This window comes from Marinobacter sp., from assembly GCF_033722735.1.
Taxonomy (GTDB): Bacteria; Pseudomonadota; Gammaproteobacteria; order Pseudomonadales; family Oleiphilaceae; genus Marinobacter.
The window spans coordinates 1-57671 of the sequence record NZ_JAWVYN010000008.1; the positions used below are offsets into that span (position 1 = coordinate 1).

A 57671-nucleotide genomic window follows, 5' to 3' on the forward strand; every position below is an offset into this window, starting at 1 on the left:
CCGTTCTTGGCCATCAGCCCCAGCAGCATGATGATGCCGATCTGGCTGTAGATGTTGAGGCTGATCCCCGACCACAGCAGCGCCACCAACGCGCCGGTCACCGCCAGGGGCACCGACAGCATGATGATCAGCGGGTGGATCCAGCTCTCGAACTGGGCCGCCAGCACCAGGAACACGATCACAAAGGCCAGGCCGAAGGTGATGTATACCGCCGCCGAGGATTCCTCGAACTCCCGGCTCAGGCCCTGGTAGCTGACCCGCGCCTCCGGCGGCAGGTGATCCACCGCCAGGCCATTGAGGTAGTCCAGGGCGCTGCCCAGGTCGTAGCCGTCGGCCAGCGAGCCACTGATGATCACCGCCGGCAGCCGGTCGATGCGGCGCAGGTCCGGGTTGGCGCCGATTTCGTCCACCGTCACCAGCGCCTGCAGCGGGATCAGCTCGCCGCCACTGCGGGCCCGCAGGAACACCCGGCCCAGGTCCTCCGGGGTGGCCCGGTCGGCGTCGTCCGCCTGCACGATGACGTCATACTCCCGGCCCCGGTCCAGGTAGGTGGTCACCGCCCGTGAGGCCAGCAGGGTCTGCAGGGTCCGGCCCACGTCTTCGATGGTGATGTCCAGGTCCGCCGCCCGTTCCCGGTCGATGGTCACCTTCAGTTCCGGCCGGGTGAGCTCGAAGTCGGTGTCCAGGTTAAGCAGATTGGGATTCTCTTTTGCCTGCGCGAGAATCTCCTCGCTCCAGGCCTGCACCGTCCGGTAATCGGGACCGCCGATGACCACCTCGATGGGCTGGCTGAAACCGCGCTGACCCAGCCCCGGCGGATTGATGGCCGCCGCCCGCACCCCGGGTACCGTCGCCAGCTTGGGCCACAGTTCGGTGGTGATCGCCTGCTGCTGAGTGTCCCGCTCGTCCCAGGGGTTCAGCCCCAGGATCAGGAAGGCGTTGTCCTGTTCGTTGCGGAAGCCGACGATCGCCAGCAGCCGGTTGGCGGTGCCGTCCTCCAGGTAGGGCAGCAGCTGCTGCTCGATCTTCTTCACGTGGTGGTCGGTGTATTCCACGGTGGCCCCCCGCGGCGCGCTGGCCGGCAGGATGATCACCCCGCGGTCCTCGGTGGGCGCCAGTTCCTGGGGCAGCTTGGGGAACACCAGCGCCGCCAGCACCAGCCCCGCCAGGCCCAGGCCCAGCAGGACGCCCGGCTGGCGCAGGGAGAACCGCAGCAGCCGTTCGTAGCCCCGATTGAGGCCGCCCAGAACCCGTTCGCTGGCCATCCACAGGCGGTGGCCCTCGGCGGTTTCCGGGCTGTGTTTGAGCCACTTGGAACACAGCATTGGCGTCAGGGTCAGCGCCACCAGGCTGGACACCACCACCGCGGCGGCCAGGGTAAAGCCGAACTCGGCGAACAGCCGGCCCACGTTACCCCCCATGAACGAGATCGGCACGAACACCGCCACCAGCACCAGGGTGGTGGCAATGACCGCAAACGCCACCTGGCGGGCGCCGCGATAGGCCGCCAGCAGCGGCGGCTCGCCGTCGTCGATGCGACGCTGGATGTTCTCCAGCATCACGATGGCGTCATCCACCACCAGGCCAATGGCCAGGATCACCGCCAGCAGGGTCAGCACGTTGATCGAGAAGCCCAGGGCCCCCAAGCCGATGAAGGCACCGATCACCGCCACCGGAATGGTCACCGCCGGAATCAGCGTGGCCCGCCAGGAGCGCAGAAACACGAAGATCACCAGGATCACCAACGACACCGCGATGGCCAGGGTGATCATCACCTCCCGGATGGAGGCGCGGATGAAGATGGATTCGTCGTAGCTCTCGGCAATGGTCACTTCCGGCGGCAGGGTCTCGCGGATCCTGTCCAGCTCCGCCTGCACCCGGTCCGACACCGCCACCGTGTTGGCCTTGGACTGGCGGATGATGCCCATGCCGATGGCGGTCTGGCCGTTGGCCCGCAGCCGGCTGACGTCGGATTCCACCCCCATTTGCACGTCGGCCACCTCCCCCAGGCGCAGCAGGTCGTTGCCGTCCCGGCGGATCACCAGGTTGCGGAACTCCGCCACTGACGACAGCCGGCCCTGGGCGCGCACAGTGAAGTCGCGGGTGGCGGATTCCACCGAGCCGGCGGGAAACTCCACGTTGTTGGCCCGCAGCGCCTGTTCCACCTCGGCCACGGTGATGTCGCGGGCCGCCAGCCGCTCCCGGTCGAGCCAGACCCGGATGGCGTAGCGACGTTCGCCGCCGATGCGTACGTCCGCCACCCCGTCGAGCACCGACAACCGGTCTGCCAATACCCGCTCGGCGTAATCGCTGAGCTCGGCGCTGTCCCAGACGTCGCTGCGCAGGGTGATCCACATCATCGGCCGGGCGTCGGAGTTGGCCTTGCGCACCACCGGGGCGTCGGCCTCCTCCGGCAGCTGGTTGGCCACCCGCGACACCGCATCGCGGACGTCGTTGGCGGCGATGTCCACATCCCGGCTGGTGTTGAATTCGATGGAGGTGCGGGATTCGCCCTGTTCGGTACTGGATTCGATGGCGCGGATGCCTTCGATGCCGCTGATGGCCCCCTCGATGACCTGGGTGATCTGGGTGTCCACCACCTCCGCCGCCGCGCCGGTGTAATCGGTGGAGATCGACACCACCGGTGGGTCGATGTCCGGGTATTCCCGCACCGGCAGTCCCAGCAGGGCGGCAAGGCCGAACACGATGATCAACAGGCTGATGACCGTGGCGAACACCGGGCGCTTGATGGCGAGGTCGGACAGAATCATGGCTGCCCCCCCGCCTCTGCCGCGGGCCGCCGGGCCAGGTGATTGTCCGGCACCGCGCTGTCATCGGCCACCACCTGCACCGGATCGCCGCTGCTGAGCCGGTCCTGGCCGGTGACGATCACCGCATCGTCCGGGGTCACACCGGAGCGGATTTCCACCCGACCCGGCTGGCGGCTGCCCAGCTGGACCGGCACCCGGCGGGCCACCCCGTCCTCGGCGACAAAGACAAAACTGTTGGCGCCGCGGATCAGGATGGCCTGCTCGGGAATTACCAGCGCCTGACGCTCCTGCAGGGTCAGCCGCACCGACATGAACTGGCCCGGCCGCAACCGGCGATCCGGGTTATCCACAAGGGCGCGCACCGGCAGGGTGCGGCTCAGTTCACTGACCCGGGAGCCCAGCTCCACCAGGGTGCCGCGGAAGGATTCGCCGGGGTAAGCCGGGGTCTGGCCGGTGACTTCCTGGCCCAGGTGGAGTTGGCCGATGAACCGCTCCGGCACCGAGAAGTTGAGCTCCATGCGGTCGGTGGCGTCGAGGGTGGTGATGGTGTCCCCTTCGCTCAGGTAGCTGCCGACGGTGACATCGGTCAGGCCGACGGTCCCGGCAAACGGCGCCTCGATGCGGTGGTTGTCGAGCCGGGTCTGGGCGGCAAGGCGCTGGGCCAGGGCCACATCCCGGGCGGTGCTCAGTTCGTCGAGCCGGGACTGGGCAATGGAACGGTTGCTGACCAGGCGACGGGCCCGGTCGTATTGGCGCTGGGCATCGGCCAACCGGGCCTCAGCCACCTGCAGGTCCGCCCGGGCCTGGCGGTCATCCAGCCGCACCAGCAACTGGCCCTGGCGCACGGTGCCGCCGGGTTCCAGGTTGAGCGCCACCACCCGGCCGCTAACCTCGGCGGTCAGGGCCACGGCCTCCCGGGATTGCAGGGTGCCGACCGCCGCCAGGGCATCCCGCACCGTCTGTTGAGCCGGCGCCACGGTATTGACCACACTAGGCGTCCGCGTCCGTTCGGGGCCCTCGGCGGTTCGCGCCCCCAACCACTGATAGCCGGCGGCGGCCACCACGGCCACGGCCAGAATCGCCACGCCAATCAACCAGTGTCTTACCATGAATCGGTCTCTGTCCTTGTCACGTTTTCCCCCAGGGTTGGTACGACGGGACCGTCGCCACACGGTTAGGCGCCACCAGGTTGGCCCGATATGACAGGCACCCGCAGACAGCCTCAGGCTCCGGGCACCAACACGCAGACCCGTGCCGGATCGGAAAGTTCAATGCCCACCCGGCCATCCTGCCAACTTTCTCCGCCGGTATCCCCTGTATTTGCATAACTTTTACAGTATCACCGGCACCGAGCCGGGGCATCCTGGACCTTCAACGAGAGGTCTGGACAGGGCACGAATCCGCCGGGCCCCCCAGCGTCATTTCAGCCAATTGGACTTTTTGACATACCCGCCAGCGGTTTTTGTCAATGGAACGCCCGTTTGAATGCCGTAAAACATCGGCCAATGGATGGCGGCAACGCCATTTCTCCCCTGATTAGCACGACGGAGTGATTACTATGCCGGTCTACAAGGCGCCCCTGCGCGACATGAAGTTCCTGCTCAACGAAGTGTTCAACTACCCGAAGCACTACGAATCGCTGGCCAGTGGCGAGAATGCCACCCCGGACATCGTCGACGCCATCCTCTCCGAGTGCGGCAAGTTCTGTGAAGAGGTACTGAGCCCGCTGAACCAGAGCGGCGACGAGGAAGGCTGCAAGCTGGAAAACGGCGAGGTCACCACCCCGAAAGGCTTCAAGGAAGCCTACGACCAGTACGTGATGGGCGGCTGGCAGGGGCTGTCGGCGCCGGAAGAGTTCGGCGGCCAGGGCCTGCCGGCTTCCCTCGGCCTGTTCAAGCAGGAAATGATGGGCACCGCCAACTGGTCCTTCGGCATGTACCCGGGCCTGTCCATGGGCGCCATGAACACCATCTTCCTGCACGGCGACGACGAGCAGAAGCAGACCTACCTGGTGCCGCTGACCGAGGGCCGCTGGGGCGGCACCATGTGTCTGACCGAGCCCCAGTGCGGCACCGACCTGGGCCAGGTGAAGACCAAGGCCGAGCCCCAGGCGGACGGCACCTACAAGATCACCGGCACCAAGATCTTCATCTCCTCCGGTGACCACGACCTGACCGAGAACATCGTCCACATCGTACTGGCGCGCCTGCCGGATGCCCCCAAGGGCACCCGCGGGATCTCCCTGTTCATCGTGCCCAAGTTCCTGCCGGACGGTAACGGCGGCGTCGGTGAGCGCAACGGCGTCACCTGTGGCAGCCTCGAGAAGAAGATGGGCATCAAGGCCTCCGCCACCTGCGTGATGAACTTCGACGACGCCACCGGCGTGATGATCGGCCCGGAGAACCAGGGCCTGGAGTGCATGTTCACCTTCATGAACACCGCCCGTATCGGCACCTCCATCCAGGGCGTCGGCGCCGCCGAACTGTCCTACCAGTGGGCCCTGGACTACGCCAGGGAGCGCCGTTCCATGCGCGCCCTGTCCGGCAAGAAGGAACCGGAGCAGGTCGCCGACGCGCTGATCCACCACGCCGACGTGCGCCGGATGCTGCTGACCCAGAAGGCCATCGCCGAGGGCGGCCGTGCCATGCTGTATTACGCCGCGCGGCTGGCGGACCACATGGTGGAAGGTCACGAGAAGGGGGACGAGAAAAAAGCCGAAGCCTACGACGACAAGCTGGGCTTCTTGACCCCAATCCTCAAGGGCTTCCTCACCGAGCTGGGCTTCGAGGCCGCCAACCACGGGGTTCAGGTGTTCGGGGGCCACGGCTACATTCGCGAACACGGCATGGAACAAATCATCCGCGACACCAAGATTGCCACCCTGTACGAAGGCACCACCGGCATCCAGGCCCTCGACTTGCTGGGCCGCAAGGTGCTGCTGATGACCCAGGGCGGCGCGGTGCGTGATTTCACCTTGAAAATCGCCAACTTCGCCCGCAAGCACCTGGCGGACAAGCGCACCCGGCCGTTCGCCGTGGAACTGCTCAAGCTGACCGCCCAGTGGAACGTGCTGACCGTGCGCGTGATGCTGGCCGCCCGCAAGGACCGGGATGTGGTGAGCGCCGCCGCCCACGACTTCCTGATGTACAGTGGTTACGTCACCATGGCCTACATGTGGGCCCGCCAGGCGGTTGTCGCAGTGAACAAGCTGGACAATGGTGGTGAGGACGCCACCGAGTTCTACCAGACCAAGCTGGCCACCGCCGAGTTCTACTACGAGCGTCTGCTGCCGCGCGCCCAGACCCACGCCACCAGCATGCTCAGCCCCACCCGGAGCCTGATGCAAATCGACCCCGAGCACATGGCCTTTACTGACTGACCCGGCCGCTCAACGCCGAAAAAGCCCGCAACCGAATGGTTTCGGGCTTTTTTTTTGTCCCGACCTCCCCCACCTTCCGGCCCCTTTGATTGGTTCGCACGTTGACATAAATCAAATAATAACGATAATTGTTCTCATTAGTTTTAGCATTATTTAACAAGTGGTGCCCGGGCTGCGCCCCCGCTTCAGGGATTGAACAACAGGTCTTGCTCCCGTTCCCGCAACACCCGGTGCCAGCCAAGCAACGATAGCTGACGAACCATCATCGTGCCGCTCACTCCGATCGGGAGCCGAGCGATCATTAATCCAGAGGAAGTGACCATGAGCGACGAAGCAGCCAACCTGACTGCCGCGTGTTCCTTTGCCCCCGCCACGGCAACGTCTCACCCGGATCTTTCCCGGGCCCTGTTCAATGACCGTAACCTGACCCAGTACCGGGAGAGCCTCAGCCAGGCCATCGACCGTGTGGAACAGCGCCTGGCCTCGGTCGAAGGGCCGTTCACCGGCGTCAGCCCCGGCGAGCTCAGCGACCGGTTTGCCGGTCTCGATCTGGAGCAACCGTGCCAGGACCTGGACCAGGCGTTGACCGAGCTGGAAGCCCTCTACCTGCAGGACGCGGTCTATTTCCATCACCCCCGCTACGTGGCCCACCTCAACTGCCCGGTGGCCATTCCCGCCATCGCCGCCGAGGTGATTCAAGCCTCGATCAACACCTCGGTGGACACCTGGGACCAGAGCGCCGGCGCCACCCTGATCGAACAGAGCCTGATCGACTGGACCGCCGGGCGCATCGGCCTGGGCCCGGACGCCGACGGCGTGTTCACCAGCGGCGGCACCCAGTCCAACCTGATGGCCATGCTGCTGGCCCGGGACAACGTCTGCCAGCGGCTGTGGCAACACTGCACCCGGGAACGGGGGCTGCATCCCGAGGCCCACAAGCTGCGCATCTTCTGCTCCGAGGTCAGCCACTTCAGCGTGCAGAAGGCCGCCGCCCTGCTCGGCCTGGGCTACGACGCGGTGGTACCGGTGCCCTGCGACCGCTACTTCCGCATGGATGTGAACGCCCTCGAACAGGCGCTGCAACACTGCCGCGACCAGGGCCGGATTGCCATGGCGGTGGTGGCCACCGCCGGCACCACCGACTTCGGCAGCATCGACCCGCTGCCGGCCATCGCCGACCTGTGTGAGGCCCAGGGGCTGTGGCTGCACGCCGACGCCGCTTACGGCTGCGGCCTGCTCACCTCCACCCGCCACCGCCACCTGCTGCGGGGCATCGAGCGGGCCGACTCGGTGACCGTGGACTACCACAAGTCGTTCCTCCAGCCGGTGGCCTGCAGCGCCCTGCTAGCCCGGGACAAGCGCTCGCTGGCCTGCGTCACCTGGCATGCCGAGTACCTCAATCCGTTGAGCGCCCGCGAGCAGGGCACCCCCAACCTGGTGGACAAGAGCCTGCAGACCACCCGCCGCTTCGACGCCCTGAAACTGTGGCTGACCCTGCGCACCCTGGGCGCCGAGGGGCTCGGCGAGGCCTTCGACACGGTGATCCACCTGGCCCGCAAGGCCTACCTGCTGTTGCTGTCGGACGACGCCATCGAGGTGATCCACCAGCCCCAGCTCAGCACCCTGGTGTTCCGCTTCCGTCCGGACACGGGGCTCAGCGACGCACAGCTGGACGCCGCCAACCGCCATATCCGCCAGACCATCATGGCCTCGGGCGAGGCGATGATCGCCGCCACCAAGGTCGATGACCGCCAGTACCTGAAGTTCACCCTGCTCAACCCGCAGACCCGGATCCAGGACCTGCAGGCCGTGCTGCGGCTGATCAAACGCCATGGTGCCGACTACCTGGCCGCCCGGGCCCCATCGACCCGTTCTGTCCAGACCCGTGCGGAGGAACTGAGCTGTGACTGATTGCTACGATTTCATCGCCATTGGCCTGGGCCCGTTCAACCTGGGCCTGGCCTGCCTGGCCGAACCGCTGGACGACCTCGACGGCCTGGTGCTGGACGAAAACCCCGGCTTTGACTGGCACCCGGGCATGATGCTCGAGGGCACCCACCTGCAGACGCCGTTCCTGTCGGACCTGGTGACCCTGGCGGACCCCACCAGCCGGTACAGTTTCCTGAACTACATCAAGGAGCAGGGCCGGATCTACTCGTTCTACATCCGCGAGAACTTCTTCCTGCAGCGGCGGGAATACAACCAGTACTGCCAGTGGGCCGCCAACCGCCTCGGCAATGTGCGGTTCAAAACCCGGGTGGAGCGGATCGAATACCTTGAGGCGCGCGGTTGCTACCAGCTCACCGCCCGCTGCACGGACACCGACGAGCCCCGCACCTTCCACACCCGCAAGCTGGTGCTGGGTACCGGTCCCCGACCGTACCTGCCGGCCTGCTGCGAGGGTCTGGACGGTTCGGTGCTGCATTCCTCCGAGTACCTGAGACGCAAGGCCGAGCTGCAGGCGCAGCCGTCCATCACCGTGCTGGGCAGCGGCCAGAGCGCGGCGGAGATCTTCCACGACCTGCTGCAGGACATCGACCGGTTCGGCTACAGCCTGAACTGGATCACCCGTTCGCCCCGCTTCTTCCCGCTGGAGTATTCCAAGCTGACCCTGGAGATGACCTCGCCGGAGTATGTGGACTACTTCCACGAGCTGCCGGCGGCAACCCGGGACCGGCTGGTGAGCCAGCAGAAGCACCTGTACAAGGGCATCAATACCGATCTGATCAACGACATTCACGACCTGCTCTACGTCAAGCGCCTGCAGGCCGACTTCGACGCTCGCCTGATGACCAACTGCCGGCTCACCGATGCCCATCAGGATGCCGCTAACGGCGGCTTCCAACTGGCCTTCCACCACAGCGAACAGCACCGCTCGTTCAGCCACCGCTGCCATGGCCTGGTACTGGCCACCGGCTACCAGTACCAGCCGCCGGCGTTCCTGGACGGCATCCGCGAGCGGATCCGGTGGGACAACCAGGGCCGTTTCGACGTCAAACGCAACTACAGCATCGACGGCAACGGCGGCGAGATCTTCGTGCAGAACGCCGAGCTGCACACCCACGGTTTCGTCACCCCGGACCTGGGCATGGCCTGCTACCGCAACGCCTGGATCCTGCGGGAGCTGACCGGTCGCGAGCCCTATCCCATCGAGCGCACCATCGCCTTCCAGGACTTCGGCGTGCCCGAGGCCAGCGCCGAACCGCAAGCGGAGCCGTGCTGACATGACCCATCGAAGCCTGAAGTTCTGGCTGATCGGCATGACCATCTCTGCGGTGGTCGCCGATTCCATGCTGCTGCCGTTCTATCCCCACTTCTTTGCCACCGTGTTTGGCGTCACCGACGCCAACCACATTGGCCTCTACCTCAGCGCCTGCTGCTTTGCGGTGATCCTGGCGCTGCCGATGTGGGCCCGGCTGGTGCAACGCACCGGCGTGCTGCGACTGCTGGTCTATACCCAGATCGCCGCCGGCCTGCTCAGCATCCTGTGCTACTGGACCGACACCCTGGTGCTGTTCTGGCTGGTGTCGCTGACCATGCTGGTGTTCAAGGCCAGCTACCTGCTGATCTACCCGATGATCATGGCGGAGGAACGCCGGGACAGCCATGGCAACACCATCGGCCTGCTGTCGGTGGTGGTCCACCTCGGCGGCATCGTCGGCGCGGTGCTGGGCGGCGCGGTGCTGCAGTGGTTCGAGCCACGCCAGGTGTTCCTGGTGATGGCGGTGAGCGATTTCCTGCAGACCGCCACCTGCCTGTTCCTGTTGCGCCACCCGGTTAGCGAGGACTCCGAACCGGCCCCAGCGGCGACCCCGTCCTCGGCGGAGCCCACCTCGGGTGCGGCTGGCCGCTTCCTGCTGCCCTTGGGCCTGGTGATGTTCGCCTTCTATTTCAGCGCCTACCTGATCCGGCCCTTCTTCGTGCGGCACTGGGAGGCGGTGTCGGCGCTGCAGGACGAGGTGGTCTCCGGCCTGGTGTTCGCCATTCCCGCCGCCATCGCGGTGCTGGCGCTGTGGCTCAATGCCCGGCGCAACGCTACCGCGACCGCCGGCGCCGGCATCGTGTTGGCGATGGTGCTGGCCGCGGTCGGCCTGCTGATCCAGGGCACCGACCAGCCGCTCTACGTGCTGTTGGGTCGTTGCCTGTTCGGTTGGGGCCTGTTCCAGGCCACGGTGCGTCTCGACCAGCTGCTGTTCGCCCTCAGCACACCGGCCCGCTACGCCGCCGACTTCAGCAAGATCAACTTCAGCCAACAGTTCGGGGTGCTGGTGGCCTCCCTGGTCGCCGGCTCCCTGGTGGCCCGTTTCGACCTGGCCAGCCCGTTCCTGGCCGGCGCCGGCGGGCTGCTGCTGACCGCCGGCGCCTACCTGGCGCTGGTACGGCCGCTGTTGCAGCCCCATGCCAACACCCCCGACCCCGTGAGGAGCCCGTCATGACCACGACCTATCGACACCAGCACCCGACGCTGGGGGACTTTACCCTGCGCCCGCTGGCGCTGCCCGACGACCTGCCCCAGATCCACACCTGGCTGAGTGCCGACCACGCCCGCTTCTGGGGCATGCAGGACATGAGCCAGGACGACCTGAGCCGGTTCTACACCCGCCTGCGGGCCACCGGCGAGGGCGACGCCTTCATCGGCTACCACCAGGGCCGTCCGGCGTTTTTGATGGAGACCTACCACCCCGAGCACTCGCCGCTGGCCGAGCACTACCCGGTGCAGCCCGGCGACCTGGGCATGCACATCCTGGTGGCGCCGTCGGAACGGCGGATCGCCGGTTTCACCCGGGGGGTGTTTACGGTGATCATGGCCTTCCTGTTCGAGGGCCTGAACGCCCGCCGGGTGGTGGTGGAACCGGACACCCGCAACGACCGTATCCACACCCTCAACCGCTTCGCCGGCTTTGTCTACGACAAGGTCATCGAACTGCCGGACAAGACCGCCCACCTGGCGTTCTGTACCCGTGAGCAGTTCGAGCAAGCCCGACACCAACACCAAGCCGAGAGCCAAGTCATGAGTCACGCCCCCGAATTCCGGCCCGAGCAGGCCACCGACCACCTCCACCCGGCCCTGTGGCAGCACGTCAATGCCCTGCTGGTACGCAAGGCGCTGAGCGAGTTTGCCCATGAACTGCTGCTCAAACCCGAGTGCCTGACCACCGACGACGGCTGGGACCGCTACCGGGTGTTTGCCGACGAACGTAACATCGAGTACCACTTCCAGGCCCGCAAGCTGGCGCTGGACCACTGGCAGATCGACCCCGCTTCCATCAGCAAGCAGGTGGACGGCCAGCCGGCGCCGGTGGATGCGGTGGATTTCATCATTGAATTCCGCCAGACCCTGGGCATCGGCGACGCCATGCTGCCCACCTACCTGGAGGAGATCAGCAGCACCCTGTACGGCAGCGCCTACAAGCACCACCGCCCGGGCCAGACCGTTGCCGAACTGGTGGACGCCGGCTTCCAGCAGATCGAGGCGGCCATGTCCGAGGGGCACCCCTGCTTTGTTGCCAACAACGGCCGCATCGGCTTCGGCGCCGACGATTACCGCCGTTTCACCCCCGAGGCCGGTGCCCCGATCCGGCTGATCTGGCTGGCCGGCCACCGGGACCATACCCGCTTTGCGGTCAGCGATGGCCTCAGCCACCGCGACCTGATCGCCGAGCAGCTGGGGGCCGGCCAGCTGGCGGCGTTCGACGCCCGGCTCCGGGAGCTGGACCTGGACCCGGCGGACTACCTGTTCATCCCGGTCCACCCCTGGCAGTGGACCAACAAGCTGGCCCACATCTTCGCCCCGGACCTGGCCAACCGCCAGCTGGTCTGCCTGGGCTACGGCGACGATCGTTACCAGGCCCAGCAGTCGATCCGCACCTTCTTCAATCTGGACCAGCCCCACAAGCACTACGTCAAGACCGCCCTGTCGATCCTCAACATGGGCTTCATGCGCGGCCTGTCGCCCTACTACATGAGCACCACCCCGGCGATCAACGACTTCCTGCATAACCTGGTCAAACAGGACCCCTACCTGGCCAGCACCGGCTTCAGCATCCTGCGGGAAGTGGCGGGCATCGGCTACACCAACCGCTATTTCGAGCACTCGGTGGACAAGCACAGCCCCTACCGCAAGATGCTGTCGGCGCTGTGGCGGGAGAGCCCGCTGCCCACCCTGGGTGACAACCAGCAGCTGATGACCATGGCCGCCCTGCTGCATGTGGATAACGAAGGCAACGCCCTGCTGCCGGCGCTGGTAGCCAGGTCCGGTCTCAGTACCAAGTCCTGGCTCGTGCGCTACCTCAGGTGCTACCTGAGCCCGCTGCTGCACTGCTTCTACGCCCACGACCTGGTGTTCATGCCCCACGGCGAGAACCTGATCCTGGTGATGGAGAACGGCGCGCCGGTGCGGGCCATCATGAAGGACATCGCCGAGGAGGCGGCGATCATGAACACCGAGGTGGAGCTGTCAGAGAATGTGCGCCGGCTGCAGGTGGAGGTACCGGAGCATCTCAAGGTGCTGTCGATCTTCACCGACCTGTTCGACTGCATCTTCCGCTTCATGGCCGCCATCCTCGACGACCAGGGGGATTTTCCGGAGACGGAATTCTGGCGCCTGGTGGCGGAGTGTGTGCACGAGTACCAGGGCGCCCACCCGGAGCTGGCGGACAAGTTCCGGCGCCACGACCTGTTCGCCCCGGAATTCACCCGCTCGTGCCTGAACCGGCTGCAGCTGGCCAACAACCAGCAGATGATCGACCTGGCCGATCCCGCCGGCGCCCTGCAGTTTGTCGGCACCCTCTGCAACCCCATCGCCGCCTTCGCCGACAGCACCGCAGCCGCCCCGGTCAGCGCCGGCTGACCGGGGCCCCTGCGCGCGGGTCCGCTACCCCCTGTCGCAAACCAAAACGGGGAAGCCACCGGCTTCCCCGTTTTGGTGCCCCTGCGCTCAGCGATTACAGGCCCCACTTGGTCTCGATCGCCTCAAACATCCCGGAACGGTGCACCCGCTCCAGTGCCTGCTGCAACGTCGCCACCATCGCATCCGGCGTCTCCGGATTCAACGCCAGGTACAATTCGGTCTCGTTGAATGCATAAAGCTCCTGAAGGTCGTCGATGTCTTGCGCGGCCGCCAGGTAATAACCCGTGAGACGGTCCACCAGCCACAGATCGATCTGGCCCAGCGCGAGGCGTTTCGGGTTGAGGTCATTGCTGTCCAGCTCCGACACCTCGAACCCCCTCTCCTTGAGGAAAACGCTCATCACGTCGTTACGATAGCCCCCGAAGGTGTGGCCGCGAGCGTCTTCCAGGCTGCGGATCTGTAGATCGCTGTTGGCCGGACCAAACACCGTCCATGCGATGGTGGTCAGTGGCCCCACCCACTTGAACAGCTCCGCCCGTTCGTCATTGAGCGCGGTACAGAAAATCCCGTGGTTGGGTTTGTTGAGGGCCCGTTGGTAGCCGTATTCCCAGTTTCGCAGCTTGATCGAGAAGTCCAGATCGGTATTGGCCAGGATCGCCTCCACCAGCTCGGTGCAAAGGCCATCGATCTGTTCGGCCTTGTGCTCGAAAGCCCGGCCCGTAGCGCTCATGTTGTAGGGGGGGTAGTTCTCGGTGTACAGGTACAGCTTGTCGCTGGCGTGGCCGACGGCGCTCAGGCCGAGCGCCGACACGGTAAGCAGCATCACTGCAATCAAACGCATGGGGACCTCCGGGTATAGTCTGCTTATTCTTGTGTACTGTGTTGTTTGTATTCGGAATACCGGACACACCGGAGTGTACTGCAGACGCGTGCAACACTTTTGTGGACAGCTGTAACAATTTGTAGCGGCTGCGGTTGGCCGGCAATCGGCGGTCGATGAGCCCGATCCGACCGGGTAGGTTGAAATTCCGACCGCCAGCCCCACTATCCCATCGCCATTCCCATTCAGGAGAGTTGAATACAAACACTTGGTGAGCAAAAGCAGGAGGTTCGATGATGGACATTCGTTCTGACGACTTTTACCCCACCCGCCTTGAACGCCCGCAATCCAGCTTCGAGCGGCTGGACCCGGTGATCCACAGCCCACAGGGGATCCACACCCCGGGGCCTTTGAGCGAAACCGAGCTGGCCCGCTATGACCGGGACGGCTTCCTGGTGATTCCCAACTTTCTTGACGAAGCCACCGTCCGGCGCTTCCGCGACGACCTGCGCGGCTACGAGAGCGACGACAGCGTGCTGTCCGCCGAGGGCACCATCTGCGAGCCCGGCAAGCAGGAAATCCGCTCCATTTTTGGCATCCACGAGCTCTCAACCCGCTTTGACCGGCTCACCCGCGACCCGCGGCTGCTGGACATGGTGCACCAGCTATTGGGCAGCGACGCCTACATTCACCAGTCCCGCATCAACTACAAGCCCGGCTTCCACGGCAAGGGCTTCGACTGGCATTCGGATTTCGAGACCTGGCACGCCGAGGACGGCATGCCGCGGATGCGCGCGGTCAGTTTCTCCATCACCCTGACCGACAATACCCCCTTCAACGGGCCGCTGATGCTGGTGCCCGGTTCCCACCGCACCTTCATCCCCTGCGTGGGTCGGACTCCCGAGGACCATTACCATTCGTCGCTGAAGAAGCAGCAACTGGGGGTGCCCAGCGATCAGCAACTGCAACAGATGATCAACCGTCATGGCATCCAGGCCCCCACCGGCGGCCCCGGCTCGCTGATCATCTTCGAGTGCAACACGCTCCATGGCTCCAACGCCAACATGTCGCCCTGGGCACGCAGCAACCTGTTTTTTGTCTATAACAGTGTGGAGAACCCGTTGGTTCAGCCGTTCTGCGGCAACCGGCCGCGGCCGGAGTTCCTCGGTAACCGGAGCCAGTGTGAGGCACTGGTGCCCATTCACGACGACACCTTATCCAAGGTGAGCTAGGGCCATGACATGATGGACAGCTGGCGCCGGCATCGATGGCGCAACCGGCTACAGACGCTGGTGCTGATAAGCACCCTGATGGGGATCACCATGCTGGCGGGCTGGTTGTTGCTGGGGGTGAACGGTGCACTCGTGGCGGTGCTGACCTGCATCCTGGCGCTGCTGGTACAACCGACCGCCGCCTCGCGACTGACGCTGTCGCTGTACCGGGCCCGCCCCATCGGCTACGGCGACGATCCGGCACTGATTCAGCTGGTGCGCCAACTGGCCCGACGGGCCGGGCTCGAGGCCACGCCGGCGCTCTATTACGTACCCAGCACCGCGGTTAACGCCTTTGCCGTCGGCCATCGCGACAACGCCGCCATTGCGCTGACCGACGGCCTGCTGCGCTCGCTGTCCGGGCGGGAGGTGGCGGCGGTGCTGGGCCATGAATTGGCCCACATTGCCCATGACGATCTGCGGGTGATGGGCATGGCAGACGTGCTCAGCCGCCTCACCAGCATGGCCGCCCTGCTGGGCCAGATCCTGCTGGTGTTGCTGTTGCCCTGGTGGTTGGCCGGGCTGGTGGATCTGCCGGTGCTTGGCCTGGCGCTGCTGATCCTGTCGCCCCATCTGGCCCTGCTGGCGCAACTGGCGCTGTCACGGGTGCGGGAATTCGACGCCGACCTGGACGCGGTACGGCTGACCGGGGACCCCCGGGGCCTGGCCTCGGCGCTGGTGAAGATCGAGCACACCACCCGCTCCTGGCGGTCCTGGTTGCTGCCAGGCTGGGGCAATCCCCAGCCGTCCTGGCTGCGCACCCATCCCGCCACGGAGGATCGGGTCCGCAGGCTGCAGGCCCTCAGCCAGGAACAGGCCTACCGGTCCGATCTGTCCGGTCAGTGGCTTCGGCGTCCGGGACCGCCGCCGCCACGCTGGTTCCCCGGCGGCGGTCACTGGCGGTAACGCCGCCCCTCGTCCGCCATCGTCTGGCTGTCCTCGTAGGCATCGCGAGCCGGTTAACTGGCCGTAGGGCCAAGCTTACACTACTGCCCAGGCCCGTTCGCCTTGAGAGCCCATTGGACGGCCGCGCACGCCAGACGGCACAGGACAGGGTGCCGCCTCGCCATCCTTAACACACGGTCATCTCCTTCGTGGCTTGAAACTTCGCCAAGTGACCCTATCAGAAAATTCGGCGGTTTCTTAATCGCCTGATCGGTATGAACAAGTGATAGAACGATTTGCTGAAGAGCCACCACAAACAAGACAGCGGCGCTTTGGCTGCCTGCCGGCTGTCGTCAAGATCCGGATTGTTGTGGCTCGTGCTGCAAAAGCGGAGTATTCCAATGATCCAAGTGGAGAACCTGACTCGCCGGTACGGCGATTTCACTGCGGTGGACAAGGTCTCGTTTTCCGTGGCCCCGGGTGAGGTTGTGGGGCTGCTCGGGCACAACGGGGCCGGCAAGACCACCATCATGAAGATGCTCACCGGCTACCTCGAGCCCACCGAGGGACGGATAACCGTGGACGGCCTGGACATCGGCCAGGACCCGTCGGCAATCCAGTCAAGGATCGGCTACCTGCCCGAAAACTGTCCGGTCTGGCCGGAAATGACGGTCATCGACTTCCTCAACTACCAGGCCGCCTTGCACCACATCCCCACGGCTGATCGCCACCGCGCCATTGCCAGGGCGATCCGGCGCACCGACCTCACGGATAAGGCAACCAGCCCCATCCAGACCCTGTCCCGGGGTTACCGGCAACGGGTGGGGGTGGCCCAGGCCATCCTGCATGACCCGAACATCGTGATTCTGGATGAGCCCACCAACGGCCTGGACCCCAGCCAGATTCACCAGATGCGCTCGCTGATCCGGGAACTGGCGACAACCGCCACCGTCATTGTCTCCACCCATATCCTGCAGGAGGTTCAGGCCGTCTGCGAGCGGGTGATGATCATGCGCTCCGGGCAACTGGTGGTGGACAAACACCTGGACGAACTGCGGGAAACCGATCGCATCCGCCTGGTGACCGGCGCCGATGCCCGCCCCGTGCTCGAATCGATCATTCTGCCGGAGTCGGTGCAAGCCGCCCCCTCCACCGGCGACCAGCGGTTCGAATACCACTTCCACGCCGAAGAAACCCGGTTGCCCAGGATCACCGACGAGCTGGTTGCAGCCAATATCCCGGTCTATGCGCTGGCACCGGAACGTCGCGACCTGGAACGGGTGTTCGCCGAAGTGAACGGGGAGGTGGTTCATGACTGATTGGTTGAACGTTGCCCGCAAGGAATTCCGGGCCTACTTCGCATCACCGGCCGCCTACCTGTTCCTGGGTCTGTTTGCGGCCGCCTGCCTGTTTGTCGTGTTCTGGGGCGAGGCCTTTTTCGCCCGCAATGTCGCCGACCTGCAGCCCCTGTTTGACTGGCTGCCGTTGTTGCTGATTTTCCTGATTGCCGCGCTCACCATGCGCAGCTGGTCGGAGGAGCGACGGGCCGGCACCCTGGAGAACCTGCTCACCGCCCCGGTGTCCCTGTGGCAACTGGTGTTCGGCAAATTCCTGGCGGCATTCGGGCTGCTCTGCGTGGCGCTGCTGCTGACCCTGCCGCTGCCGATCACCGTTGCACTGCTTGGGCCGCTCGATGCCGGGCCGGTGATCGGGGGCTATGTGGCCACCCTGGTCCTCGGCTCCGCCTACATTGCCATCGGCCTGTTCACCAGCAGCCGCACCGACAACCCCATTGTCGCCCTGATGGTCACGGCGGTGATCTGCGGCCTGCTCTACCTGATCGGCTCCCCCCTGCTCACCAGCCTGGCCGGTTACCAGCTGGGGCATTTCCTGCAGCTGCTCGGTACCGGCAGCCGGTTTGACGCCATCACCCGGGGTGTGCTGGATTTGCGGGATATTTACTATTACCTGTCGCTGACGGCGGTCTTCCTGGCCGTCAACGTGTATACCCTGGAAAAGCTTCGCTGGACCGGCAATCCGGCCTCCTCGGCCCACCGACGGTGGAAGGGCATCACCGTCCTGCTGGTGGTCAACCTGCTGGCCGCCAATCTGTGGCTGCATCCGCTGGATGCGGTGCGCCTGGACCTGACCGACAATCGCCTGTACACCTTGTCGGAGGTAACGGAACAGCAGTTGGCCCGACTGAACGAACCGCTGCGAATCACCGGCTACTTCTCCGAGAAGACCCACCCGCTGCTGGCGCCGCTGGTTCCTCGCCTGCAAAGTCTGCTGGAGGAGTATGCCGTCCGGGGCGGGGCCAATGTCCGCGTGGAGTTTGTCGACCCCACCAAAAACCGGGAAGCCGAGGAAAACGCCGCCCGTCGCTTTGGCGTGCAACCGGTCCCCTTCCAGACGGCAAGCCGGTATGAGTCGGCCATCGTCAACTCCTATTTCGATGTGGTCATCGCCTACGGCGATGACCACGAACGCCTGGGCTTTCGCGACCTGATCGAGGTCAAGGCCAGTCAGGAGAGCGACCTCGCCGTGGCCCTGAACAACCCGGAGTACGAGATTACCCGAGCCATCGACCGTCTCGCCCGCCACTACCGATCCGGCGGCGATACCTTCGCGATGGTGGAGGAGCCGGTTACCCTCAAGGCCTGGGTGTCACCGGCGAGCCAACTGCCGGGCGACCTGAAGGCCTTTCGGGGCCACCTGGAGTCGGTCATCGCGACGCTGGAAGCGCGAGGGGGCAAGCAGTTCTCGGCCACCATCGAGAACCCGGACGCGGCAAACGGCCAATTGGCCGATCGGTTGGTGGAGGAGTACGGCTTCAGTCCCCTGGTGGCCAGTCTGCTGGATCCACAGCCCTTCTGGTTCCACCTGGTACTGGCAAGTGGCGACAACCGGGTGCAGATTCCACTGCCGGCGACGCTGGACGAAAGCAGCCTGCAAGCGGCCATGGATGACGGCCTGAAACAGCTGGTGCCCGGCGCACTGAAAACCGTGGCCTTGGCAACCCCACCCGGCACCCGTTTCCGCGGGGGCGATTACCGGTCGTTGCGTTCCACGCTGGAGGAGAACCTGCGCGTGGTCGAGGCCAATCTGGCGGAGGGCCAGGTGCCCGCCGGGACCGATCTGCTGTTGGTGATGCGCCCCAGCGACCTTTCCGAGAAGGCCCTGTTTGCCATCGACCAGTTCCTGATGCGTGGCGGTCGGGTGGCGATTGCCGCCTCGCCCTACGCGGTCACCCTCGGACAGGGGCTCTCGGCCCGCACCCAGAAGACCGGGCTTGCCGACTGGCTGGCCCACCACGGGGTCGGCCTCAGCGAATCGCTGGTGCTGGATCCGCGCAATGCCGCCCTGCCCGTGCCCCGAACCCGCAACGTGGGCGGCCTGACCTTCCGTGAGATCCAGATGATGCCCTACCCGTTCTTCGCGGACTTGCGCGGGGAGCAACTGAACCGGGCACACCCGGTGACCGCGGGCCTGCCGGAGCTGATTGTCAGCTGGCCATCGCCGCTGACGGTGGACCGTGAAGAGACCCGCGAGCTGGAGGTGACCCGCCTGCTGACCACCTCCGACGGTAGCTGGACCCAGGACCATGGGGACATCCTGCCGGATTTCCAACGCTTCCCCGAAAGTGGGTTCGCCTCACCGAGCGAGCGGCAGGCGGAGCTGGTAGCCGTCGCCCTGTCCGGCCGGTTCGACTCCTGGTTTGCCGACCAGGACTCGCCCCTGCTGGACGCACCCCAGGCCGGCGAGGACGCAGACTCCGCTGATGGGGCTGCCCAAGGTGGCGAAGCGCCCGCGACTCGGACCGCCGCCGACACCACGGTGGCAACGTCGGTGATCCGCAGATCCCCCGAATCGGCCAAGCTGCTGGTGGTCGGCAGCGGTTCGTTCGCCTCCGATACCATGCTGGACCTGGTCTCCCAGAGCCTGGGCACGGTTTACAGCGCGCCGCTGACCTTTATCCAGAATGCCGTGGACTGGTCGCTGGAAGACCCCGCCCTGCTGGCCCTGCGCGGGCAGTCCCGCTATGCGCGCACCCTGGCACCGCTGACCCGACAGCAGCAGCTGGCCTGGGAGTACGCCAATTACGGCCTGACTCTGGCCGGTCTGGCGATGATCGCCCTCTGGCGAAAGCGGGTCAGGGCCAGTGACCGTCGTCGCTACCAGAAGATCCTTGCGGAGGTATCGTGATGAAAAAGCTGATGAAACAGCCCATCAAGCTGCTGTCTGCTGTCCTGATGGTTCAGTTGGCGCTAACCGGTATTGTCTGGAGCTCGGCCGCCGATACCGACGGGGGTACAACCGGCCCGCTGGTGGCGGAGCTGGAGGGGGTGACCGCCATCACCCTGGCGGATCCGGAGGAAGGGACACTGACCCTGACAGGGACCGGCGAAGACTGGCTGCTCTCTGGCGACGACGTTGAGGCAACCCGGGCCGACAACGCCAAGGTCACACAGCTCATCGATCGCATCTCGACACTCAGCCCGGACTTTCCGGTTGCCCGCTCCGACCAAGCGCAAGAGCGGTTCAAGGTGGCCGAAGACGCCTTTCGTCGCCGGCTGACCCTGGATAAGGCCAATGGCGATGTGGTCACGCTGCTGGTGGGTACCTCGCCGGCCATGGGCGAAAGTCACGTCCGGCTGGTGGGAGAAGCGGCCATCTACCGGGTGGCGTTGCCGGTGTATGACTTGCCGGTGGATGAGAATCACTGGAAAGCTCCGGCAAAGGACCTGGACGAGGAAAACGGCGCGGAGGCTGAGTCCGGGTCCGATTACGCTGACCCGTCAAGGGACGACACTCCGCCCACCGGCGAGTAGCAGAACCAGCAACTCCCATGGCCCGGACTGGACGGTCCGGGCCTGCCACCTTCCAGCCTTCGAACCTGCCGGCATGCCATACCCTGCTGGGATAGCAGGTCCTCCGGCGACGCCAGCGATCGTTTACCTTGTCCACGGCCAGCGCCTGCGCACCAGGGCGTTACCGTACGACGTCACTTGCCGATGCAGAAGCTCGAGAAGATCTTGCCCAGCAGGTCGTCCGGCGTCATGGTGCCGGTGATCTCGCCCAGCGCATCCTGGGCCGCGCGCAGGTCCTCGGCCAGCAGTTCGCCGGCGCCGTAACCCGACAGTTGGCTTTCGCCCTGCACCAGTGAAGCCCGGGCCCGCTCCAGCGCGTCCAGGTGACGGCGGCGGGCGAGGAAACCGCCTTCGGTGGTGCTGGCGAAGCCCATGCACTGTTTGAGGTGATCCCGCAGGAGCTCCAGCCCGTCGGCCGACTTGGCCGCCAGCCGGATCACCGGGGCGGCCGGGTTGTCCACCAGGCCCACGGTCTCGCCGGACAGGTCGACCTTGTTGCGGATCACCGTCACCGGGGCAGAGGCGGGCAGGTGATCGATGAAATCCGGCCAGATGGCGTGGGGTTGGGTTTCGCCGGTGGTGGTGGCATCCACCATCAACAGGATGCGGTCGGCCTGGCGTATCTCCTCCCAGGCGCGGGCGATGCCGATCTGCTCCACCTCGTCGGGGCTGTCCCGCAGCCCGGCGGTGTCGATGATGTGCAGCGGCATGCCGTCGATGTGGATGTGCTCCCGCAGGACGTCCCGGGTGGTGCCCTCAATGGCGGTGACGATGGCCGCCTCGCGCCCGGCCAGGGCATTGAGCAGGCTGGACTTGCCCGCATTGGGCCGGCCGGCGATCACCACCTTCATGCCGTCCCGCAGGATGGTGCCCTGCTGGGCCTCCGCCAGGATGGTGTCCAGGTCCGCCATGATCCCGTTGAGATCGTCCGCCACCTTGCCATCGGCGAGGAAATCGATCTCCTCCTCGGGAAAGTCGATGGCGGCCTCGACGTAGATCCGCAGCTGGGTCAGCGCTTCCACCAGCACATCGATACGGCGGGAGAACTCCCCCTGCAGGGAACGCACCGCGCAGCGGGCGGCCTGCTCGGAGCTGCTCTCGATCAGGTCGGCGATGGCCTCGGCCTGGGTCAAGTCGAGCTTGTCGTTGAGGAAGGCGCGCTCGGAAAACTCCCCCGGCCGGGCCAGCCGTGCGCCCCGACCACACACTTCCCGCAGCAGCAGGTCGAGGATCACGGTCCCGCCGTGGCCCTGCAATTCGAAGACGTCTTCGCCGGTGAAGGAATGGGGATTGGGGAAAAACAGCCCGATGCCTTCGTCGATCACCGTGCCGTCGGCCTGCAGGAAGGGGCCGTAATGGGCATAGCGTGGCCTGGGTTCGTAGCCCAGCAACTGGCGGGCAATGCGACGGGCATCCGGGCCGGACACCCGTACGATGCCCACCCCGGCCTGGCCGGGGGCGGTGGCAATGGCGGCAATGGTGTCGGTGTGGTGGTTCATGGGCATTCCTCAACCGGGCTCAACGCACAGAGGCTCCGCAATGGGAGCCTCTGTGGATAAGTCGACGGGGCCACGTCCGTCGTCAGGATTTCCTGGCAGCGGCCTGTGCCTCGATGTTGCGGGTAATGTACCACTGCTGGGCGATCGACAGAATGTTGTTGACCAGCCAGTACAGCACCAGACCCGCCGGGAACCACAGGAAGAACACGGTGAAGACCAGCGGCATCATCTTCATGATCTTGGCCTGCATGGGATCCGGCGGCGAGGGGTTCAGGCTCATCTGCACGAACATGCTGGCGCCCATCAGAATCGGCAGGATGAAGTACGGGTCCATCACCGACAGGTCGTGGATCCACAGCATGAACGGCGCGTGACGCAGCTGGACGCTCTCGAAAAGCACCCAGTACAGGGCGATAAATACCGGCATCTGCACCAGGATCGGCAGACAACCACCGAGGGGATTGATTTTCTCCCGCTTGTACAGCGCCATCATCTCCTGGGACATGCGCTGACGGTCATCGCCATAGAGTTCCTTGAGGCGGGTCAGCTGCGGCGCCACCGCCCGCATCCGGGCCATGGAACGGTAGCTGGTGGCGGAAAGGTGGAAGAACACCCCCTTGACCAGCACGGTGAGCAGGATGATGGCCACCCCCCAGTTGCCGACGATACCGTGGAACCACTCCAGGATCAGGAACAATGGCAGCGCAATGAAGAACAGGAAACCGAAGTCGACGGTGCGGTCCATGTTGGGCGCCACCTGTTCCAGGCGATCGATGATCTTGGGGCCCACGTAAGCGGTGGCGCCGACTTCGCCGGTTTCACCGGGGGCCACCACGGTCGCCGGGCTGACAAATCCCATCACCGCCAGATTATTGCGGGTTGTGGTCTGGAACTGGGCCGGCTTGTCGCCCTCCGGTACCCAGGCGGTCAGGAAATAGTGCTGCAGAAACGCCAACCAGCCATTGGTGACGGACTGGTTGATGGGGCTTTCCCGCAGATCCTCAAAGTCATACTTCTCGTAAGGGTCTTCCGGGGTGCTGACCACCATGCCGAGGAAGGCCTGAATGCCCAGGCTGTTCTGGGCGGTGGGATCCGGCGCCCGGTCGCGGACGATCTTCCCGGAGAAATTCCCTTCCCAGACGCTGTCGGACCGGTTGTCGATCAGGTAACGAACGTCAATCTGGTAGCTGTCCCGGAGCAGACGGTACTGCTTGGTGACCTTGACGCCGCTGTCGGCGGTGAACGTCAGGTTAACGACCAGTTCGTCCTCGCCTTCGGCCAGCTGGTAGGACTCGGCGCTGGCTCGGTAAACCGGGGTTGCGCCATTGCGACGGCTGTCGAAGCCATGCTTGCCGATCAGGCCACTTTCCAGGACATAGGTACGGTTGCCGGAACTGCGCAGAAGCTTGAGCGGTTGACCACTGTTCAGGGATTCGTCGTAGTCGAGCAAAGCCGCTTCCACCAGATTGCCACCGGCCAGGTCGATCTTTAGCGACATGACGTCGGTGGTCACCGTAACGAGCTGGTCACTGACGGTGCTGTCTGCGCCGTCGCTGGTGCCCAGATCGGTGGTCCGGCTCTCCGGGGTGGTGAACTCCTCGGTGGAGGCTGAGGACGGTGTCCCGGTCATGGCGGGCTGGCCCTGACCAGATTCGACACTCTGTTCGGTCGCCGGTTGGGTTGACGGCTGGTGATAGTCCTCGTTCCAGGCCAGTACCATCAGGTAGCTGACAATCGCCAGGCCGGCAAAGAGTACAAAGCGTTTGATATCCATAAACCTACTGTGTCGTCTGGTTTGCGTTTACAGGGTGGGGGTGTACCCGTTGAGATTGCTGGTCCGGGGACGAAGCACATGGGCACTGGGCTGCCGGCACCGGATCATAGCCGCCTTCAGCCCAGGGGTGACAACGCAGCAATCGTCGGATGGCCAGCAGCATACCAGACAATGCGCCATGTTGTTCGATGGCCTCGAGGGCGTATTGGGAACAGGTTGGGTAGTGACGGCAATGATTCGCCATCAGGGGACTGATCGCGTACTGGTAAAAGCGAATGGGCAGAAGCAGCAGTTTCCGCATTAACCCGTTCCTTTTTCGACACCAGTCGGGTGATCGGTGACAGTCGAGGACGTACGGCCGTCGGGTGCCTGGCTTTCGGGGATGACCTTTGGTGCTTTGCGCTTCAGGCGTTGCCAGAGGTCATTGAGGATACCGTGAAGCCTGGGGTTCTCGACCTGGGCAAGACCCTGCCGGCCTAGGACAACGATGTCCATGGCCGGCAGTCCGTGCTGTTGCCGGAAGGTTTCCCGCACCAGCCGCTTGACCCGATTACGTTGTACGGCCAGCTTGAGGTGCTTCTTGGCGAATATCAGTCCGACCCTGGCGTGCCCCAGGTCGTTGGGGGTTGCCAGCAGTAAAAAGTGCCGGTGCGATACTCGAACCCGAACGTTCTCGAAGACCTTGCTGTAATCCGCGGGACGCAATAATCGCGCTGTCTTGGGAAACGCCAAGGCCTTCATGGCAACAGCTTAACAGGGCTTATGCGGACAGACGCGCACGACCCTTGGCACGGCGACGAGCCAGAATCTTACGGCCGTTGGCAGTGGCCATGCGGGCACGGAAACCGTGGGTGCGCTTACGCTTCAGTACGCTCGGTTGAAACGTTCTTTTCATGGTGATGCTCTCACGTTACGAAAATTGGAAATCAGTTGCTGGCTGCAAAATGAACAGTCAAAACAGGAGCGGCATTCTATGCAAACTGGCGGGCTAATTCAATGGGGGAATGGAAAGTCTTGGTGGGGTTGTGCCAGTTTTTGGCCCGGGCCTGCTCGTTAATAACATCATTAGGTCTTTTGGAATTCTTTTAAAAGATTATTTATTACTGTTATTAGGCACCAGGGTTTCTGTGGATAAGCCATTTTTTGGTAATATAAACAAAAATTTAAGCCCGTGATAAGGTCGTTGACCAAGCCCGCTCAGGCCTGTGGGTAACTGCCGGGCGAAATGGGGACAAATCGCCTCGCCGGGAAAAGTCCGAGTTTTCCACTGATTCTTACCCCCTCCCGTCACAGGGTTGTGGGCAGTGTGTTCACACCCTTCTGTGTATAACTCCCTAAACATATTTTTCTGTACACAACCCTGTAGGTAAGTCTGCATGTTGTTGAAAAGTAAAAGGATATATTTCCACAGGGTGTTAATGGATAGGCGGTTGGGCTTTTATTGACAGGCCCTGGCGAGGTAGAATCCGGCATTACTTTTCATGGGTTCCTCGAGTCCGGCACATCGGATAGAAGGACGGTATCTGGCATCGGAGGCAGGCGTCGTGCCGCAGACTATTTGGCATCAATGTCTTGAAGTACTCCGGGACGAGTTTCCGGCGCAACAGTTCAACACCTGGCTAAGACCCTTGCAGTCTGACCACCGCGAAGGTCAGCTGATGCTGTTCGCACCCAACCGGTTTGTGATGGATTGGGTGAATGAAAAGTATCTGCGCCGTATCGAGGAGGTGATCAAGGACCTGCAGGGCGGCCAGGCCCCCCGTATCCATATGAAGGTGGGGTCGGCGCCAAAGGTCGATGACGAGCCGGTTGCCCGGTCACCGGTGGAGAATGTCCGAGGGCGTCGGGTGGCCGAAGCCAATGACGTGGACTCGGTGACCGAGGAGGAGAAAGGCGTCGCCGCGACCCTGGCGGAACCCAAGGTCACGCCGAAAAGCGAATCCGATCGCCGCTCCGTGCAGGTGGAAGGGGACATCAAGCACCAGAGCTTCCTCAATGAGGGCTTTACCTTCGAGACCTTCGTGGAGGGGAAGTCGAACCAGCTCGCGCGGGCGGCGTCGATGCAGGTGGCGGAAAATCCCGGCGGCGCCTATAACCCGCTGTTCCTCTATGGCGGTGTGGGTCTGGGCAAGACCCACCTGATGCACGCCATCGGCAACGAGATCGTCCGTCGCAACGCCGGTGCCAAGGTGGCCTACCTGAGGTCGGAGCGGTTTGTGGCGGACATGGTCAAGGCCCTGCAGCTCAACGCCATCAACGAATTCAAGCGCTACTACCGGTCGGTGGATGCACTGCTGATCGACGATATACAGTTCTTTGCCCGCAAGGAGCGGTCCCAGGAGGAGTTTTTCCACACCTTCAACGCGTTGCTCGAAGGCGGCCAGCAGGTGATCGTGACCTGTGATCGTTTTCCGAAGGAAATCGTGGACATGGAAGAGCGGCTCAAGTCCCGGTTCGGCTGGGGCCTGACGGTGATGGTGGAGCCGCCGGAACTGGAGACCCGGGTAGCGATCCTGATGAAGAAGGCGGAGCAGGCGAACGTTCGGCTTAGCAGCGAGGCCGCGTTTTTTATTGCCCAGAAAATCCGGTCCAACGTGCGAGAGCTCGAGGGGGCGCTTCGACTGGTGATAGCGAATGCTCACTTCACCGGCTCGGAGATCACCCCACCGTTCATTCGCGAGAGCCTCAAGGACCTGTTGGCGCTGCATGAGAAACAGGTCAGCATCGACAACATCCAGCGCACGGTGGCGGAGTATTACAAGATCAAGGTGGCGGATTTGCTGTCCAAGCGTCGGACCCGCACCGTCACCCGGCCACGGCAGGTGGCCATGGCCCTGTCGAAGGAACTCACCAACCACAGCCTGCCGGAGATCGGTGAGGCCTTCGGGGGGCGGGATCACACCACGGTGTTGCATGCCTGCAAGAAAATCGTGGAATTGCAGGAATCGGATCCCAACATTCGCGAAGACTATCAGAACTTCATGCGGCTGCTGACCACCTAGGCCGAAGCCGTCAACGAACCGTTATCCACAGATTGTCATTAACCGATAAGAAGCCGAGTGCGAGCCATGAGACTGACCATTAGCCGCGAGTCCCTGCTGACGCCACTGCAATCCATTGCCGGTGTTGTCGAAAGGAAACAGACCATGCCGGTGCTTTCCAACGTGCTGTTGGAGGCAGAGGACAATACCCTCACCCTGACCGGTACCAATATGGAAGTGGAGCTGGTTGGTCGCGTGACACCGGTCCATGTCGACCAGCCCGGCAAGATTACCGTACCCGCCCGCAAGCTGGCGGACATCGCCCGGGCGCTGGGTGACGAAGCACCGATCGAACTGGCCCTGGAGGGCGACCGCCTGCACCTGCGCTGTGGCGCCAGTCACTTCACCCTCTCCACCCTGCCGGCGGAGCACTTCCCCAATGTGGAGGACGAGGCGGAAAGTTTCCGGCTGGAACTGCCGCAGAAGGAGCTCGGGCGCATGCTCGACGCCACCGCCTTCGCCATGGCCCAGCAGGATGTCCGTTACTATCTAAACGGGCTGCTGCTGGAAGTGGACAGTGATCATGTGCGTACCGTCGCCACCGACGGTCATCGCCTGGCGATGGCCCACATGGAACTGGCCACCGGCTGCCCGGAATTGCGTCAGGTGATCGTTCCGCGCAAAGGGGTGCTGGAACTGGCGCGCCTGCTGGATGACGTCGAGACGCCCGTGACCCTGGTGATCGGCGACAACCACCTGAGGGCCACCGTCGGCGCGTACACCTTCACCTCCAAGCTGATCGAGGGCAAGTTCCCCGATTACAACCGGGTGATTCCCCGCGGCGGCGACAAGGTGGTGCTGGCGGACCGGGCCACCCTCAAGAACACGCTGCAGCGCGCCGGCATCCTGTCCCACGAAAACATCCGCGGGGTTCGGCTGAACCTGGCGCCCAACCAGCTCCAGGTATTTGCCAACAACCCGGACCAGGAACAGGCTGAAGACGCGCTGCCAGTGGAGTACCAGGGCGAATCACTGCAGATCGGCTTTAATGTAGGCTATCTGGTGGATGTGCTGAACGCGCTGGACGACGACCAGGTCAAGATTACCCTGGCCAATCCCAACAGCAGTGCGTTGCTGGAGGCACAGAACGATAATCGCTGCCTGTACGTGGTCATGCCCATGCGTCTGTAATGGGTGACCCAGTCACGGCAGCCGGAGCGAACCGGGGTATCGGAAGGTGGTGCCGGTCGGCCCACCGATTGAGAGTCGCAGAGGACACATGTTTAAAAGGAAGGCACTCATGGCAGCAGTGACAAATTCCATCAAGGGCGCGTTTCGCATTGGCCAGACCCTGTCCGTGCTGGGCCGGACCGGTCTCAACTGGGTTCGGGGCGACCGCCCGCCGACCCCAAGGCTGCTGCGACAGACGTTCGAATCCCTGGGCGCGACCTACATCAAGCTGGGCCAGTTCATTGCCAGCTCACCCACGTTCTTCCCCAAGGCCTACGTCGAGGAGTTCCAGTACTGTCTCGACAAAACCCCCAGCTTGCCGTTCAGCGTGATCCGCAAGATCATCGCCGAAGAACTGGACCGGCCGATTGACCAGGTGTTTGCGGAGATCGATCCGGTCGCCCTCGCGTCCGCCTCCATCGCCCAGGTCCACGCCGCCAGACTGGTGACCGGAGAGGATGTGGTGATCAAGGTGCAGAAGCCGGGGGTGGAGAACATCCTGCTCACCGACCTCAACTTCCTCTACCTGTCCGCCCGGATCCTCGAGACGCTGGCGCCGAAACTGTCCTGGACCTCCCTGTCCGGCATTGTCGAGGAAATCCAGCGCACCATGATGGAGGAATGCGACTTCATCAAGGAGGCCAACAACCTCAAGGTGTTCCGAGAGTTCCTGCACAACACCCACAACGAAGACGCCACCGTGCCGAGGGTCTACGAGCACTGCAGCACCCGCCATATCCTCACCATGGAACGCTTCTACGGCGTGCCATTGACGGACCTGGAGAGCATCCGCGGCTATGCTCGGGACCCGGAACGCACCCTGATCACTGCCATGAATACCTGGTTTGCCAGCCTGACCCAGTGCGAGTTCTTCCACGCCGATGTTCACGCCGGCAACCTGATGGTCCTCAAGGACGGTCGCATTGGCTTCATCGACTTCGGCATCGTCGGCCGGATCAAGCCCGATACCTGGCAGGCGGTGTCCGATTTCATTTCGGCAGTGATGGTCGGCAACTTCGACGGCGTGGCCGATGCCATGATCCGCATCGGCATCACCCGCGAGACCGTGGTGGTGGCGGACCTGGCCGACGATCTGCGTCGCCTGTACCAGCAGATGGACCGCATGGTCCCGGATCAGGTGCCCTACCAGGCGGACCAGGCCGAGGATGACGTCAACAACATCCTGATGGATATGGTCAAGATCGGTGAGAGTCACGGGCTCCATTTCCCCCGGGAGTTTGCCCTGCTGCTCAAACAGTTCCTCTACTTCGACCGCTACGTTCACATCCTCGCCCCGGAAATGGATGTGTTCATGGACGAACGGCTGAACATGCTCCACTGAGCCTGGATCGACTCCCGCGAACGCCCGGCGCTATGTCGGGCGTTTTGGTTTGTGGGCACCTGGATCAGGCCGAGGTTTGTTGTCGGCCTGGGGAACTCAGAATCGGGCCGGTTCCATCCAGCCGTTGTTTGGTCTAGGTAGAGCGGAGCTTTGAACCCGGCGGCCGGTCACCTCACCCGGGACGTCCACCTCCCCCTCTCTTCCGGCCTCACCGACTCCGGAGCGAGTGCCGGGTCATCGGACCGTACCGCACGGTTTCTCGTCCGCCGCCGTGTTGGTGCTTTGGCCAGCATCGGGGGAGTCTGCCTCGACCACCGTTGCCCGAGCTTGAAGACGCGTCCCGGGCCCCAATCTGTGACCCGTCCGGTCCCTATCGGTCGTGGGCCCAGGGCCGGCGACAGGCACGCCGCACTGGCGCCCCACCCGAGAGAACCCCGTATTTAGCCGTCGCCATTCAGCCACTGCTTTTGTACACTGGAGCGGCGCCCGCGCTGCCCGGCAGGTGCACCCGATACACTACTGTCTCCCCGTTTCATTCCCGGACCCCTATGGCGCTGGTCAAGCTGCAAACCGAACACTTCCGAAATCTCTCTGGCGAGGCTGTAGCCTTCTCTCCTTCCTTCAATCTGATCTACGGGGAGAATGGCAGCGGCAAGAGCAGCCTGTTGGAAGCCATTGGTTACCTGGGGCTTGGCCGGTCGTTCCGGATCAGTCGTCATCAGGCGGTGTGCCGCCACGGCGCGAGTCACTTCACGGTCTTTGGCGGATTGAAAGAGGGTAATCCGGGCGAATCGACACACGAGCAGGAGGGGCGGCTGGATCACCGGGTCGGGTTCTCCCGCCAAGTTGCGGATAAGGAGACGCTGCTCAAAGTCGACGGCGAGGCGGTGCGTAGCCTGTCTGCCCTGGCCCGGTTGCTGCCGGTGTCGGTCATCGACCCAGGGGTGTTCGATATCGTCGCCGGCGGACCGGGCAAAAGGCGCCAGTTTGTCGACTGGTCTGTGTTCCACGTGGAACCTTCCTTTGCGCAACTGTGGCAACAGTGCCAAAGAGTCACTTCACAGCGCAACCAGGCGCTGAGAAATGGTAGAATAGATCAATCCCTGCTCCGGGTGTGGGACACCCAGTACGTTGCGCTGGCAGGCCGGGTAACCGAGGCGCGTCGATCCGCGATGGGATTGTTTCAGCAAGCCTTCGAGGACCTGCTGGTTGAAGTGGACACGCCTTGGGTGGATGGCCTGAAGCTCGACTTCTACCCGGGCTGGGATATCAGGCGGCCCCTCGACGAGGTACTGGCAGCCCAAAGGGAGCAGGAACTGCGGATGGGGCACACGCTTTACGGCCCCAATCGGGCCGACCTGAAGCTCAGGTTTCAGGGCCGCCCCGTTGCCGAGACTTTTTCCCGCGGTCAGCAAAAGACCCTGGTGATTCTGATGAAGATCGCCCAGGGAATGGTGTTGTCTCGCCTCGGCAAGCAGGTCACGTTTCTGCTCGACGATATCAACGCAGAACTGGATGCGGACCATCGGGCCATGCTTGCCCAGAAGCTGTACGACTTGCGGTGTCAGGTCTTCATGACCTCCATCGAGCAGCCCCGTCCGCAACAACTTTGGCGGGAATCCATGCCGGAATTCCGAGTGTTCCACGTGGAACATGGCAGGTTGACGGAAGAATAAGATCAGCGCTTTAGGAGCGTCCGAATGAGCGAATCGAGTTACAACTCCTCCAGTATTAAAGTCCTCAAGGGCCTGGATGCGGTCCGTAAGCGGCCCGGGATGTACATTGGTGATACCGACGACGGCACCGGTCTACACCACATGGTCTTCGAGTTGGTGGATAACTCCATTGACGAAGCGCTGGCGGGTTACTGTTCTGAGATTGGGATCGTGATCCACCCGGACGAGTCCATCACCGTTCGCGACAATGGCCGGGGCATTCCGGTGGACATGCATGAGGAAGAAGGCGTGTCCGCGGCTGAAGTCATCATGACGGTGTTGCACGCCGGTGGTAAGTTCGACGACAACACCTACAAGGTGTCCGGGGGCCTCCACGGGGTGGGGGTATCGGTGGTCAACGCCCTCTCCTCCACCCTCAAATTGACGGTGCGTCGGGCCAACAAGGTTCACGAGCAGACTTACACCCACGGTGTGCCCAATGCGCCGCTGGCGGTGGTCGGGGATACCGATCGCAGCGGCACCGAAGTGCACTTCATTCCTTCCGCCGAGACCTTCTCTAACATCAAGTTCCACTACGACATCCTGGCCAAACGGCTGCGGGAACTGGCTTTTCTCAACAGCGGGGTGCGAATCCGCCTGCAGGACGAGCGTTCCGGCAAGGAGGAGATCTTTGAATACGAGGGCGGCCTGAGGGCGTTCGTGGAGCATCTGAACACCAACAAGACACCGATCAACCAGGTGTTCCATTTCAATCGCGAGCGGGAGGATGGCATTGCCGTCGAGGTGGCGATGCAGTGGAACGATGCGTTCCAGGAAAACATCTTCTGCTTTACCAATAACATTCCCCAGCGGGACGGTGGCACCCATCTGGCCGGCTTCCGTACGGCGCTCACCCGTTCCCTGAACAATTACATCGAGCAGGAGGGGTTGGGTAAGAAAGCCAAGGTTTCCACATCCGGTGACGACGCCCGGGAAGGCCTGACGGCCATCATCAGTGTCAAGGTGCCGGATCCGAAGTTCTCCTCCCAGACCAAGGACAAGCTGGTGTCCTCGGAGGTGAAGTCGGCGGTGGAACAGGAGATGTATCAGACCTTCAGCGACTTCCTGCAGGAGCGTCCGAACGAAGCCAAACAGATCGTGAACAAGATGATCGAAGCGGCCCGGGCGCGTGAGGCGGCCCGTAAGGCGCGGGACATGACCCGTCGCAAGGGCGCCTTGGACATTGCCGGTCTGCCCGGCAAACTGGCGGACTGTCAGGAGAAAGACCCGGCCCTCTCCGAACTGTTCATTGTGGAGGGTGATTCCGCGGGGGGCAGCGCCAAGCAGGGCCGGGAGCGTCGCACCCAGGCGATTCTTCCCCTCAAGGGTAAGATCCTCAACGTGGAGAAGGCCCGCTTCGATAAGATGCTGTCCTCCGCCGAGGTGGGCACCCTGATCACCGCCCTGGGTTGTGGCATCGGCCGCGAAGAGTTCGACCCGGACAAGCTGCGCTACCATTCCATCATCATCATGACCGATGCGGACGTGGATGGCTCCCACATCCGTACCCTGCTGCTGACCTTCCTGTTCCGCCAGATGCGGGAAATCATCGAGCGTGGCCATGTCTTCATCGCCATGCCGCCGCTGTACAAGGTGAAGCGGGGCAAGCAGGAGCAGTACCTGAAGGACGAGAAAGCCAAGGAGGCCTACCTCACCCAGACCGCCCTCGAGGGTGCTCAGCTGTACGTCAACCCGGAGGCCCCGGCAATCAAGGATTCCGCCCTGGAGTCCATGGTCAAGGAATACCAGGCGGTGATGGCAATGATCGACCGCCTGTCCCGGGCCTACCCGGCCAAGGTGCTGGCGCAGATGCTGCTGGCCCCTACCCTGCGCAGTGAGGACCTGAAGGACGAAGCTGCGGTCACCCGTTGGGTGGGTGGCCTGGGGGATAACCTGGACCTGGACACCAAAACCGGAACCAAGTATGTGTTCTCGGTGGAAAAGGACGAGGAGCGCAAGCTCTATCTGCCCAAGGTGGTGATCTACATCCACGGCATTCCCCACAGCCACGTGTTCAACCACGAGTTCTTCGAGTCGTCGTCCTACGCCGCCATTGCCCGCATGGGCGAGACCCTCAGCGGCCTGATCGAGGACGGCGCCTACGTCCAGCGGGGCGAACGCAAACAAGCGGTGCTGTCCTTCGAGGGCGCCCTGGCCTGGCTGATGAAGGAGGCCCAGCGGGGGCTCAACATCCAGCGCTATAAGGGACTGGGCGAGATGAACCCGGAGCAGCTGTGGGAAACCACCATGGACCCGGAAACCCGCCGGATGATGAAGGTGACCATCGAGGACGCCATCGCCGCCGACCAGATCTTCACCACCCTGATGGGGGACGACGTGGAGCCGCGCCGGGACTTCATCCAGACCAATGCGCTGGAGGTGACCAACCTCGACGTTTAACCGAGTTCCAGGGCCGGCTGCCACCGACAGCCAGGTAACCAGGCGGAATGACCCCGACGGGCATTCCGCTTTTTTTTTTGCCCGAACCGCAGGCTGCAAAACCGGGCATCCTCAGGCCCCGGCAGAGGGCGGTTTGGGGCCGGATAGGCCGATGGGGGGCGTTCGCAATAGGCCGGTCAGAGGGGGCGAGAGAGGGGGTGCCGGGGCCCTTGCCAGCGCCGTTGACAACGAACAAGTGGGTCTGTGGTTGGCCTTCGTGTCTAACCGGCCGGAACCAAAAAAGGCAACCCGGTGGGTTGCCTTCAGAGCTATTTGGTGGAGGACCGGTCGCTGGCCGGATCTTGGTGCTGATGCAGGTGCGGCGACATCACCTCTTCCAGGGTGTAGCCGGTGAGTCGCCGGATGCTGCGCCAGAGGTAGTAGAAGATGGCGATCATCATGATCATCGAGGGGATGGCAATCATCGGGTAGCTGACCAGGGTCATCCGCCCGAGCTCCTCGTTGAAGGCCTGGGTGCCGGAGGGGCTGGTGACGATCCATTTGGCCAGGATGTAGTTCATCGCGGAGGAAAAGAAGAAGGTTCCGCTGAACAGGTAACTGGCCTTGAGCAGCCGGGCCTCGAACTCCGCTTCGTTATTCTGGCGGACCAGCGATGCCTGGATCTTGTCCACATCGAGGACCGACGGATTGTACAGCAGCGTGCGCACCAGGGGATACTGGGTACGGGTGGAGACCAGCACCGCCAGGCCAATCACCAGCGGTACTGCCGCCTCCTTGATGGCCAGCCACTGGGCATCCAGCTCCATCAGGCCGATACCGCCGGTCAGTCCCACACTGATGATCCCCAGCACCGCAATGAAGTTGTACTTGCGGTACCGGACCAGTTCAAACAGGCCCCACCCCAGCGGAAACGCCAGCCCAATGATCAAGGCCCAGGTGCTGCCCAGGTAGGCGTCACCACTGAACTTCATCAGGATGATCGAGGGAATGACAATGCTGACCAGCAGGTCAATCCAGGGCCGGGGCTTGTGGGTCGGAACAGTCGACTGCGGGTTGCTCATAGTGGGGCCTGTTGGATTACGGTACATGACGAACAGAATGAAAGCATCGATACGAGTGCTGATCAGTATACGATGCCAACCGGGGCGACCGAAGCGGCAAATTGTGTCGGTAATGTAAGCACGCGGGGAATCGGATCAGCGCCCGCCGGGCTCTGCTCGATCGGCACTGCCGATGTACAGGAAGTTGGTGAAGTGACGACCGGGTCCTCCCAGTTGCACGGTGGTCTCGATGGACACCATGGCGTCGGAGTCGGTGGCATAGAACCGCGAGGCATATCCGTCGGTGTCGCCGCCGCGCTCACGCCAATCGCCCTGTGCCTGCCAATTATTCCCCAGGCAGGCCTTCACGGAGTTCAGGGCGGATTCATGCCGTTGTCTGGCGATCTGGAGATCGGGATTGGTCACCGAGCACAAGTAGGCGGAATCGCCGACGCCCCAGTTCCAGATCTGGCAGTGGCCGGTGATAAGCTCAGTCGTCGCCCGGTACACCGTGCCGGTGGCAAAGTTGTCCCCCTTGCCCCGGTGGTTCGCGAAGCCATTGGGGTAGTCGGCGATCAACCCCTGCAGGGTGGCACAAGGATCCTCGGTGCCCACTGTTACCTCCGACGTGGTGGTACAGCCAAGCAATCCCAGGGGAAGCACTGCGAGTAGGGAAAATCGGGTGGTAGCTGGCATAACGGGTGGTGTCCCTTTCCTAGTGGCTCCTGACGATCACGACATCACTGGCGTTTGTGCAAGTGTAACGCGGAATACCGGCCTTGTGACGGCACAAGGGTCACAATGTGATGTTGACTGGAAAAGGGAACTGACGGGAAGGGAAATGGTCGGCGTGAGAGGATTCGAACCTCCGACCCCTTCGTCCCGAACGAAGTGCGCTACCAAGCTGCGCCACACGCCGAATCACGGCCGGTATTATACGTATCTGAGTCGGTTTTGCCAGTCCCCTGAGCAGGAAATTACTCAGCCGCCGGATTGCAGCAGACTGTCGGTGAAGGCGGCCAGGTCGTCGTAGACCCGTACGCCGGGTAAGGGACGCTCCTTCAGGTGTTCCTCGGTCTCCCGGCCGTTGCCGGTGCACACCAGACAGGGCTGGCAACCGGCCGCCAGCGCCGCTTCCAGGTCCTTGCGACTGTCCCCCACCATGACGCTGCCGGCCAGGGACTCCAGTTCGAAATGAGCGCGGATCTGCTCCAACAGGCCGGTGTGGGGCTTGCGGCAAAGGCAGCCTTCGTCGGGGTGGTGGGGACAATAGGCGATCCAGTCGATACGCCCGCCAAAGGGCTTGAGCAGGGCACACAGCTTGTCGTGCATGGCCTCGAGGGTGGCGCTGGAGTAATAGCCCCGGGCGATGCCGGACTGGTTGGTGGCGATGGCGATACGGTAGCCGGCGACGGAGAGCCGGCCGATGGCCTCCAGACTGCCGGGAAGGGGCAACCACGCTTCCGGCGAACAGATGTAACTGCCGTCGTAGTGGTTGATGACCCCATCCCGGTCCAGGATGACCAGCATCGCGGTGTTAACTGGCCGTCGGCAACAGCGAAATGTCGGCCACCCGCAGGAACAGGTTGCGCAGACGGTTGAGCAGCGCCAGCCGGTTGTTGCGGATGGCCTTGTCGTCGGCCATCACCATGACCTCGTCGAAGAAGCTGTCCACCGGCGCCCGCAGGCTGGCCAGCGAACTCAGCGCCGCGGCGTAGTCGCCCTGTTCGAACAGCGGCAGCACCCGGTCGGCCTGGGCGGCGACCTGCTCCGCCAGCGCCTTCTCGGCGGCATCCTGCAGCAGGCTGCTGTCGACGGCTTCGCCCACACCATCGCCGCCCTGCTTGGTGAGAATGTTGGAGACCCGCTTGTTGGCCGCGGCCAGCGCCTGGGCTTCCGGAAGCTGACGGAAGGCCTCCACCGCCTTGACCCGGCGGTCGAAGTCCAGCGGGCGGGTAGGCCGACGGGCGTGCACCGCCAGGTACACCTCGGCACCGATACCCTGTTCGTCATAATGGGCCCGGAAGCGCTCGAGCATGTAGTCCACCACCGTGGTCGGGGTGTCCTGCTCGGTGAGCACGGTGAAGTTCTCCGCCGCCCATTGGCAGCAGGTCTGCAGGTCCAGCGGCAGCTCCCGTTCGATGATGATGCGCAGTACCCCCAGGGAGGCGCGACGCAGGGCAAACGGGTCCCGGGTGCCGGACGGCGGCTGGTTGATGCCGAACAGCCCCACCAGGGAATCCAGCCGGTCGGCGATGGCCACCGCACAGCCGGTCAGGGTGGTGGGCAGGTCGTCGCCGGCGAAGCGCGGCATGTACTGTTCGTTGAGGGCCTGGGCGACGTCTTCCGGCTCACCGTCGTTCTGGGCATAGTACTGGCCCATGATGCCCTGCAGGTCGGTGAACTCGAGCACCATCTCGGTGACCAGGTCGGTCTTGGCCAGCATGGCGGCGCGTTCGGCCAGGGCCGGGTCACTGCCGATGGCGTCGGCGATCCGGCGGGCCAGCGCGGCCACCCGCACCGACTTGTCGTAGATGCTGCCCAGTTTTTCCTGGAACACGATCGGCTTGAGCCGGTCGATGCGGTCTTCGAGCCGGGTCTTGCGATCGGTGTCGTAGAAGAAGGCGGCGTCCGCCAGGCGGGGCCGGATCACCTTCTCGTTACCGGAGATTACCTGGGCCGGGTCCTTGCTTTCGAGGTTGGCCACGGTGACGAACAGGGGCAGCATGCGGTCGTTGCTGTCCACCACGTGGAAGTACTTCTGGTGCTCCTCCATGGAGGAGATCAGGGCCTCCGCCGGCACCTCCAGGAACCGCTCCTCGAATCGGCCCAGCAGCGGTACCGGCCACTCGTTGAGGGCGGTGACCTCGTCCAGCAGGTCGTCATTGATGACTGCCCTGCCCTGGGCCTCCTGCTCGGCGATGGCGGTGACGCCTTTGCGAATCACCTCCCGGCGTTCGGCGAAATTGGCAATCACCCGCCCTTCTTCACGCAGCACCACCTCGTAGTCGCCCGGGGTGGGAATGATCAGCGCCTTGGGGCAATGGAAGCGGTGACCCCGGGTCTGGTTGCCGGGCGTCAGGCCCATGATGGGGGTGTCGATCACCTTGTTGCCGTACAGCAGCACCAGCCAGTGCACCGGACGGACGAACTCGGTGCGGTGGGCGCCCCAGCGCATGCGTTTGGGAATCGGCAACGCCGCCAGCGACTGTTCGATCAATTGCGGCAGCAACTCGACGGTGGGCTTGCCCTGCTCGACGGTGCGGTACACCACCCAGGCGCCCTTGTCGGTCTCCAGGGTGTCGAGCTGGTCGGGAGTCACCCCCAGGGAACTGGCGAAGCCGTTCAGGGCCCGGGTGGGGTTGCCGGCTTCGTCGAACGCCGCCTTGACCGCCGGCCCTCGCTTTTCCAGTGGCTTGTCCGGCTGGGCGTCGGCCAGGTCGCGGACCCGCACCGCCAGACGACGGGGTGCGGCGAAGGCTTCCACCGAACCATGGTCAATACCGGCCTCGTCGAGGCCCTTGGCAATGCCCTGGGTAAACGCATCGGAGAGGGTTTTCAGCGCCTTGGGTGGCAGCTCTTCGGTACCCAGTTCGACCAGAAAATCCTGTGTTGCCATGGTTATGCGTTCCCCTTAGCAGAGTCTTTCGCTTGTTCGTCATTGCCGTTGGCCAGCAGTTCCTGGCGCAGGGCCTCGGGGGCCAGCGGGAAGCCGAGTTGCTGGCGGCTGTCGAAGTAGGCCTGGGCCACGGCGCGGGCCAGGGTGCGGACCCGCAGGATGAAGCGCTGGCGCTCGGTGACCGAGATGGCGTGACGGGCGTCCAGCAGGTTGAAGGTGTGGGAAGCCTTCAGCACCTGTTCGTAGGCGGGCAACGCCAGACCGGCTTCGATCAGGCGCTTGCTCTCGCGCTCATGGACGTCAAAGCAGTGGAACAGGAACTCGGTGTCGGCCTGCTCGAAGTTGTAGGTGGACATCTCCACCTCGTTCTGGTGGAACACGTCACCGTAAGTGACCACCCCATCGGGACCTTCGGTCCACACCAGGTCGTAGACACTGTCCACGCCCTGCAGGTACATGGCGATCCGTTCCAGGCCGTAGGTGAGCTCGCCGGTGACCGGGTAACACTCCAGGCCACCCACCTGCTGGAAGTAGGTGAACTGGGTCACCTCCATGCCGTTGAGCCAGATTTCCCAACCCAGACCCCAGGCGCCCAGGGTGGGGGATTCCCAGTTGTCTTCCACAAAGCGGATGTCGTGCACCAGCGGGTCCAGGCCCAGGGCCTTGAGGGAGTCCAGGTAGAGTTCCTGGATGTTGTCCGGCGAGGGCTTGAGCACCACCTGGAACTGGTAGTAGTGCTGCAGGCGGTTGGGGTTCTCGCCGTAACGGCCGTCGGTGGGCCGGCGGCTGGGCTGCACGTAGGCGGCGTTCCAGGTTTCCGGTCCGATGGCCCGCAGGAAGGTGGCCGGGTGGAAGGTGCCGGCCCCCACTTCCATATCCAGTGGCTGGAGAACCACGCAGCCGTGCTGCGCCCAGAAATTCTGCAGAGCCAGGATCAGCCCCTGGAAGGTTTTGACGTCCGGGCTCTTAGTGTTTGTTGCCTTGTCAGTCACGACGATTGCCTGCTAGTCGGTCTGTATGTCGCGCACCGGCCGGGGCCGGGGCGCATTGAATGAAAAGAGCAGCATTATACGCTGCCGCCGTCCGGTTTTCTAAGTCGGGGTTGTAACCGGCTGGCCGGCCGGTCGCAAAACTGGGAACGCCGTCAGAAAAAGGTCAGGCCCACCTGGAACAACCGTTCTACATCACGGATTCTCGACTTGTCCACCAGGAACAGGATGACGTGGTCATCGGGCTGCACCCGCAGGTGATCGTGGGCGATGAGCACCTCGTTATGGCGGACAATGGCGCCGATGGTGGTGCCCTCCGGCAGGGCGATCTCGTCCAGCCGCTTACCCACCACCTTGGAGGACCGGTGATCCCCGTGGGCGATGGCCTCGATGGCCTCGGCCGCCCCCCGGCGCAGGGAGTGAACGTTCACCACATCACCCCGGCGCACGTGGGTCAGCAGGCTGCCAATGGTGGTCTGCTGCGGCGAGATGGCGACGTCGATGTCGCCACCCTGGATCAAGTCGACGTAGTCCGGGTTGTTGATCAGGGTCAGTACCTTGCGGGCGCCGAGCCGTTTGGCCAGCAGCGAGGCCATGATGTTGGCCTCGTCATCGTTGGTGACCGCGCAGAACACGTCGGTGTTCTCGATGTTCTCTTCCAGCAGGATGTCCTTGTTGGCGGCGTTGCCCTCCAGCACCACGGTCTTGCGCAGGCTTTCGGAGAGCATCACGCAACGCTCGCGGTCCCTCTCCAGCAGCTTGACCTGGTAACGGCTCTCCAGGGTATGGGCCAGGCGCTGACCGATGTTCCCGCCGCCGCAGACGAAGATGCGCTTGTAGGGTTTCTCCAGGGGCTGGAGTTCGCTCATCACCGAGCGGATGTGGTCGGTGCCGGCGATGAAGAACACCTCGTCGCCGTCTTCGATCACCGTATCGCCCTGGGGAATGATTGGTCGGTCCTTGCGGAAGATGGCCGCCACCCGGGTTTCGATACGGGGCATGTGGGTGCGCAGGTAGGACAGTTCGTGCCCCACCAGGGGGCCGCCCTTGGTGGCCCGGATCGCCACCAGCCGCACCAGGCCCTTGGAGAATTCCAGCACCTGCAGGGCCCCGGGGTACTCGATCAGGCGGGTGATGTGACGGGTGACCAGGTGCTCGGGACTGATCAGCACATCGACCGGAAAGCCCTGCTCGCCGAACAGCTCCTTGCGGGCCAGGTAGGCGTTGGCCCGCACCCGGCTGATCTTGGTGGGGGTCTTGAACAGCACGCTGGCCACCTGGCAGGCGACCATGTTGACCTCGTCGCTGTTGGTGACCGCGATCAGCATATCGGCGTCGTCGGCCCCGGCCTGACGCAGGATTGTCGGGTAGGAGCCCCGGCCCTGCACCGTGCGGATATCGAGCCGGTCCTGCAGCTCCCGCAGCCGGGTGCTGTCGGCGTCGATCACCGTGATGTCGTTGGCCTCGTTGGCCAGGTTCTCGGCCAGGGTACCGCCCACCTGGCCGGCGCCGAGTATGATGATCTTCATAAGTCCCTTACCTGTACCGGCCCGGGGCCGGACTGCTGGTTACTCATCGTGCTTGATCAACACCGCGTAGAAGAAGCCGTCGTGGCCATCGGGCTGGGGCAGCAGCTGGCGGCCCTGGCCCATGTCCCGGCCCCAGGCGACGTCTGGCTGCAGCAGCCGTGCCTCGGGTTGAAGCTTGAGAAACCGCTGAATTATACGGTGATTCTCTTGGGGGAATACAGAACAGGTGGCGTACACCAGCCGGCCGCCAGGGGCCAGGGTGGGCCACAGGGCCTCCAGCAGCCTCAGCTGGATGGCGGCCAGCGGCGTAATGTCGTCTTCCCGCCGCAGCAGCTTGATGTCCGGATGGCGGCGGATGACCCCGCTGGCACTGCAAGGGACGTCCAGCAGGATCCGGTCGAACCGTTGGCCATCCCACCACTGGGCGGTATCGGCGGCATCGGCGGCCAACACCCGGGCATCGAGGCCGAGGCGGTCCAGGTTCTCGTCAATGCGGGCCAGCCGCTCCGGGGACTGGTCGAGGGCCACCACTTCGGCCAGGCCTTCACAACTTTCGAGGATGGCGCAGGTCTTGCCACCGGGCGCGGCGCAGGCATCCAGCACCCGTTGGCCGGCGGCCAGATCCAGCAGGCTGGTGCACAGCTGGGCGGCCTCGTCCTGGACACTGGCGGTGCCATCGACAAAGCCGGGTAGGCGATCCACCGGGACCGGATGCGCCAGCTGGATGCCGTGCGGCGCATGGGGGGTGGCCGCGGCGTCGATGCCCGTCGCACGGAGACGGTCCAGATAGTCGTCCCGGGCGATCTGCCGGCGATTCACCCTGAGGGTCATCGGGGCCTGGACATTGTTGGCGGTGAGGATGTCCTGCCAGTCGTCGGGCCAGTTGTGTTGCAGCTTGGCCACCATCCAGTCCGGGTGACTGAGCTCGATCTCCGGGCGGATTGGCGCCGGCTCCCCTTCCCGCTCGGCCTTTCTCAGCACGCCATTGACCAGGCCGGTGAGGTGGGGCTTACCGAGGGCCCGGCAGGCTTCCACAGTTTCGTTGAGCACCGCGTAGGTGGCCTGCTGGCTGAAGCGCAACTGGAACAGCGCCACCAGCATCAGCTGGTGGACAATGCGATCCTGTTTGCGCAGTGGCCGCTTGAGCCGACCCTGCAACTCGGCATCGAGCCGGTGGAACCAGCGGCAGCTGCCGTAACACAGCGCCTGCAGCTCGCCCCGTTCCTGGTCGGCCACCCGGGCCTGGGCCGGAGGCAGGCACTGGGACAGGGACTGGCCCTGCTCCACCGCCAACAGGACCTGGGCGGCGAGCGCCCGTAATGGCAGGGGGCCGTGGCTCATCTAGTGCAACTCCTGGCCGACCAGCAGCAGTTCCTTACCGCCGTTGATCAGGTCGTTCACCGTCTGCGCCCGGGTACCGGGCAACTGGACCCGGAGGATGCGCAGCACTCCCTGGCCGCACTGGACGTCAATGCCGTCCCGCTCCCGGCGAACGATGGTCCCCGGGGGACCGCCGCCGTCGCCATCCATTGGCCGGGTCTGGTGAATGCGAAGGCGCTGTTCACCAAGATCGGTGTAGTTGCCGGGCCAGGGGGTGAAGGCCCGAACCTGGCGATCGATCTCGGTGGCAGAGCGTTGCCAGTCGATATGGCCTTCCTGTTTGCTGAGCTTGTGGGCGTAACAGGCCTGGCTGTCGTCCTGGGATTCGCCCTCGAGGGCGCCGGCCTGCAATCGCGCCAGGGCGTCGACGATGGCCTCGCCGCCGAGCTCTGCCAGACGGTCGTGCAGGCTACCGCCGGTGTCGTCCTCGGTGATCGGCGTAGGGCGTTTGAGCAGCATGTCGCCGGTATCCAGGCCCGCATCCATCTGCATGATGGTAATGCCGGTTTCCCGGTCACCGGCGGCGATCGCCCGCTGGATGGGGGCGGCGCCGCGCCAGCGTGGCAGCAGCGAGGCATGGATGTTGAGGCAACCCTGGCGGGGGATGGTCAGCACCGGCTCGGGCAGGATCAGGCCGTAGGCGGCGACCACCATCACGTCCGGTCGCAACCGGGCCAGTTCCTGGCGGCTCTGCTCGGACTTGAAGTCGACCGGCTGGAACACCGGCACCCCGGCGTCCAGGGCCACCTGCTTGACCGGGCTGGGCATCAGCTTGCGCCCGCGTCCGGCCGGCCGGTCGGGTTGTGAGTAAACGCCCACTACCTGGTGATCGGTGTTCAGCAGGGCCTTGAGGGCGACAGCGGCAAAATCGGGCGTACCAGCAAAAACGATTCGCACGGGTTGGTAGTCTCTGCGTCGGTGGATACGAAAAGACCGGGTTGGCACCCGGTCTCAGGACGGTCATTGGGGTTCATCCGCTCCCGGACATGGGGCCTCAGGCGCGGATCTTGTGCTGTTTCTCCAGCTTCTTGCGGATCCGGTTGCGTTTCAGGGCACTCAGGTAATCCACAAACAGCTTGCCATTGAGGTGATCCATCTCGTGCTGGATACACACCGCGAGCAGGCCGGTGGCTTCCAGCTCGAAGGGCTCGCCATTACGGTCCAGGGCCTTGATCCGGACGTGTTCGATGCGTTCGACGTCCTCGTAGAAGCCGGGCACGGACAGGCAGCCTTCCTGCATCTTCTCGTACTCGCCGTCGAGGACCTCCACCTGGGGATTGATGAACACCCGGGGTTCGCTGCGGTCTTCCGACAGATCCATCACGATCAGTTGCTTGTGGACATTGACCTGGGTGGCCGCGAGACCGATGCCGGGGGCATCGTACATGGTCTCGAACATGTCGTCGATCAGCTGGCGAATCTCGTCCGTGACCTCGGTCACCGGCTTGGCGACGGTGCGCAAGCGGGGGTCCGGATATTCCAGGATGTCTAGGATCATAATGGGTCGAATCTTTCGTAAAGTGCGTTACAGTCGGTGTCGGCGTGCTCGCCAGGTTCGGATTCGATGTCCGAAATGCGACGGTGTACTGCGCATCGCCCGCGCCCTATCCATTATGATCGGGACAAAAGGGCGCGATTCAAGTGAACACCGGCTTGGACAGCGGTATTATCCCCCAAGTTCACGCCTGAGTACAAACTGACCAGGACCGCGGTCTGGTCCAGGTAGAATCTACTGGAAGAACAAAAGATAACATCACAATTTGCGAGACTTCTTCTATAGTAGTGGGATACGCACCGTGGACCGGTCTGGCGACCCGCCACCACAACCAACGATTAAGGCACGCGATCAAGGACTTACACAATGAGGAAACTGCTGTACGCTCTGGCGGCGACAATGCTGCTGCTAACTTCCTGGGCACAGGCCGCCGAGCCTGAGTTTCGGTCCGACCATCCCGAGCGTTACACCGTCGTCAAAGGGGACACCCTGTGGGACATTTCGTCCCGTTTCCTGGACAACCCGTGGTACTGGCCCGAGATCTGGCACGTCAATCCACAGGTACAGAATCCCCACCTGATCTACCCAGGCGATGTCCTGGCCCTGGTCTACATCGACGGTCAGCGCCGTGTGACCAAGGTGACCTCCAGCGACGTGGTGCGGCTGTCGCCACAAATCCGCTCCGAGCCCATCGACACCCCCATTCCGGCCATTCCGCTGGATGCCATCAGCAGTTTCCTGTCCGATACCCGGATTGTCAGTGCCGAGGAGCTGGAAGGCGCTCCCTACGTGCTGGAGGGTGAAGATGGCCGCATCATCACCGGAGCTGGGGACCGCATCTACGCCCGCGGGGATAAACCGGCGGACAAAATTGGCGTGTTCCGTCGCAGCAAGCGGTTTGTGGACCCGGACACCGGCGAATTCCTGGGCCTGGAAGCCCGGGCCATTGCCCGCGGTGAGGTGGCCGCTGAGAATGGCGATGTCCTCACCGTGGACCTGAACAGCTCCACCGAGGAAGTCCGCATTGCCGACCGCCTGCTGGTCAGCGAGGACCGTAGTATCAGCACCCGCTTCGTACCCAGCGCACCGGACAGCGACATCCGTGGTGAAATGATTTCGGTGGAAGGCGGGGTGACCCAGATTGGTCAGTACGACGTGGTGGCCATCAACCGCGGTGAACGGGAAGGTCTGGCGCCGGGCAATGTGCTGGCGGTGTTCAAGACCGGCAACCTGGTGCGCGACCCGGTCACCAACGAAACCGTCAAGCTTCCGGATGAGCGTGCGGGCCTGGTGATGGTGTTCCAGGCCTATGAAAAGATGAGCTACGGCCTGGTGCTGCAGGCGCTGCGCCCGCTGTCCCTGGGGGATCGGGTCCAGAACCCCTGATCCCGGGCCGGACGGTTCCAGATCAACCACAGAGCCGGGTATGCCCCGGCTCTTTTTTTGTAGCCACTGTGTTCTTGACCCGCCAGGATGGCGAACCGCGACAAGGAAGCCCAGCAATGACCGAGAACGCCTGCCCCCTGCAGACCCCCCTTGATCTGTTCACCGCCGACGCCGGCGCCTGGCTGCTGCTGGCGCACCTGCCCGGCCACGCCCGCAAGCGCCGCCTGGCGCTGCTGGACCAGATCGACTCACCCGGGCAGCTGTTGGCCGCCAATGTCGCCACCCTCAAGAGCCTGGGGCTGGCCGCCACCGCCATGGAAACGATCCAGGCCTGGCAGCGCCGGGACCTGGAGCACCCGGAACTGGCCAGGCTGCAGGGCTACCTGGCAGCCTGTCAGCGTGGGGGCATCGACCTGATGACCTGGGCGGACCCGGATTACCCGGAGCCGCTGCGCCATATACACGATGCGCCGCTGGTGCTGTACCTCCGGGGCGACCGGGCGTTGCTGACGCGGGAGCAGATTGCCGTGGTGGGCAGCCGCAACGCCTCCCATGCCGGCCTCGATCACGCCCGCCGTTTTGCCGCGGCCCTGAGCGAACGGGGCTACCTGATCACCAGTGGCCTGGCGCTGGGGGTGGACGGGGCCGCCCATGCCGGTGCCCTCGATGCCGGCTATCCCACCGTGGCGGTGATCGGCACCGGCGTCGATATTCACTACCCGCGCGCCCATCAACGGTTGGCGGAGCGGATTGCCGGCCATGGCCTGATCGTCTCCGACCTGCCGCCGGGAACGCCTCCCAAGGCGGCGCACTTTCCCCAACGCAACCGGATCATCAGCGGCCTGAGCCGTGGCATCCTGGTGGTGGAGGCGGGGCTGCGCAGTGGTTCGCTGATCACCGCACGGCTGGCGCTGGAACAGGGCCGGGAGGTGTTCGCCATCCCGGGCTCGGTGCACAACCCCCAGGCCCGGGGCTGTCACCAGCTGATTCGCCAGGGTGCCAGCCTGGTGGAAGCGGTGGCGGACATCGAGGCGGAACTGGGGGCCTGGTGGTCGACGCCGGTGCCCTCCGCGACCGGGCCTGAGCGGCGGGGACCTGCCCCCGGCCTGGCCGATGACCAGCCGCTGCCGGCGAGCCTGGAGCAGCGGGAAATCGCGGTCTGGCAGGCATTAGGGTATGATCCGCAGTCAACCGATGTGCTGTGCGATGCCACCGGCCTGGCGGCCGATCAGTTGATGCAGGCGTTGTTGCTACTGGAAATGCAGGGCCTGGCCGCATCGGCCCCGGGGGGCTACGTACGGCTGGCCTGAAATCTGTCACCGGAAATGAAGCGTCAATGAGTAACCGTCCGAGTCCTCTGAACGACTGGCAGCGTCACTGTGTCCGCCGCACCCTGGAGCGGGGGGGCGTGATTGCCTACCCCACCGAGGCGGTGTGGGGGCTGGGTTGCGATCCCTGGAACGAAGATGCGGTGATGCGCGTGTTGGCGCTCAAGCAGCGCCCGCTGCACAAGGGGCTGATCCTGGTGGCCGCCTCGGTGGCGCAGGTCGAGTTCCTGCTGACGCCCCTGGCCCCGGAGCTGCGCCAGCGGGCCCTGGCGCACTGGCCCGGCCCGGTGACCTGCCTGATCCCCGACCTGCAGCAACAGATCCCCACCTGGGTGCGGGGCCGTCACGCCTCGATCGCCGTGCGGGTGAGTGAGCACCCGGTGGTACGGGATCTGTGCAACACCGCGGGCATGCCGCTGGTCTCCACCTCCTGCAATCCCGCCGGCCGACAGCCCGCCCGCTCGGGCTGGCAGGTACGCAGGTATTTCAACGACCGTCTCGACTGGCTGGTGCCGGGGGAGCTGGGGCACGAGCGCAAGCCCAGCCGGATCCTCGACATCCGTACCGGTCGACGGCTGCGTTAGGAGTCAATTATGTCTTCCACCTCCCGACCCGATACCGAGGCCGTTCGGCAATACCTCCTCGGCCTGCAACAACGTATCTGCGATGGCCTGAGCGAACTCGATGGCCAGGCCGAGTTCATCACCGACAGCTGGACCCGTCCGGAAGGGGGCGGCGGCATCAGCCGGGTGATCAGCGAGGGTGCGGTGATTGAGAAGGGCGGCGTCAATTTCTCCCAGGTGATGGGGGAGACCATGCCCCCGTCGGCCACCGCCCACCGCCCTCACCTGGCCGGTGCCCCCTGGCAGGCCATGGGTGTATCACTGGTGATACACCCGAACAATCCCTACGTGCCAACCTCCCACGCCAACGTCCGTTTCTTCATTGCCACGCCAGCGGAGGGGGAGCCGGTGTACTGGTTCGGCGGGGGTTACGACCTGACCCCCTACTACGGCTTCGACGACGACTGCGTCCACTGGCACCGGGTGGCCAAGGCCGCCTGCGATCCCTTCGGCGACACCGTCTACCGGGACTACAAGCGCTGGTGTGACGAGTATTTCTACCTCAAGCACCGCAATGAACCGCGGGGCGTCGGTGGCCTGTTCTTCGATGACCACAACAGCGGCGACTTCCGGCGCGATTTCGAGCTGATGCAGGCGGTGGGGGACAGCTACCTGGAGGCCTACCTGCCCATCGTCGAACGTCGCAAGGACACCCCTTACGGGGAACGGGAGCGGGATTTTCAGCTCTACCGCCGTGGCCGCTACGTGGAGTTCAACCTGGTCTACGACCGGGGTACCCTGTTCGGCCTGCAGTCCGGTGGCCGTACCGAGTCGATTCTGATGTCGATGCCGCCGCTGGTGCGCTGGGACTATGGCCGCAGCCCGGAGCCCGGCACCGAGGAAGCGCGGCTGACCGACTACTTCCTGACCGCCCGCGACTGGTTGGAGCTGAACGATGACCAATGACCTCTATGCGGTGGTGGGCAACCCCATCAGCCACAGCAAATCGCCCCGTATCCACAGCCTGTTTGCCAGCCAGACCGGCGAGCCGGTGGAGTACACCGCCATCCAGGCCCCGCTGAACGGTTTTGCCGGCACCGTGCGCCAGTTCTTCGCGCGCGGCGGCAAGGGCCTGAACGTGACGGTCCCCTTCAAGGAGCAGGCCTGGCAACTGGCGGAGCACCGAACCGAACGGGCGCAGAAGGCCGGTGCCGCCAACACCCTGTATGCCAACAGTGAAGGCTTACTGACCGCCGACAACACCGATGGCCAGGGCCTGGTCACCGACCTCGACGTTAACCACGGTGTCGACCTGGCCGGACGGAACATCCTGGTGCTGGGCGCCGGTGGGGCGGTGCGGGGGGTCCTGGGGCCCCTGCTGGCGGCCAGACCCGGTGCACTCACCATCGCCAACCGCACCGTCGCCAAGGCCGAGGCGCTGGTGACCCTGTTTGCGCCGGAGGCTGGCGAGACCCGCCTGAGCGCCTGCGGTTTCGAGGCGCCGACCACGCCGTTTGACCTGATCATCAACGGCACCAGCGCCAGTCTGCAGGGCGACCTGCCGCCATTGTCACCAACTGTGATCGATCCCCGGACGGTGGTGTACGACATGATGTACGCTCTGACCACCACCACTTTCAATCAGTGGGCCCTGGATCACGGCGCGCAGCGGGTATATGACGGTCTGGGGATGCTGGTGGAACAGGCGGCCGAGTCCTTTCGGGTGTGGCGGGGCGTGGCCCCGGATACCGCCCCGGTGATCGCGGCCCTGCGCGACGACTGATCGGCCACCCGGTCCAACTTGGGCTATGCTAGGCTGATCGGAATCCCTCGGGGCACCGGTTACCGGCATCCTCACCGTTGTTGTCTCCGGATCCACCGGTCTGGTGAATGGTAAAGGCGTAAGGCAATCCATGGACATACTCACTCTCGTTGGCCTGATTGCGGGCGTACTGATCGTCGTCCTGGCGATGCTGGCCAACGCCACCCTGCTCACCTTCCTCAACCTGCCGGGATTGGCCATCGTGGTGGGCGGCACCTTCGCCGTCACCCTGGTCAAGTTCCGTCTGTCGTCGGTGATGGGCGCCTTCAAACTGGCCCTGTCCGCCACCTTCACCGAGCGCGTGGACCCCCCCACCGCGCTAATCCGTGAGGTGAGCGAACTGGCACGGGTGGTGCGTAAGGAGGGCATCCTGGGGCTGGAAAACCACAGCACCCAGAACCCGTTCCTGCGCAAGGCCATCAACCTGTGCGTCGACGGCCATGCCCCGGAACTGGTGGAGGAGGCGCTGGCCCAGGAGATCCAGCAGACCGCCGAGCGCTATGAGGTGTCGGAGCGGGTGTTCCGCGGCATTGGCGAGTCGGCCCCGGCCATCGGCATGCTGGGGACCCTGGTGGGCCTGGTGCAGATGCTCAACACCCTGGACGACCCCTCCTCCATCGGCCCGGCCATGGCCATCGCCCTGTTGACCACCCTCTACGGTGCCTTCATTGCCCAGCTGATTGCCCTGCCGCTGGCCGACAAGCTGTTGTTGAAGGCCGAGGACGAGCAACGCAATCAGATGCTGATCGCCACCAGCATCCGCAACATCATGCGGGGTGAGAATCCACGGGTGATGACGGAGTTGCTGTCGTCCTTCGTCAACCCGGAACATCGCAGTGGACTGACCCCCGAACGGGAGAGCTGACGGTGCAGCTCAAACGCGTACCGGTACGGAAGAAACGCGGCAGCGGCTCGCCGGCGTGGATCGTCACCTTCGCCGATCTCGCCACCCTGCTGCTGACCTTCTTCATCCTGCTGTTATCGTTTGCCGAACTGGATGCCCAGAAGTACCGGATGATGGCCCAGTCCATGGCGGTGGCGTTCGGTTCCAGCAACGTCGCGGCCGATGCGGTGGGCGGCTCGCCGCTGACCCTGATCGAGAGCGACACCGTCTCCCTGCCCGAGCCGATGGAGGCCGCAGCGGAGAAGCCGGAACTCATTGATGAACGGGTCGCCGACGAGGCCCCCACCCCGGTCGCGGCCGGGATTGTCGAGCTGGCCAGCCGGCTGATCGAGACACTGGAACCCCAGGTGGCCTCCGAGGCGCTGACGGTCAGCTACGACACCGAGCGGGTGGTGATCCGGTTTTCCGAAGAGGCGACCTTTCGCTCCGGGGAAGCAACGCTCAAGCCGGACATGACCCCCATCCTCGAACGGGTGGTTCAGGTGCTGTCGAAGTGCACGGGGGACGTGCTGGTGGCAGGCTATACCGATGACCGGCCGATCGTCAGCAGTCGTTATCGCTCCAACTGGGACCTGTCGGCAGCCCGGGCGGTGTCAGTGGTTCACCAACTGGTACTCAACCGCCAGGTACCCGCGGACCGGGTCACCGCCGCCGGTCGCGCCGAGACCAACCCGTTGGTGCCCAACGACACCCCGGCCAACCGGGCCCGCAACCGGCGGGTGGAGATCACCATCCGAGACCCGGAATGCCAGCCGGATGTGCCCACCGCCGAGCTGCCGCTGGAAATCCTGCCATAACCGGAAGCGGCGCTCCTTATTCATCCAGGTCAATGGCTCATTCCCAAATCCTATAAACATGACGGCCCCGGATCGTTATACTGTCGGCCTTTCAATGCCCGAGGCCACATCCCGGGGTGTGGGCCCAACCGAGAAGAGAGAGATCATGAGCGGACCAGAAAAACCGAAGGTGATTGGCGAGGAGCTGAGCGACGAGCGTATCAAGAGCTTCCTGGCGGTCACGCCCTACGATACCGAGGAAAACGAAGACTATTTCGTGTTGATCCGCGCCTACCAGTCACTGCGGGAAGGCGACTTCGAGCGGTTTGTGGGGTTCTTCACCGAAGCCGGCCGTGACCTCAACGCCATCAACGGCGAAGGCCAGACCATCCTGGACCACGTTTGCGAGCATCGGCGCAGCGCGGCCTATGCGGAAACCCTGAAAAAGGCCGGCGCCCTGCCCGCCGCGGAGGTCGGCCGCTAACGCGACCGACTCCACGCGGAAACGCCCCCATCGGGGCGGGGGTCAGTTGACCTCCACCTCGATGGCCTTGGGCTCCTGCGGCTCCACCTTGTTGAGGGTCAGGGTCAGGATGCCATCCTTGAAGTTGGCGGCGATGCTGGACTGGTCCACGTTGTCCGGCAGGGTAAATCGCCGGGTAAAGCTGCCGTACACCCGCTCGATCCGGTGCAGCTTCTTGTCCTGGGTTTCTTCCTCCTGTTTGCGTTCCCCCTGGATGGCGAGCACGCCGTCGTTCACGGTGACTTTCACGTCCTCCCGTTTCATGCCGGGCAGTTCAGCCTCGATGGTGAACGCCGATTCGGTTTCCTTGATGTCCACCACCGGCGCCCAATCGCTGCGACTGAACATGCCTTCCCGTTCACCATTGGTGCGGGGCAGGTTAAAAAACCGGTTGTAACGATCGAAGAGATCCTCGAACTCACTCATTGGGTTCCAGCGTGTAATGTTGCTCATAATGAAACTCCTCCCACGAACCTGAAATCACAGGATGCTTGGGCGCATCCCCCTGTTTTGTCAGACATCAGCTCCGTTCTTGGAACAGCTCCATCACAGTGGCGCCTACTGGACGGGTATCCTCGAACTGCCTCTATTTTGCTTTATAGGAACAGGGGGCGGGAATTTCAATGGCTGATTTTTGATCAGCATTAAGAGGGTATGGGTTGATCCCAGCCTGGTGTGTTCGGGGGTGATGCCCAGGAGAGCGGAAGAAGACCCACCACCGTCCACAGGTACCCAACTCTAGGGCTACGAAGAGGAATCCCCAGTCAAATATTCGTCCTTCAACTTCACATAATTCGCCGCAGTATACTTGAAGAACGATCGCTCCTTGTCAGTCAGCGCCCGCGCCTGCTTGCAGGGCGAGCCCACGTACAGGTAGCCGGATTCCAGCTTCTTGCCCGGTGGCACCAGACAACCGGCGGCAATGATCACCTCGTCGCCCACCTCGGCGCCGTCCATGATGATCGAGCCCATGCCCACCAGCACCCGGCTGCCGATGGTGCAGCCGTGCAGCAGGGCCTTGTGGCCCACGGTGACGTCGTCGCCCAGGATCAGCGGCCAGCCCCCCGGGTTGTAGTCGCTGGCGTGGGTGATGTGCAGCACCGAGCCGTCCTGGAGGCTGCAGCGGTCGCCGATGCGAATTTTGTGCATGTCGCCGCGGATCACCGTCATTGGCCACACCGAACAGTCGTCACCCAGCTGCACGTCACCAATCACCGTGGCGGTGGGGTCAATCCAGACCCGTTCGCCGAATTGTGGTCTGGTCCCCTTGTGTGAACGGACATTCGTCATTACATATACCTCTATACGCGGTTGAGCCGGTGGCGTTCGCCACACTTCGGATTGCCGCTCAAATTACCTGACCTGCCACGCACTGAGAAGGGGACTTATGACAAACCCACTGCTGACCGATGACCTGTTACCGGCCTTTGGACGGATCCGCACCGAACACATGGAGCCGGCGATCGACCAGATCCTCAGTGACAACCGGGTCCAGATCCAGGAACTTGCCCAGCAGGCGGACCCCACCTGGGACACCCTGGCCCAGCCCATGCAGGCCCTGGACGACCGGCTCAACAACGCCTGGTCGGTGATCTCCCACCTCAACGGGGTGATGAACAACGACGAACTGCGCGACGTCTACAAGCGGGTGCTGGAGAAACTGACCGAGTACAGCACCGAGGTCAGCCAGAACGCCGAGCTGTGCGCCGCCTACAAGAAACTGGCGGAGCGGGACGACTTTGCCGGGCTCAGCGAAGCCCAGCGCAAGGCCATCAGCAATATCCTGCGGGATTTCCATCTGGGCGGCGTCGACCTGCCGCCGGCACAGAAGCAGCAGTACGCCAACCTGTCCCGGGAGTTGGCGGAGCTGTCCAACAAGTTTAGCGACAATGTCCTCGACGCCACCCAGCATTGGTTCCGTCACATCACCGAGGCCGAGGAGCTGTCGGGCCTGCCGGAAACCGCGCTGGAAGGCGCCCGGGCCGCCGCCCAGCAGCGGGACCTGGACGGCTTCGTGATCACCCTGGATTTCCCCAGCTTCTTCCCGGTGATGACCTACTGCGACAACCGGGACCTGCGCCGCGAGGTGTACGAGGCCTTTGTCACCCGCGCCTCGGACATGGGCCCGGACGCCGGCAGGTGGGACAACTCCCAGGTGATGGCGGAAATCCTCAAGCGCCGGCACGCGCTGGCCCAACTGCTGGGCTTCAGCAATTACGCCGAGCGCTCCCTGGCCACCAAGATGGCCCGCAGCGTGGACGAGGTGATGGCGTTCCTCAACGAGCTGGCAGCCAAGTCGAAGCCGGTGGCGGAGCAGGAAGTGGCGGAACTGGAGGCCTTTGTCAGGGAGCACTACGGCGTGGACGAGCTGGAGGCCTGGGACATCGGCTACTACAGCGAGAAGCTGCGCCAGCAGCAGTACGACATCTCGCCGGAAACCCTGCGGCCCTGGTTCCCGGTCGACAGGGTGGTGCCGGGCCTGTTCGCGGTGGCCGAGAAGCTGTTCGACGTGCAGATTGAGGCCCAGCCGGAGGTGGCGACCTGGCACCCGGATGCCACCGCCTACCGCATCAGCCGCCACGGCCAGCCCATCGCCTGGTTCTACCTCGACCTCTATGCTCGTCAGGGCAAGCGCGGCGGTGCCTGGATGGCGGATTGCCGGGTGCGCTGGCGCAACCAGCAGGGGCACCTGCAGCTGCCGGTGGCTTTCCTGACCTGCAACTTCACCCCGCCGGTGAACGGCAAGCCGTCGCTGCTGACCCACGACGAGGTGACCACCCTGTTCCACGAGTTCGGCCACGGCCTGCACCATATGCTGACCCAGGTGGAGGTGGCGGAGGTGTCCGGCATCAACGGCGTGGCCTGGGACGCGGTGGAGCTGCCCAGCCAGTTCCTGGAGAACTGGTGCTGGAACCGCGAGTCCCTGGCGTTGATCGCCTCCCACCACGAGACCGGCGAGCCGCTGCCGGAAGACCTGCTCGACAAGCTGCTGGCGGCGAAAAACTTCCAGTCCGGCATGCAGATGGTGCGGCAGCTGGAGTTTTCGCTGTTCGACTTCCGCCTGCACGCCGAGTTCGATCCAAAGGCACCGGTCAATCCGCTGGAAGTGCATCGCCAGGTGCGCAGCGAGATCGCGGTGATCCGGGCGCCGGAATTCAACCGCTTTCCCAACAGCTTCTCCCACATCTTTGCCGGCGGCTATGCGGCGGGCTACTACAGCTACAAGTGGGCCGAAGTGCTGGCGGCGGATGCCTTCTCGCTGTTCGAGGAACACGGCATCTTCGATCCGCAGACCGGCAAGGCGTTTTTGACCAACATCCTGGAAAAAGGCGGGTCCCAGGAGCCGATGGAGCTGTTCAAGGCCTTCCGGGGCCGTGAACCGGAGGTGGATGCCCTGCTGCGGCAGTCGGGCATTACCGACCACGCCGCCTGAAGGCGGTCCCGGTAGGTTACAATAGCCACAGAGCCGGGCCGGTCGACACTGGTGTCGTCCCGGTCCTGGACCCTGTGTGAACAACGACTGATGAGAGAAGCAACATGGCGAGTCCCAAACGTTTTATCGCCGGCGCCGTCTGCCCCCGTTGCGCGGAGATGGACAAGATCGTGATGTACCGTAACGACGAGGGCCAGTTCCGCGAGTGCGTGGCCTGCGGATACACCGACAAGCAGGGCGAGGTCCAGGCCGCCGAGCTGGAAACCCGGGTTAACAAAAAGCAGAACGAGGACGACCACACCGTCAAGCAGGTGGTGTTCTTCAAGGCCAGGCAGGAGGACTGAATTCCCCCCAGCTGTTGAACTTTGTGCAGCGGCCAGCGCGTGGACCTGCTCCGCTGTCCATCAGGGCACGTCCTGTGTTTGGCCAGATACCGCCGCATCCTTGCCGCGGTATCGGACTCCCCCTGACCGTCGTGGTCTGCTGAGATGTTGCCAACCCGCCCGGGGCGTGTTTTGAACCGAACCTGCGATTACAGCACCATTGCCGCCAACCAGCCGAAGGCCAGCAGCGGCAGGTTGTAGTGCAGGAAGGTGGGCACCACGGTGTCCCAGATGTGATTGTGCTGGCCGTCGACGTTGAGCCCGGCGGTCGGCCCCAGGGTGGAATCCGAGGCGGGTGAGCCGGCATCACCGAGGGCGCCGGCGGTGCCCACCAGGGCCACGATGGCCAGCGGACTGAACCCCATCTCCAGGGCCAGGGGCACGTACAGGGCGGCGATGATCGGGATGGTCGAGAAGGACGAGCCGATGCCCATGGTGATCAGCAGGCCCACCACCAGCATCAGCAAGGCGGCCAAGGCCCGGTTGTCGCCGATGGCGCCCACCGAACTTTCCACCAGGGACTGGATCTCGCCGGTCTCCCGCATCACCTCGGCAAAGCCTGAGGCGGCAATCATGATGAAGCCGATCATCGCCAGCATCTTCATGCCTTCGGTGAACAGGTCATCGGCTTCTTTCCATTTCACCACGCCCGACAGGTTGAACAGCACGAAGCCGGTCAGCGCGCCGAGGATCATCGAACCCAGCCACAGTTGCACCACGAAGGCGGCGGCAATGGCGACCAGGGCCATCACCAGGGTGCGGCCGCTGTAGGCGACGTTGACCCTTTCGGTGCGGGTAATCGCGTCCAGGTCGTAGTGGCGGTCGCCGCGGTAACTGACGAACACCGCCACCCCCAGCCCCAACAGCATGCCCAGCGCCGGTAGTGCCATGGCGGACATCACGTTGAGTCCTTCGGTGCCGACGCCGTTGTCGTTGACGTTGGCCAGCAGGATCTCGTTGAGGTAGATGCCGCCGAAGCCCACCGGCAGGAACATGTAGGGGGTGATCAGGCCGAAGGTGAGCACACAGGCCACCAGCCGCCGGTCCATGCTCAGCCGGGCCATCACGTACAGCAAGGGGGGAACCACCAGCGGGATAAAGGCAATGTGGATGGGCAGGATGTTCTGGGACGACATGGCGATGGCGATCAGCAGACCGATGATCAGCAGGCGGATACCGCCGGCGGCCTTGCCGTCATCCTGCTTGCCGACGAGCGCCAGGGCCCGGTCCGCCAGGGCGTGGGCCAGTCCCGACTTGCCAATGGCCACGGCGAAGGCCCCCAGGGTGGCGTAGGACAGGGCGACAGTGGCGCCACCACCCAGTCCGCTGTTGAACGCTTCGATGGTGGCGTCCAGCGACAGGCCACTGATCAGGCCTCCGGCAATGGCACCGATAATCAGGGCAACGACAACGTGAATGCGGCACAGGCTCAGCACGAGCATGATCCCGACCGCAGCGACGACGGCATTCATGGCAGTCTCCGGTTGGACAAATGGGCGAGAAAAAGCCGCTAATGTGCCGGATGCCCATGGTCGCCGTCAAAGCGGGATTGTACCTAGTTGGGTTCGTACCAGGTTGCTGTCGTGCCTGGTTGGAACAGAAAGCAGCTAGCCGCTGGTGGGCCCGACATAGGCGAAGCGTGGGACTTGCTCACCGGCCACCTCCACGGTTTCCCGGAACATGCCCAGGGGGCGGACCCACAGACTGTGGTCGCCATAAAGGCAGCGATAGACCACCAGGGGTTCCTCGGTTTCGCTGTGCCGGGCCACACCCAGCACCTCGTAGTCCTGACCTTTGTAGTGGCGGTACCGACCGGGGGGGAGTTCGCGTGTCATGGTTGCGGTCTCGTGAGAAGCCGGGACCGGAGCCCCGGCTCGGGTGTCAGCTCTTCAGCTTGTATTTGCCCGGCCCCAGGAAGATCAGGGCCAAGGCGGTGAACAGGAAGAAACCCTGCAGTTCCAGTGCCCAACCGCCGGAGCCGCTGAGTGCCAGCAGCTCGTGACTGTGCACCAGGGCAATGGCCACCAGCATGTTGAACACGATAATCACCGCGCCGATGCGGGTCTGGTAGCCCAGTATCACCATCAGCGGCGCAATCACTTCACCAATATAGACACCATAGGCGAAGAAGGCGGGAATACCATGACTGGTCAGCTGACCTTCGATAAAGTCGATGCCGTGGATCAGCTTGGCAATGCCGTGGAACAGCAGCAGGCCGCCCAGGGTCAGGCGAACGATAAGCTTGCCGATATCTGCGTTATCGAGCACGTTTTTCTCCTACGAACAGGGATCTACCAGAAGGAACGCTAGCCTAGCGTAATTGTCGGGTGGCGCAAAGCGTGGGGATGATCGGACGGAAGACTAGAAACCGTTGCCCAGGGTCAGGCGGATGTGGTTGCGCACCAGCAGGTTTTCCCAGTACTCCCGCATCCAGTCCCAGGCGGCGTGTTGGGCCTGGTCGACAAACGGGTCCAGGTCCAGTTCGTAGTAGTCGGGGGTGCCGGCAATCTGCAACATGGTGACGGTGATGGACTCGTCCAGCTCGTTGGAGAAGGGTTCGCCGATCAGTTGATGGGCCAGCAGGTTGGCGCGGGTGGCTTCCACATCCACCAACCGGCTGCTGCGGATGGACCGGTTGTTCTCGTACATCTCCTCCATCAGCCGGTGACACAGGTAGGCCCGGATCAACAGGCCGTCCAGGCCCTCGTGACGG

At 63.9% G+C, this 57671-nt stretch carries 48 protein-coding genes and 1 tRNA gene (1 of these 49 running past the window's edge); 25 read left to right on the forward strand and 24 right to left on the reverse strand.

All coding sequences use genetic code 11. From position 1 onward, the window contains the following. Window positions 1–2771, reverse strand: a 2771-nt coding sequence (locus R3175_RS07705; RefSeq protein WP_318943448.1) for an efflux RND transporter permease subunit, incomplete at its 3' end; no start/stop codon positions are given. Then, on the reverse strand, window positions 2768–3880 hold the full coding sequence (locus R3175_RS07710; RefSeq protein ID WP_318943449.1) for an efflux RND transporter periplasmic adaptor subunit: 1113 nt from the start codon (window positions 3878–3880) through the stop codon (window positions 2768–2770). The genes R3175_RS07705 and R3175_RS07710, both read right to left, overlap by 4 nt. Before the next feature lie 449 nt (window positions 3881–4329). Here R3175_RS07710 and R3175_RS07715 point away from each other — a divergent pair, with 449 nt between their 5' ends. From R3175_RS07715 to R3175_RS07735, 5 genes are all read left to right on the forward strand, one after another. Next, complete coding sequence (locus R3175_RS07715) at window positions 4330–6150, forward strand: acyl-CoA dehydrogenase C-terminal domain-containing protein (protein WP_318943450.1); 1821 nt, start codon at window positions 4330–4332, stop codon at window positions 6148–6150. 321 nt (window positions 6151–6471) lie between these two features. Beyond that, window positions 6472–8061: an aspartate aminotransferase family protein gene (locus tag R3175_RS07720; protein WP_318943451.1), complete on the forward strand. Its 1590-nt coding sequence runs from the start codon at window positions 6472–6474 to the stop codon at window positions 8059–8061. After that, a complete protein-coding gene (locus tag R3175_RS07725) occupies window positions 8054–9373 on the forward strand; it encodes a lysine N(6)-hydroxylase/L-ornithine N(5)-oxygenase family protein (RefSeq protein ID WP_318943453.1) in 1320 nt (439 codons plus the stop codon). The genes R3175_RS07720 and R3175_RS07725 overlap by 8 nt, the downstream gene beginning before the upstream one ends. Before the next feature lies 1 nt (window position 9374). Further along, window positions 9375–10586 carry an MFS transporter gene (locus R3175_RS07730; protein ID WP_318943454.1) on the forward strand — a complete coding sequence of 404 codons (1212 nt, stop codon included), beginning with the start codon at window positions 9375–9377 and terminating at the stop codon, window positions 10584–10586. After that, a complete protein-coding gene (locus R3175_RS07735) occupies window positions 10583–13000 on the forward strand; it encodes a GNAT family N-acetyltransferase (protein WP_318943455.1) in 2418 nt (805 codons plus the stop codon). The genes R3175_RS07730 and R3175_RS07735 overlap by 4 nt, the downstream gene beginning before the upstream one ends. A gap of 94 nt (window positions 13001–13094) precedes the next feature. On the opposite strand, the gene R3175_RS07740 is transcribed toward R3175_RS07735, so the two are convergent. Then, window positions 13095–13841, reverse strand: coding sequence for a transporter substrate-binding domain-containing protein (locus R3175_RS07740; RefSeq protein ID WP_318943457.1), 747 nt, complete (start codon window positions 13839–13841; stop codon window positions 13095–13097). Between the two features lie 275 nt (window positions 13842–14116). Between R3175_RS07740 and thpD the strand changes: the two genes are divergently transcribed. The 5 genes from thpD (at window position 14117) to R3175_RS07765 (ending at window position 20808) form a co-directional block, all read left to right on the forward strand. Further along, window positions 14117–15052, forward strand: coding sequence for an ectoine hydroxylase (gene thpD / locus R3175_RS07745; protein WP_318943691.1), 936 nt, complete (start codon window positions 14117–14119; stop codon window positions 15050–15052). 9 nt (window positions 15053–15061) lie between these two features. Continuing rightward, complete coding sequence (locus tag R3175_RS07750) at window positions 15062–15997, forward strand: zinc metalloprotease HtpX (RefSeq protein WP_318943459.1); 936 nt, start codon at window positions 15062–15064, stop codon at window positions 15995–15997. Between the two features lie 380 nt (window positions 15998–16377). Further along, window positions 16378–17295 carry an ABC transporter ATP-binding protein gene (locus R3175_RS07755; protein ID WP_318943461.1) on the forward strand — a complete coding sequence of 306 codons (918 nt, stop codon included), beginning with the start codon at window positions 16378–16380 and terminating at the stop codon, window positions 17293–17295. Then, window positions 17288–20182, forward strand: a complete 2895-nt coding sequence (locus R3175_RS07760) for a Gldg family protein (protein WP_318943463.1) — start codon at window positions 17288–17290, stop codon at window positions 20180–20182. The genes R3175_RS07755 and R3175_RS07760 overlap by 8 nt, the downstream gene beginning before the upstream one ends. After that, complete coding sequence (locus R3175_RS07765; RefSeq protein ID WP_318943465.1) at window positions 20182–20808, forward strand: DUF4340 domain-containing protein; 627 nt, start codon at window positions 20182–20184, stop codon at window positions 20806–20808. Before R3175_RS07760 ends, R3175_RS07765 begins: the two co-directional genes overlap by 1 nt. Before the next feature lie 173 nt (window positions 20809–20981). On the opposite strand, the gene mnmE is transcribed toward R3175_RS07765, so the two are convergent. From mnmE to rpmH, 5 genes are all read right to left on the reverse strand, one after another. Beyond that, on the reverse strand, window positions 20982–22346 hold the full coding sequence (mnmE, locus tag R3175_RS07770; RefSeq protein WP_318943467.1) for a tRNA uridine-5-carboxymethylaminomethyl(34) synthesis GTPase MnmE: 1365 nt from the start codon (window positions 22344–22346) through the stop codon (window positions 20982–20984). An 82-nt stretch (window positions 22347–22428) separates the two neighbouring features. Beyond that, entirely contained in the window at window positions 22429–24120 is a 1692-nt protein-coding gene (gene yidC / locus R3175_RS07775; RefSeq protein ID WP_318943469.1) for a membrane protein insertase YidC, read from the reverse strand. A gap of 4 nt (window positions 24121–24124) precedes the next feature. Then, window positions 24125–24421 carry a membrane protein insertion efficiency factor YidD gene (gene yidD / locus R3175_RS07780; RefSeq protein WP_318943472.1) on the reverse strand — a complete coding sequence of 99 codons (297 nt, stop codon included), beginning with the start codon at window positions 24419–24421 and terminating at the stop codon, window positions 24125–24127. After that, entirely contained in the window at window positions 24421–24861 is a 441-nt protein-coding gene (gene rnpA / locus R3175_RS07785; protein ID WP_318943473.1) for a ribonuclease P protein component, read from the reverse strand. The genes yidD and rnpA overlap by 1 nt, the downstream gene beginning before the upstream one ends. Window positions 24862–24880: 19 nt before the next feature. After that, complete coding sequence (gene rpmH / locus R3175_RS07790) at window positions 24881–25015, reverse strand: 50S ribosomal protein L34 (protein ID WP_091812379.1); 135 nt, start codon at window positions 25013–25015, stop codon at window positions 24881–24883. Between the two features lie 649 nt (window positions 25016–25664). Between rpmH and dnaA the strand changes: the two genes are divergently transcribed. The 5 genes from dnaA to gyrB all read left to right on the forward strand — a co-directional run bounded on the left by dnaA (window position 25665) and on the right by gyrB (window position 33788). After that, window positions 25665–27122, forward strand: coding sequence for a chromosomal replication initiator protein DnaA (dnaA, locus tag R3175_RS07795; RefSeq protein WP_318943481.1), 1458 nt, complete (start codon window positions 25665–25667; stop codon window positions 27120–27122). 66 nt (window positions 27123–27188) lie between these two features. Next, window positions 27189–28292, forward strand: coding sequence for a DNA polymerase III subunit beta (dnaN, locus tag R3175_RS07800; protein WP_318943483.1), 1104 nt, complete (start codon window positions 27189–27191; stop codon window positions 28290–28292). A 109-nt stretch (window positions 28293–28401) separates the two neighbouring features. Next, window positions 28402–29673, forward strand: coding sequence for an AarF/ABC1/UbiB kinase family protein (locus R3175_RS07805; protein ID WP_318943484.1), 1272 nt, complete (start codon window positions 28402–28404; stop codon window positions 29671–29673). A 548-nt stretch (window positions 29674–30221) separates the two neighbouring features. Beyond that, on the forward strand, window positions 30222–31349 hold the full coding sequence (recF, locus tag R3175_RS07810) for a DNA replication/repair protein RecF (RefSeq protein WP_318943486.1): 1128 nt from the start codon (window positions 30222–30224) through the stop codon (window positions 31347–31349). Window positions 31350–31373: 24 nt separating this feature from the next. Continuing rightward, window positions 31374–33788: a DNA topoisomerase (ATP-hydrolyzing) subunit B gene (gene gyrB / locus R3175_RS07815; protein ID WP_318943488.1), complete on the forward strand. Its 2415-nt coding sequence runs from the start codon at window positions 31374–31376 to the stop codon at window positions 33786–33788. Window positions 33789–34096: 308 nt separating this feature from the next. Here the strand turns inward: gyrB and R3175_RS07820 are convergent, their stop codons facing one another. From R3175_RS07820 to def, 10 genes are all read right to left on the reverse strand, one after another. Continuing rightward, the gene (locus R3175_RS07820; RefSeq protein WP_318943492.1) at window positions 34097–34849 is read right to left on the reverse strand and encodes a VC0807 family protein; all 753 of its coding nucleotides are present in this window, start codon (window positions 34847–34849) and stop codon (window positions 34097–34099) included. 135 nt (window positions 34850–34984) lie between these two features. Next, window positions 34985–35524, reverse strand: a complete 540-nt coding sequence (locus R3175_RS07825; protein ID WP_318943494.1) for a hypothetical protein — start codon at window positions 35522–35524, stop codon at window positions 34985–34987. Window positions 35525–35670: 146 nt separating this feature from the next. Further along, a tRNA-Pro gene (locus R3175_RS07830) sits at window positions 35671–35747 on the reverse strand. Between the two features lie 62 nt (window positions 35748–35809). Beyond that, window positions 35810–36358, reverse strand: a complete 549-nt coding sequence (gene gmhB / locus R3175_RS07835; RefSeq protein WP_318943495.1) for a D-glycero-beta-D-manno-heptose 1,7-bisphosphate 7-phosphatase — start codon at window positions 36356–36358, stop codon at window positions 35810–35812. Between the two features lie 7 nt (window positions 36359–36365). Continuing rightward, on the reverse strand, window positions 36366–38447 hold the full coding sequence (gene glyS, locus R3175_RS07840) for a glycine--tRNA ligase subunit beta (protein WP_318943498.1): 2082 nt from the start codon (window positions 38445–38447) through the stop codon (window positions 36366–36368). 2 nt (window positions 38448–38449) lie between these two features. Further along, window positions 38450–39439 (reverse strand): glycine--tRNA ligase subunit alpha, encoded by a 990-nt coding sequence (gene glyQ / locus R3175_RS07845; RefSeq protein WP_318943500.1) that lies wholly within the window; start codon window positions 39437–39439, stop codon window positions 38450–38452. A 152-nt stretch (window positions 39440–39591) separates the two neighbouring features. Beyond that, on the reverse strand, window positions 39592–40965 hold the full coding sequence (trkA, locus tag R3175_RS07850; protein ID WP_318943502.1) for a Trk system potassium transporter TrkA: 1374 nt from the start codon (window positions 40963–40965) through the stop codon (window positions 39592–39594). A gap of 39 nt (window positions 40966–41004) precedes the next feature. Continuing rightward, window positions 41005–42306 (reverse strand): 16S rRNA (cytosine(967)-C(5))-methyltransferase RsmB, encoded by a 1302-nt coding sequence (rsmB, locus tag R3175_RS07855; protein ID WP_318943505.1) that lies wholly within the window; start codon window positions 42304–42306, stop codon window positions 41005–41007. Continuing rightward, entirely contained in the window at window positions 42307–43242 is a 936-nt protein-coding gene (fmt, locus tag R3175_RS07860; protein WP_318943507.1) for a methionyl-tRNA formyltransferase, read from the reverse strand. It abuts the gene before it with no gap. A gap of 97 nt (window positions 43243–43339) precedes the next feature. Further along, a complete protein-coding gene (gene def, locus R3175_RS07865; RefSeq protein ID WP_318943693.1) occupies window positions 43340–43846 on the reverse strand; it encodes a peptide deformylase in 507 nt (168 codons plus the stop codon). A gap of 360 nt (window positions 43847–44206) precedes the next feature. On the opposite strand from def, the gene R3175_RS07870 reads away from it, so the two are divergent. The 8 genes from R3175_RS07870 (at window position 44207) to R3175_RS07905 (ending at window position 51103) form a co-directional block, all read left to right on the forward strand. Beyond that, window positions 44207–45226, forward strand: a complete 1020-nt coding sequence (locus tag R3175_RS07870; protein ID WP_318943509.1) for a LysM peptidoglycan-binding domain-containing protein — start codon at window positions 44207–44209, stop codon at window positions 45224–45226. 116 nt (window positions 45227–45342) lie between these two features. Continuing rightward, window positions 45343–46536 (forward strand): DNA-processing protein DprA, encoded by a 1194-nt coding sequence (gene dprA / locus R3175_RS07875; RefSeq protein ID WP_318943512.1) that lies wholly within the window; start codon window positions 45343–45345, stop codon window positions 46534–46536. A 26-nt stretch (window positions 46537–46562) separates the two neighbouring features. After that, complete coding sequence (locus tag R3175_RS07880) at window positions 46563–47138, forward strand: L-threonylcarbamoyladenylate synthase (RefSeq protein WP_318943514.1); 576 nt, start codon at window positions 46563–46565, stop codon at window positions 47136–47138. Between the two features lie 9 nt (window positions 47139–47147). Beyond that, on the forward strand, window positions 47148–48083 hold the full coding sequence (gene hemF / locus R3175_RS07885) for an oxygen-dependent coproporphyrinogen oxidase (RefSeq protein ID WP_318943516.1): 936 nt from the start codon (window positions 47148–47150) through the stop codon (window positions 48081–48083). Continuing rightward, complete coding sequence (aroE, locus tag R3175_RS07890) at window positions 48073–48900, forward strand: shikimate dehydrogenase (protein ID WP_318943517.1); 828 nt, start codon at window positions 48073–48075, stop codon at window positions 48898–48900. The genes hemF and aroE overlap by 11 nt, the downstream gene beginning before the upstream one ends. A 130-nt stretch (window positions 48901–49030) precedes the next feature. Further along, window positions 49031–49804 (forward strand): MotA/TolQ/ExbB proton channel family protein, encoded by a 774-nt coding sequence (locus tag R3175_RS07895; RefSeq protein WP_318943519.1) that lies wholly within the window; start codon window positions 49031–49033, stop codon window positions 49802–49804. Window positions 49805–49806: 2 nt separating this feature from the next. After that, a complete protein-coding gene (tssL, locus tag R3175_RS07900; protein WP_318943521.1) occupies window positions 49807–50640 on the forward strand; it encodes a type VI secretion system protein TssL, long form in 834 nt (277 codons plus the stop codon). Window positions 50641–50785: 145 nt separating this feature from the next. Then, complete coding sequence (locus R3175_RS07905; RefSeq protein ID WP_318943523.1) at window positions 50786–51103, forward strand: PA4642 family protein; 318 nt, start codon at window positions 50786–50788, stop codon at window positions 51101–51103. Between the two features lie 42 nt (window positions 51104–51145). On the opposite strand, the gene R3175_RS07910 is transcribed toward R3175_RS07905, so the two are convergent. Together R3175_RS07910 and R3175_RS07915 are read right to left on the reverse strand one after the other, a co-directional pair. After that, window positions 51146–51595, reverse strand: coding sequence for an Hsp20/alpha crystallin family protein (locus R3175_RS07910; RefSeq protein WP_318943524.1), 450 nt, complete (start codon window positions 51593–51595; stop codon window positions 51146–51148). A 291-nt stretch (window positions 51596–51886) separates the two neighbouring features. After that, window positions 51887–52432: a gamma carbonic anhydrase family protein gene (locus tag R3175_RS07915; RefSeq protein ID WP_318943526.1), complete on the reverse strand. Its 546-nt coding sequence runs from the start codon at window positions 52430–52432 to the stop codon at window positions 51887–51889. A 97-nt stretch (window positions 52433–52529) separates the two neighbouring features. On the opposite strand from R3175_RS07915, the gene prlC reads away from it, so the two are divergent. Both prlC and R3175_RS07925 read left to right on the forward strand, forming a co-directional pair. After that, window positions 52530–54575, forward strand: coding sequence for an oligopeptidase A (gene prlC, locus R3175_RS07920; protein WP_318943528.1), 2046 nt, complete (start codon window positions 52530–52532; stop codon window positions 54573–54575). 104 nt (window positions 54576–54679) lie between these two features. Next, window positions 54680–54919, forward strand: a complete 240-nt coding sequence (locus tag R3175_RS07925) for a YheV family putative zinc ribbon protein (protein WP_318943531.1) — start codon at window positions 54680–54682, stop codon at window positions 54917–54919. A 188-nt stretch (window positions 54920–55107) separates the two neighbouring features. On the opposite strand, the gene R3175_RS07930 is transcribed toward R3175_RS07925, so the two are convergent. The 4 genes from R3175_RS07930 to R3175_RS07945 all read right to left on the reverse strand — a co-directional run. Continuing rightward, a complete protein-coding gene (locus R3175_RS07930) occupies window positions 55108–56430 on the reverse strand; it encodes a Na+/H+ antiporter family protein (protein ID WP_318943532.1) in 1323 nt (440 codons plus the stop codon). 135 nt (window positions 56431–56565) lie between these two features. Continuing rightward, the gene (locus R3175_RS07935; RefSeq protein WP_318943534.1) at window positions 56566–56793 is read right to left on the reverse strand and encodes a DUF1653 domain-containing protein; all 228 of its coding nucleotides are present in this window, start codon (window positions 56791–56793) and stop codon (window positions 56566–56568) included. 46 nt (window positions 56794–56839) lie between these two features. Next, on the reverse strand, window positions 56840–57226 hold the full coding sequence (locus R3175_RS07940) for a DoxX family protein (RefSeq protein ID WP_318943536.1): 387 nt from the start codon (window positions 57224–57226) through the stop codon (window positions 56840–56842). A gap of 93 nt (window positions 57227–57319) precedes the next feature. Further along, a protein-coding gene (locus R3175_RS07945) for a hypothetical protein (RefSeq protein WP_318943538.1) crosses the window boundary here: on the reverse strand, window positions 57320–57671 show its 3' portion. It continues 296 nt past the right edge of the window; only the last 352 of its 648 coding nucleotides appear in the window; its start codon lies off the right edge, out of view; it ends in the stop codon at window positions 57320–57322.

Coding starts and splice junctions, on each gene's coding strand:
- rsmB (WP_318943505.1), bottom strand. CDS start 42,306: ATGAGCCACGGCCCCCTGCCATTACGGGCGCTCGCCGCCCAGGTCCTG.
- R3175_RS07935 (WP_318943534.1), bottom strand. CDS start 56,793: ATGACACGCGAACTCCCCCCCGGTCGGTACCGCCACTACAAAGGTCAG.
- R3175_RS07905 (WP_318943523.1), top strand. CDS start 50,786: ATGAGCGGACCAGAAAAACCGAAGGTGATTGGCGAGGAGCTGAGCGAC.
- rnpA (WP_318943473.1), bottom strand. CDS start 24,861: ATGAAGGCCTTGGCGTTTCCCAAGACAGCGCGATTATTGCGTCCCGCG.
- dprA (WP_318943512.1), top strand. CDS start 45,343: ATGACCGAGAACGCCTGCCCCCTGCAGACCCCCCTTGATCTGTTCACC.
- R3175_RS07760 (WP_318943463.1), top strand. CDS start 17,288: ATGACTGATTGGTTGAACGTTGCCCGCAAGGAATTCCGGGCCTACTTC.
- rpmH (WP_091812379.1), bottom strand. CDS start 25,015: ATGAAAAGAACGTTTCAACCGAGCGTACTGAAGCGTAAGCGCACCCAC.
- yidD (WP_318943472.1), bottom strand. CDS start 24,421: ATGCGGAAACTGCTGCTTCTGCCCATTCGCTTTTACCAGTACGCGATC.
- yidC (WP_318943469.1), bottom strand. CDS start 24,120: ATGGATATCAAACGCTTTGTACTCTTTGCCGGCCTGGCGATTGTCAGC.
- aroE (WP_318943517.1), top strand. CDS start 48,073: ATGACCAATGACCTCTATGCGGTGGTGGGCAACCCCATCAGCCACAGC.
- R3175_RS07870 (WP_318943509.1), top strand. CDS start 44,207: ATGAGGAAACTGCTGTACGCTCTGGCGGCGACAATGCTGCTGCTAACT.
- gyrB (WP_318943488.1), top strand. CDS start 31,374: ATGAGCGAATCGAGTTACAACTCCTCCAGTATTAAAGTCCTCAAGGGC.
- hemF (WP_318943516.1), top strand. CDS start 47,148: ATGTCTTCCACCTCCCGACCCGATACCGAGGCCGTTCGGCAATACCTC.
- dnaN (WP_318943483.1), top strand. CDS start 27,189: ATGAGACTGACCATTAGCCGCGAGTCCCTGCTGACGCCACTGCAATCC.
- R3175_RS07820 (WP_318943492.1), bottom strand. CDS start 34,849: ATGAGCAACCCGCAGTCGACTGTTCCGACCCACAAGCCCCGGCCCTGG.
- R3175_RS07750 (WP_318943459.1), top strand. CDS start 15,062: ATGATGGACAGCTGGCGCCGGCATCGATGGCGCAACCGGCTACAGACG.
- R3175_RS07755 (WP_318943461.1), top strand. CDS start 16,378: ATGATCCAAGTGGAGAACCTGACTCGCCGGTACGGCGATTTCACTGCG.
- gmhB (WP_318943495.1), bottom strand. CDS start 36,358: ATGCTGGTCATCCTGGACCGGGATGGGGTCATCAACCACTACGACGGC.
- trkA (WP_318943502.1), bottom strand. CDS start 40,965: ATGAAGATCATCATACTCGGCGCCGGCCAGGTGGGCGGTACCCTGGCC.
- R3175_RS07825 (WP_318943494.1), bottom strand. CDS start 35,524: ATGCCAGCTACCACCCGATTTTCCCTACTCGCAGTGCTTCCCCTGGGA.
- recF (WP_318943486.1), top strand. CDS start 30,222: ATGGCGCTGGTCAAGCTGCAAACCGAACACTTCCGAAATCTCTCTGGC.
- R3175_RS07805 (WP_318943484.1), top strand. CDS start 28,402: ATGGCAGCAGTGACAAATTCCATCAAGGGCGCGTTTCGCATTGGCCAG.
- thpD (WP_318943691.1), top strand. CDS start 14,117: ATGGACATTCGTTCTGACGACTTTTACCCCACCCGCCTTGAACGCCCG.
- R3175_RS07895 (WP_318943519.1), top strand. CDS start 49,031: ATGGACATACTCACTCTCGTTGGCCTGATTGCGGGCGTACTGATCGTC.
- R3175_RS07710 (WP_318943449.1), bottom strand. CDS start 3,880: ATGGTAAGACACTGGTTGATTGGCGTGGCGATTCTGGCCGTGGCCGTG.
- R3175_RS07715 (WP_318943450.1), top strand. CDS start 4,330: ATGCCGGTCTACAAGGCGCCCCTGCGCGACATGAAGTTCCTGCTCAAC.
- R3175_RS07880 (WP_318943514.1), top strand. CDS start 46,563: ATGAGTAACCGTCCGAGTCCTCTGAACGACTGGCAGCGTCACTGTGTC.
- R3175_RS07720 (WP_318943451.1), top strand. CDS start 6,472: ATGAGCGACGAAGCAGCCAACCTGACTGCCGCGTGTTCCTTTGCCCCC.
- R3175_RS07925 (WP_318943531.1), top strand. CDS start 54,680: ATGGCGAGTCCCAAACGTTTTATCGCCGGCGCCGTCTGCCCCCGTTGC.
- R3175_RS07730 (WP_318943454.1), top strand. CDS start 9,375: ATGACCCATCGAAGCCTGAAGTTCTGGCTGATCGGCATGACCATCTCT.
- R3175_RS07930 (WP_318943532.1), bottom strand. CDS start 56,430: ATGAATGCCGTCGTCGCTGCGGTCGGGATCATGCTCGTGCTGAGCCTG.
- R3175_RS07765 (WP_318943465.1), top strand. CDS start 20,182: ATGAAAAAGCTGATGAAACAGCCCATCAAGCTGCTGTCTGCTGTCCTG.
- mnmE (WP_318943467.1), bottom strand. CDS start 22,346: ATGAACCACCACACCGACACCATTGCCGCCATTGCCACCGCCCCCGGC.
- R3175_RS07735 (WP_318943455.1), top strand. CDS start 10,583: ATGACCACGACCTATCGACACCAGCACCCGACGCTGGGGGACTTTACC.
- prlC (WP_318943528.1), top strand. CDS start 52,530: ATGACAAACCCACTGCTGACCGATGACCTGTTACCGGCCTTTGGACGG.
- R3175_RS07915 (WP_318943526.1), bottom strand. CDS start 52,432: ATGACGAATGTCCGTTCACACAAGGGGACCAGACCACAATTCGGCGAA.
- R3175_RS07740 (WP_318943457.1), bottom strand. CDS start 13,841: ATGCGTTTGATTGCAGTGATGCTGCTTACCGTGTCGGCGCTCGGCCTG.
- R3175_RS07910 (WP_318943524.1), bottom strand. CDS start 51,595: ATGAGCAACATTACACGCTGGAACCCAATGAGTGAGTTCGAGGATCTC.
- glyS (WP_318943498.1), bottom strand. CDS start 38,447: ATGGCAACACAGGATTTTCTGGTCGAACTGGGTACCGAAGAGCTGCCA.